Annotated in this window: 55 protein-coding genes (2 of these 55 cut by a window edge); 22 read left to right on the top strand and 33 right to left on the bottom strand. The window is 45.8% G+C overall.

Annotated elements, in window-relative coordinates; all coding sequences use genetic code 11:
* Together VT06_RS09770 and VT06_RS09775 are read right to left on the bottom strand one after the other, a co-directional pair.
* Positions 1 to 1,586, bottom strand: the 5' portion of a protein-coding gene (locus VT06_RS09770; protein ID WP_046554119.1) for an efflux RND transporter permease subunit. It extends 1,540 nt beyond the left edge of the window; the window shows 1,586 of its 3,126 coding nt (coding positions 1–1,586); the start codon lies at positions 1,584 to 1,586; its stop codon lies beyond the left edge, outside the window.
* Positions 1,586 to 2,644 carry an efflux RND transporter periplasmic adaptor subunit gene (locus tag VT06_RS09775; protein ID WP_046554120.1) on the bottom strand — a complete coding sequence of 353 codons (1,059 nt, stop codon included), beginning with the start codon at positions 2,642 to 2,644 and terminating at the stop codon, positions 1,586 to 1,588. Before VT06_RS09775 ends, VT06_RS09770 begins: the two co-directional genes overlap by 1 nt.
* A 197-nt stretch (positions 2,645 to 2,841) precedes the next feature.
* Here VT06_RS09775 and VT06_RS09780 point away from each other — a divergent pair, with 197 nt between their 5' ends.
* The 4 genes from VT06_RS09780 (at position 2,842) to VT06_RS09795 (ending at position 6,537) form a co-directional block, all read left to right on the top strand.
* On the top strand, positions 2,842 to 3,507 hold the full coding sequence (locus VT06_RS09780) for a DUF2982 domain-containing protein (RefSeq protein WP_046554121.1): 666 nt from the start codon (positions 2,842 to 2,844) through the stop codon (positions 3,505 to 3,507).
* 58 nt (positions 3,508 to 3,565) lie between these two features.
* Positions 3,566 to 3,901, top strand: coding sequence for a hypothetical protein (locus VT06_RS09785; protein WP_046554122.1), 336 nt, complete (start codon positions 3,566 to 3,568; stop codon positions 3,899 to 3,901).
* 116 nt (positions 3,902 to 4,017) lie between these two features.
* Positions 4,018 to 5,676 (top strand): FapA family protein, encoded by a 1,659-nt coding sequence (locus VT06_RS09790; RefSeq protein WP_046554123.1) that lies wholly within the window; start codon positions 4,018 to 4,020, stop codon positions 5,674 to 5,676.
* Between the two features lie 102 nt (positions 5,677 to 5,778).
* Positions 5,779 to 6,537: a DUF2884 family protein gene (locus VT06_RS09795; RefSeq protein WP_046554124.1), complete on the top strand. Its 759-nt coding sequence runs from the start codon at positions 5,779 to 5,781 to the stop codon at positions 6,535 to 6,537.
* Here the strand turns inward: VT06_RS09795 and VT06_RS09800 are convergent.
* The 13 genes from VT06_RS09800 to VT06_RS09860 all read right to left on the bottom strand — a co-directional run bounded on the left by VT06_RS09800 (position 6,534) and on the right by VT06_RS09860 (position 18,351).
* Positions 6,534 to 7,583: a succinylglutamate desuccinylase/aspartoacylase family protein gene (locus VT06_RS09800; protein WP_046554125.1), complete on the bottom strand. Its 1,050-nt coding sequence runs from the start codon at positions 7,581 to 7,583 to the stop codon at positions 6,534 to 6,536. The genes VT06_RS09795 and VT06_RS09800 overlap by 4 nt on opposite strands.
* Positions 7,583 to 8,500: a 30S ribosomal protein S6--L-glutamate ligase gene (gene rimK, locus VT06_RS09805; RefSeq protein WP_046554126.1), complete on the bottom strand. Its 918-nt coding sequence runs from the start codon at positions 8,498 to 8,500 to the stop codon at positions 7,583 to 7,585. Before rimK ends, VT06_RS09800 begins: the two co-directional genes overlap by 1 nt.
* 42 nt (positions 8,501 to 8,542) lie before the next feature.
* A complete protein-coding gene (locus tag VT06_RS09810; protein WP_046554127.1) occupies positions 8,543 to 9,892 on the bottom strand; it encodes a magnesium transporter in 1,350 nt (449 codons plus the stop codon).
* 23 nt (positions 9,893 to 9,915) lie between these two features.
* Positions 9,916 to 10,878, bottom strand: coding sequence for a magnesium transporter CorA family protein (locus tag VT06_RS09815; RefSeq protein ID WP_046554128.1), 963 nt, complete (start codon positions 10,876 to 10,878; stop codon positions 9,916 to 9,918).
* A 195-nt stretch (positions 10,879 to 11,073) separates the two neighbouring features.
* A complete protein-coding gene (locus tag VT06_RS09820; protein ID WP_046554129.1) occupies positions 11,074 to 11,565 on the bottom strand; it encodes a pyridoxamine 5'-phosphate oxidase family protein in 492 nt (163 codons plus the stop codon).
* A gap of 26 nt (positions 11,566 to 11,591) precedes the next feature.
* Positions 11,592 to 11,765, bottom strand: a complete 174-nt coding sequence (locus VT06_RS17805; RefSeq protein ID WP_046554130.1) for a YqaE/Pmp3 family membrane protein — start codon at positions 11,763 to 11,765, stop codon at positions 11,592 to 11,594.
* A 381-nt stretch (positions 11,766 to 12,146) separates the two neighbouring features.
* Positions 12,147 to 13,997 (bottom strand): DUF885 family protein, encoded by a 1,851-nt coding sequence (locus VT06_RS09830; protein ID WP_046554131.1) that lies wholly within the window; start codon positions 13,995 to 13,997, stop codon positions 12,147 to 12,149.
* A 60-nt stretch (positions 13,998 to 14,057) separates the two neighbouring features.
* The gene (gene hemW, locus VT06_RS09835) at positions 14,058 to 15,203 is read right to left on the bottom strand and encodes a radical SAM family heme chaperone HemW (RefSeq protein WP_046554132.1); all 1,146 of its coding nucleotides are present in this window, start codon (positions 15,201 to 15,203) and stop codon (positions 14,058 to 14,060) included.
* Positions 15,204 to 15,806, bottom strand: a complete 603-nt coding sequence (rdgB, locus tag VT06_RS09840) for an RdgB/HAM1 family non-canonical purine NTP pyrophosphatase (RefSeq protein ID WP_046554133.1) — start codon at positions 15,804 to 15,806, stop codon at positions 15,204 to 15,206.
* Positions 15,807 to 15,837: 31 nt separating this feature from the next.
* Positions 15,838 to 16,272, bottom strand: a complete 435-nt coding sequence (locus VT06_RS09845; RefSeq protein ID WP_052750219.1) for a DUF4426 domain-containing protein — start codon at positions 16,270 to 16,272, stop codon at positions 15,838 to 15,840.
* 23 nt (positions 16,273 to 16,295) lie between these two features.
* Positions 16,296 to 16,835, bottom strand: coding sequence for a YggT family protein (locus VT06_RS09850; RefSeq protein ID WP_046554134.1), 540 nt, complete (start codon positions 16,833 to 16,835; stop codon positions 16,296 to 16,298).
* 18 nt (positions 16,836 to 16,853) lie between these two features.
* Positions 16,854 to 17,678: a pyrroline-5-carboxylate reductase gene (proC, locus tag VT06_RS09855; RefSeq protein WP_082122490.1), complete on the bottom strand. Its 825-nt coding sequence runs from the start codon at positions 17,676 to 17,678 to the stop codon at positions 16,854 to 16,856.
* The gene (locus VT06_RS09860) at positions 17,662 to 18,351 is read right to left on the bottom strand and encodes a YggS family pyridoxal phosphate-dependent enzyme (protein ID WP_046554135.1); all 690 of its coding nucleotides are present in this window, start codon (positions 18,349 to 18,351) and stop codon (positions 17,662 to 17,664) included. The genes proC and VT06_RS09860 overlap by 17 nt, the downstream gene beginning before the upstream one ends.
* 30 nt (positions 18,352 to 18,381) lie before the next feature.
* Here VT06_RS09860 and VT06_RS09865 point away from each other — a divergent pair, with 30 nt between their 5' ends.
* Together VT06_RS09865 and VT06_RS09870 are read left to right on the top strand one after the other, a co-directional pair.
* A complete protein-coding gene (locus VT06_RS09865; RefSeq protein ID WP_046554136.1) occupies positions 18,382 to 19,434 on the top strand; it encodes a type IV pilus twitching motility protein PilT in 1,053 nt (350 codons plus the stop codon).
* A gap of 11 nt (positions 19,435 to 19,445) precedes the next feature.
* The gene (locus VT06_RS09870) at positions 19,446 to 20,573 is read left to right on the top strand and encodes a PilT/PilU family type 4a pilus ATPase (protein ID WP_046554137.1); all 1,128 of its coding nucleotides are present in this window, start codon (positions 19,446 to 19,448) and stop codon (positions 20,571 to 20,573) included.
* A 38-nt stretch (positions 20,574 to 20,611) separates the two neighbouring features.
* Here VT06_RS09870 and VT06_RS09875 read toward each other — a convergent pair whose 3' ends face one another.
* Positions 20,612 to 21,325 carry a lytic transglycosylase domain-containing protein gene (locus VT06_RS09875; RefSeq protein ID WP_046554138.1) on the bottom strand — a complete coding sequence of 238 codons (714 nt, stop codon included), beginning with the start codon at positions 21,323 to 21,325 and terminating at the stop codon, positions 20,612 to 20,614.
* Between the two features lie 121 nt (positions 21,326 to 21,446).
* Positions 21,447 to 22,730 (bottom strand): DUF3422 family protein, encoded by a 1,284-nt coding sequence (locus tag VT06_RS09880; protein WP_046554139.1) that lies wholly within the window; start codon positions 22,728 to 22,730, stop codon positions 21,447 to 21,449.
* Positions 22,731 to 23,058: 328 nt separating this feature from the next.
* On the opposite strand from VT06_RS09880, the gene VT06_RS09885 reads away from it, so the two are divergent.
* The gene (locus tag VT06_RS09885) at positions 23,059 to 23,946 is read left to right on the top strand and encodes a DMT family transporter (protein WP_046554140.1); all 888 of its coding nucleotides are present in this window, start codon (positions 23,059 to 23,061) and stop codon (positions 23,944 to 23,946) included.
* Here the strand turns inward: VT06_RS09885 and VT06_RS09890 are convergent, their stop codons facing one another.
* The 3 genes from VT06_RS09890 to VT06_RS09900 form a co-directional block, all read right to left on the bottom strand.
* Complete coding sequence (locus VT06_RS09890; protein WP_200897952.1) at positions 23,947 to 24,435, bottom strand: fasciclin domain-containing protein; 489 nt, start codon at positions 24,433 to 24,435, stop codon at positions 23,947 to 23,949.
* 163 nt (positions 24,436 to 24,598) lie between these two features.
* Positions 24,599 to 27,685 carry an efflux RND transporter permease subunit gene (locus VT06_RS09895; protein ID WP_046554142.1) on the bottom strand — a complete coding sequence of 1,029 codons (3,087 nt, stop codon included), beginning with the start codon at positions 27,683 to 27,685 and terminating at the stop codon, positions 24,599 to 24,601.
* Between the two features lie 12 nt (positions 27,686 to 27,697).
* On the bottom strand, positions 27,698 to 28,816 hold the full coding sequence (locus VT06_RS09900) for an efflux RND transporter periplasmic adaptor subunit (RefSeq protein ID WP_046554143.1): 1,119 nt from the start codon (positions 28,814 to 28,816) through the stop codon (positions 27,698 to 27,700).
* A gap of 313 nt (positions 28,817 to 29,129) precedes the next feature.
* Here VT06_RS09900 and VT06_RS09905 point away from each other — a divergent pair, with 313 nt between their 5' ends.
* A complete protein-coding gene (locus VT06_RS09905; protein ID WP_046554144.1) occupies positions 29,130 to 29,567 on the top strand; it encodes an HPP family protein in 438 nt (145 codons plus the stop codon).
* 4 nt (positions 29,568 to 29,571) lie between these two features.
* Here the strand turns inward: VT06_RS09905 and VT06_RS09910 are convergent, their stop codons facing one another.
* Positions 29,572 to 31,275, bottom strand: a complete 1,704-nt coding sequence (locus VT06_RS09910; protein WP_046554145.1) for a diguanylate cyclase domain-containing protein — start codon at positions 31,273 to 31,275, stop codon at positions 29,572 to 29,574.
* A gap of 125 nt (positions 31,276 to 31,400) precedes the next feature.
* Positions 31,401 to 33,557 (bottom strand): S46 family peptidase, encoded by a 2,157-nt coding sequence (locus VT06_RS09915; RefSeq protein ID WP_046554146.1) that lies wholly within the window; start codon positions 33,555 to 33,557, stop codon positions 31,401 to 31,403.
* Positions 33,558 to 33,946: 389 nt separating this feature from the next.
* On the opposite strand from VT06_RS09915, the gene VT06_RS09920 reads away from it, so the two are divergent.
* The 4 genes from VT06_RS09920 to VT06_RS09935 are packed head-to-tail and all read left to right on the top strand — an operon-like array spanning position 33,947 to position 38,135.
* Positions 33,947 to 35,098 (top strand): porin, encoded by a 1,152-nt coding sequence (locus tag VT06_RS09920; protein WP_046554147.1) that lies wholly within the window; start codon positions 33,947 to 33,949, stop codon positions 35,096 to 35,098.
* A gap of 9 nt (positions 35,099 to 35,107) precedes the next feature.
* Positions 35,108 to 35,515: a phosphate ABC transporter substrate-binding protein gene (locus tag VT06_RS09925; protein WP_082122491.1), complete on the top strand. Its 408-nt coding sequence runs from the start codon at positions 35,108 to 35,110 to the stop codon at positions 35,513 to 35,515.
* Positions 35,516 to 35,562: 47 nt separating this feature from the next.
* Positions 35,563 to 37,173 carry a methyl-accepting chemotaxis protein gene (locus VT06_RS09930; protein WP_046554148.1) on the top strand — a complete coding sequence of 537 codons (1,611 nt, stop codon included), beginning with the start codon at positions 35,563 to 35,565 and terminating at the stop codon, positions 37,171 to 37,173.
* 35 nt (positions 37,174 to 37,208) lie between these two features.
* Positions 37,209 to 38,135 (top strand): chemotaxis protein CheV, encoded by a 927-nt coding sequence (locus VT06_RS09935; protein ID WP_046554149.1) that lies wholly within the window; start codon positions 37,209 to 37,211, stop codon positions 38,133 to 38,135.
* 58 nt (positions 38,136 to 38,193) lie between these two features.
* Here VT06_RS09935 and hisIE read toward each other — a convergent pair whose 3' ends face one another.
* From hisIE to hisG, 8 genes are all read right to left on the bottom strand, one after another.
* Positions 38,194 to 38,820, bottom strand: coding sequence for a bifunctional phosphoribosyl-AMP cyclohydrolase/phosphoribosyl-ATP diphosphatase HisIE (gene hisIE / locus VT06_RS09940; protein WP_046554150.1), 627 nt, complete (start codon positions 38,818 to 38,820; stop codon positions 38,194 to 38,196).
* Between the two features lie 227 nt (positions 38,821 to 39,047).
* Positions 39,048 to 39,821 (bottom strand): imidazole glycerol phosphate synthase subunit HisF, encoded by a 774-nt coding sequence (gene hisF / locus VT06_RS09945; RefSeq protein ID WP_046554151.1) that lies wholly within the window; start codon positions 39,819 to 39,821, stop codon positions 39,048 to 39,050.
* Positions 39,803 to 40,540, bottom strand: coding sequence for a 1-(5-phosphoribosyl)-5-[(5-phosphoribosylamino)methylideneamino]imidazole-4-carboxamide isomerase (gene hisA / locus VT06_RS09950; protein ID WP_046554152.1), 738 nt, complete (start codon positions 40,538 to 40,540; stop codon positions 39,803 to 39,805). The genes hisF and hisA overlap by 19 nt, the downstream gene beginning before the upstream one ends.
* Positions 40,537 to 41,130 carry an imidazole glycerol phosphate synthase subunit HisH gene (gene hisH, locus VT06_RS09955; RefSeq protein WP_046554153.1) on the bottom strand — a complete coding sequence of 198 codons (594 nt, stop codon included), beginning with the start codon at positions 41,128 to 41,130 and terminating at the stop codon, positions 40,537 to 40,539. The genes hisA and hisH overlap by 4 nt, the downstream gene beginning before the upstream one ends.
* Complete coding sequence (hisB, locus tag VT06_RS09960; RefSeq protein ID WP_046554154.1) at positions 41,130 to 42,200, bottom strand: bifunctional histidinol-phosphatase/imidazoleglycerol-phosphate dehydratase HisB; 1,071 nt, start codon at positions 42,198 to 42,200, stop codon at positions 41,130 to 41,132. Before hisB ends, hisH begins: the two co-directional genes overlap by 1 nt.
* Complete coding sequence (gene hisC, locus VT06_RS09965) at positions 42,197 to 43,288, bottom strand: histidinol-phosphate transaminase (RefSeq protein ID WP_046554155.1); 1,092 nt, start codon at positions 43,286 to 43,288, stop codon at positions 42,197 to 42,199. Before hisC ends, hisB begins: the two co-directional genes overlap by 4 nt.
* A gap of 8 nt (positions 43,289 to 43,296) precedes the next feature.
* Positions 43,297 to 44,619, bottom strand: coding sequence for a histidinol dehydrogenase (gene hisD / locus VT06_RS09970; protein ID WP_200897953.1), 1,323 nt, complete (start codon positions 44,617 to 44,619; stop codon positions 43,297 to 43,299).
* Between the two features lie 6 nt (positions 44,620 to 44,625).
* A complete protein-coding gene (gene hisG, locus VT06_RS09975) occupies positions 44,626 to 45,534 on the bottom strand; it encodes an ATP phosphoribosyltransferase (RefSeq protein WP_046554156.1) in 909 nt (302 codons plus the stop codon).
* A 446-nt stretch (positions 45,535 to 45,980) separates the two neighbouring features.
* Here hisG and VT06_RS09980 point away from each other — a divergent pair, with 446 nt between their 5' ends.
* The 7 genes from VT06_RS09980 (at position 45,981) to VT06_RS10010 (ending at position 51,168) form a co-directional block, all read left to right on the top strand.
* Positions 45,981 to 46,235, top strand: coding sequence for a hypothetical protein (locus tag VT06_RS09980; RefSeq protein WP_046554157.1), 255 nt, complete (start codon positions 45,981 to 45,983; stop codon positions 46,233 to 46,235).
* Between the two features lie 93 nt (positions 46,236 to 46,328).
* Positions 46,329 to 48,266 (top strand): ATP-dependent DNA helicase, encoded by a 1,938-nt coding sequence (locus tag VT06_RS09985; RefSeq protein WP_200897954.1) that lies wholly within the window; start codon positions 46,329 to 46,331, stop codon positions 48,264 to 48,266.
* 1 nt (position 48,267) lies between these two features.
* The gene (gene tsaB, locus VT06_RS09990) at positions 48,268 to 48,954 is read left to right on the top strand and encodes a tRNA (adenosine(37)-N6)-threonylcarbamoyltransferase complex dimerization subunit type 1 TsaB (protein WP_152659007.1); all 687 of its coding nucleotides are present in this window, start codon (positions 48,268 to 48,270) and stop codon (positions 48,952 to 48,954) included.
* A 62-nt stretch (positions 48,955 to 49,016) separates the two neighbouring features.
* The gene (locus VT06_RS09995) at positions 49,017 to 49,331 is read left to right on the top strand and encodes a hypothetical protein (RefSeq protein ID WP_046554159.1); all 315 of its coding nucleotides are present in this window, start codon (positions 49,017 to 49,019) and stop codon (positions 49,329 to 49,331) included.
* Between the two features lie 58 nt (positions 49,332 to 49,389).
* Positions 49,390 to 50,130 (top strand): SDR family oxidoreductase, encoded by a 741-nt coding sequence (locus VT06_RS10000; RefSeq protein WP_046554160.1) that lies wholly within the window; start codon positions 49,390 to 49,392, stop codon positions 50,128 to 50,130.
* Entirely contained in the window at positions 50,127 to 50,669 is a 543-nt protein-coding gene (locus tag VT06_RS10005; protein ID WP_046554161.1) for a DUF2878 family protein, read from the top strand. The genes VT06_RS10000 and VT06_RS10005 overlap by 4 nt, the downstream gene beginning before the upstream one ends.
* A complete protein-coding gene (locus tag VT06_RS10010; protein WP_052750220.1) occupies positions 50,650 to 51,168 on the top strand; it encodes a chalcone isomerase family protein in 519 nt (172 codons plus the stop codon). Before VT06_RS10005 ends, VT06_RS10010 begins: the two co-directional genes overlap by 20 nt.
* A gap of 74 nt (positions 51,169 to 51,242) precedes the next feature.
* Here the strand turns inward: VT06_RS10010 and VT06_RS10015 are convergent, their stop codons facing one another.
* Entirely contained in the window at positions 51,243 to 52,547 is a 1,305-nt protein-coding gene (locus VT06_RS10015) for an alkaline phosphatase (protein WP_046554162.1), read from the bottom strand.
* A gap of 208 nt (positions 52,548 to 52,755) precedes the next feature.
* On the opposite strand from VT06_RS10015, the gene VT06_RS10020 reads away from it, so the two are divergent.
* The 3 genes from VT06_RS10020 to rnd all read left to right on the top strand — a co-directional run bounded on the left by VT06_RS10020 (position 52,756) and on the right by rnd (position 56,656).
* On the top strand, positions 52,756 to 53,598 hold the full coding sequence (locus tag VT06_RS10020; protein WP_046554163.1) for a class I SAM-dependent methyltransferase: 843 nt from the start codon (positions 52,756 to 52,758) through the stop codon (positions 53,596 to 53,598).
* A gap of 195 nt (positions 53,599 to 53,793) precedes the next feature.
* On the top strand, positions 53,794 to 55,449 hold the full coding sequence (gene fadD, locus VT06_RS10025; RefSeq protein WP_046554164.1) for a long-chain-fatty-acid--CoA ligase FadD: 1,656 nt from the start codon (positions 53,794 to 53,796) through the stop codon (positions 55,447 to 55,449).
* Positions 55,450 to 55,495: 46 nt separating this feature from the next.
* Positions 55,496 to 56,656 carry a ribonuclease D gene (gene rnd, locus VT06_RS10030; protein ID WP_046554165.1) on the top strand — a complete coding sequence of 387 codons (1,161 nt, stop codon included), beginning with the start codon at positions 55,496 to 55,498 and terminating at the stop codon, positions 56,654 to 56,656.
* A gap of 307 nt (positions 56,657 to 56,963) precedes the next feature.
* On the opposite strand, the gene minE is transcribed toward rnd, so the two are convergent.
* Together minE and minD are read right to left on the bottom strand one after the other, a co-directional pair.
* The gene (gene minE, locus VT06_RS10035; protein WP_019675453.1) at positions 56,964 to 57,224 is read right to left on the bottom strand and encodes a cell division topological specificity factor MinE; all 261 of its coding nucleotides are present in this window, start codon (positions 57,222 to 57,224) and stop codon (positions 56,964 to 56,966) included.
* Positions 57,225 to 57,227: 3 nt separating this feature from the next.
* Positions 57,228 to 57,671: the 3' portion of a septum site-determining protein MinD gene (minD, locus tag VT06_RS10040; RefSeq protein ID WP_046554166.1), read on the bottom strand. The gene runs 366 nt beyond the window's last position; 444 of the gene's 810 nt are visible here — the last part of the coding sequence; its start codon lies off the right edge, out of view; the stop codon is at positions 57,228 to 57,230.

A 57,671-nucleotide genomic window follows, 5' to 3' on the forward strand; every position in this document is an offset into this window, starting at 1 on the left:
AACACCGGCCAACGGGTTTTGGTGACGACATTTAATTGTTTACGATAACCATTTTCCAGTTTAGCGAAGCCACGGTGCAGAGCCTGGCCTAACCTGGATTCACGCTTGCGATGTTGTAACAACTTACTGCAGAGCATCGGTGATAAGGTAAGGGCTGTCACGCTAGAGAACGCAACTGCGGCCGCGATAGCCAGCGCAAACTCAGTAAATAGCTTACCCAGCTGTCCCTGCATAAACACCAAGGGTACGAATACTGATATGAGCACGAGCGTAGTAGCGATAACGGCAAAGCCTACTTCGCGGGCGCCGCGGTAGGCTGCCAGTAATGGCTCTTCACCGGTTTCAATGCGCCGGTAAATATTTTCCAGCACCACAATTGAATCATCTACCACCAGACCAATAGCCAATACCATCGCCAACAATGTTAGCAGGTTAATCGAAAAGTCTAGGGCAAATAGTACCGTCACGGCTGCAACTAATGCTACTGGCACGGTAATAGCGGGAATAAAGGTTGCCCTGATATTGCCAAGGAACAGGAAAATGACCAACACCACCATGCCCATAGCTATGCCCAGGGTGTTGTAAACCTCTTTAATCGATTCAGCAATAAACAACGAAGAGTCATAACCCGGTTCAATAGTGGTGCCTAGCGGCAACTGGGCTTTAATCCGTTCCATTTCAGCCCTGGCACCTTTTACCACTTCCAGTGTATTGGCTTTAGACTGTTTAATAATGCCTATGCCTAACAGGTTTTTACCATCACCTCGAAACTCGCTTTCTTCATCTTCAGAAGATAACGTAACGTCGGCAATGTCGCCAAGGCGAATCAAGTAGTTATTGTCGCCACGTTTAATCACCAATCGGCGAAAATCTTGCTCGGTTTTGTAAGTACGAATAACCCGGACAGTAAAATCACGGTCAATCGATTTAATATTGCCGGCGGGCAGTTCCACGTTTTCGTTACGCAGTACAGACTCAATGTCTTGCACGGTTACGCCACGCGCCGCCATCGCATTGTGGTCAAGCCATACCCGCATGGCATAATCACGCGAGCCACCAAGCTGGATACGTGCTACACCGTCCACCACCGAGAAACGCTCGACTATGTAGCGATTAGCATAATCGGTAAGTTCCAGCGTGGTCATGTTTTCGCTATTTAGCACAAACCAGGCAATAGTGTCCTCATCGGCATTTGCTTTTGATACTTCTGGTGGGTCGGCCTGATCGGGTAAGTTATTTAACGCTCTTGACACCCGGTCTCTAACATCATTTGCTGCAGAGTCTATGTCACGCTCAACATTAAACTCAATGGTAATGCTGGAACGGCCATTACGGCTGTTCGAGTTAATGCTTTTAATCCCTTCAATACCGCTGATCCGGTCTTCCAGTAACTGGGTTATTTTGGTTTCTACGATTTCAGCTGAGGCGCCAGGGTAATTAGTATTAATACTGACAATTGGCGAGTCAATATCTGGAAATTCCCGCAGCGGCAGCATGGTAAAGCAAACAATGCCAAACACCACCAGCAGCAAATTAACGACGGTAGCAAATACCGGCCTTTTTACCGACAAATCTGATAACAGCATTATTGCGCTCCAACTCTGTTAATCATTACCCCGGGTCGGATTTTCTGGATACCTTCAACCACAATTTCATCACCTTCTTCCAGCCCGTTGAGTACTTCAACCCAGCCTGGAATACGTTGGCCAACTTCAATCTCGCGTTGGCTAACGGTATTATCAGTATTTACTACAAACACAAATTGCTTGTTTTGTTGTGGGATCAATGTGCGTTCTGATATTTGTAACGCCGGAATGTTAGTTAATTCTACTTTTACGTTTAGTAGCATGCCAGGGCGTAAACGTAAATCACTGTTATCCAACGTAGCATGCACCCTAATTGAGCGGGTTACCGGATCTAGCCGGGTGTCGATGGCGCTAACTGCACCGGTAAAATCGACATTTTCATACGCTACGTTGGTAACATTAACTAACATGCCACGTTTAATTTCAGCCAGATAACGCTCAGCAACACTAAATTCTACTTTTAAAGTGTTTAGGTCATCCAGTGAGGTGAGCACGGTACCGGCATTGACGTAAGCACCCTGACTAACCTGGCGCAGGCCAAGGTAGCCGTCAAAAGGAGCACGAATAGTTAGCTCGTTTAATTGCGCTTTTGCAATGTCTAGTTGGGCCAGGGTAGTATTAACCCGGGTTTGCTGCTCATCCAGCATTGATTGAGCGGTAGCCTGGGTGGTAGCCAGGTTTTGCAATCGTGCCAGCTGGCGACGCTGATCAGTCAGCACTGCTGATAATTCAGCTACTCTGGCCTGTTGCTGTACATCGTTGAGCCGGGCGATAATGTCAGTGGCTTTTACCTGTTTGCCTTCCTGAATATTTAGTTCAATTAAAAAGTCACTGGCCGGCGCGACAATTTGCACCGAGTTATTGGCTATACCGGTGCCTAAGGAGGTTATTTGCCGGATCATCGGTTTAACGGTTACCTTAGCGGTACTGACGGCGATGGGCGAACCGGCACCGCGTTTTGTCGATGAGCCTTGTTGCTGTTGCCAATACAAAAAGCTTAGAAAAACGACTAATGTAATTAATATTACCCAGATCAGACGAGAATGATTTTTTGCCACAATGACTCCGATTACCGCATACAATTCTATACGTGTATTGTATGGTTTAAATGGTTAAACAGATTTTCTGTTATCGCAATCCATAAGGCGTTGGTCGTATTAAGCGGTTAATTATGCTGATCCACTATCACAGCTGGAGCTGTAACTATTATTAAAGCACAATGCTAACAAGTTTAAGATTGTTTACAGGAGTAATAATGGAACCGATTATAGTCAGTCAAACCAGCCATCAGGGCGGCGCACGTTTGTTATTAGCTGGTGTTGGCAGTTTTGTCGGGTTACTGTTGTTTACGGTGTTGTTTGCCGAACAATTTAGCTTGTGGTTGGCGCTGGCCTATATCGCAGCGGCAATGGCGGTGTTTCTTGGTTTGGCTAAGCTGGCTGAACCGCGGCATTTTCTGAAATGTGATGAGCAAGGTGTACATTATTATCATCGTTTTGGTAATTGGTTATTACCCTGGGAGAGTTTTAAATACTGTGCAGTGCCGCAATTAGAGCAGCAGGAGTTATCCTTTATTGGTTTTAAGGTAACAGATTATGACGCCATACTGCAGCCATTACGGCTGCGTTTTGCCGTAAGGCTGATGACCGAGCAACGTCCATTATTTTTATCTGCGGTAAAACAAAGTTGCGCCAGTGGTCAGTGTGCCACTGAGTTACTTGCAGAAAAAGACACCTATGATACAGCGCATTTTCACTACAACGGAATAAAAGCGGTGTATGCCCAGCGCATGCGACGGTTAGCCCAAGCGAGCGGTTTTGAGTTATTTGTTACCAGTTCCCTTACCGAGGAGCAGACGAGTGCGTTGTGTCAGCAAATTAATCAGCGGCGCTTACAAATGATCCAAAAGACAGCAACCTAGACACACCGCTTACTGTGTATCATAATAAGCCGAACCTCTTTTTTTGGCAGGATGGTGCATGAACAGTTACGACAAGGCATTTCTGGTTAGTGGGCGTAATACCCTGATCCACAAAAATAAAAAATTAGATTTAATCGTGGTAAATGACGATAACGATCCACCGCTTATTATCACCCGCCACGGGGTTAAAATGTTTCAGGACACCGTGCCTACTAATAAGGTTGAAGCGAAAGAGCGCTACATGGAAATCGTCGATATCTCCAGTACCGAAGTTTTCGGTGAAACGAAAACGTTGTTATTTGTGCAGGCTTTAAATAACAAAGAATATAAAATAGATTACAGTAAAATAGGCACAGATTTATTTATTCGCATTCACCAAGACAATTACATCTGACATTACCTGCTTTTTTTGCTGCAATGGCCCTGAAATACAGTAAGGGCTTGCCTTTATCGCTTTTTTTTGTTTCAGTAAGCATAATACTTTTGTCTTAGTTTTAAGTAGAAAATGACATGCAATTTACTGAGCACGACAATACTATAAAAATATCGGTGCCGGTCTCGTTAACCGCCATTAGTGCTGCCGACATTCAGCAACAGCTTAATGCCCATGGTTATCAGCGTTGCTTGCTATTGCAGGATCAACTCACCAATCTGTTGGTTGAATACCAGCAAGTCCAACAAAAAATTAAAGATAATCTGGTTGCTGAAAACAGCAAGGAGTTAAGCTACCGCATTGCAGAAAAACGTGATGCTGAACTGAGTTTTGATATTAGCGAAGACAACATGGCAGCAACCGCAATTATTACCGGCGCTTGGGGTGGTGCTCCTATATCTGCTAATGCACTGGTTAAAAGTGCTCAGGCTAGCGGAATTGTGTTTGGTTTTAGTAAAGAGCAAATTATTAAGCTGGTAACGTATGCCGCCAAATCTGAGCCTGGCAGTAAAGTTAAACTAATGATAGCCAGGGGCCGGTTAATGGTTCCGGGTGTTAACTCCCGCTTTGAACCGCTGCTTGCTTCAATGGAAAGCCGGCGCAACCGGCCAATTGTTAAAACGGATGAAAAAGCCGATTTACGCGATTTTGGGGTTATTCCGTCGATAAAAGCGGGTGAGGCGCTTATTCGCCGGCATCCCCCCACGGCAGGGGTCCCCGGTATGCTGGTTAGCGGCGAGATGACGCCTGCCACGCCTGGCTTGCCTATAGAATGGCAGCTGGGTGAGGGAGTCGAGTTTTCGGCAACCGATCCTGATATGTTGTTGGCTGCACGGGATGGTTTGCCCAGAGTAATCGAAGCCGGTGCTACCGTTGATGAAGTTTTTACAGTAAAAGATGTCGATTTAGCCACAGGACATATTTTGTTTAAAGGCTCGGTAGTTGTCACGGGCAACGTTACCGAGGGTATGAAAGTCGTCGCCGGTGGTAACGTGTTTATTAAAGGCATGGTTGAGGGGCTATTAATCGAAGCTGGTGGCGATATTACTATTAACGGCTCAGTAATAGGTCATCAGCTTGCTCAGGTTGATCATCATGCTGAATACAGTACCGAACTTAAAGCCGCTGGTGATATTCAATGCAACTTAGCACAATACAGTCGAATAGACTGTGGTGGTAATTTATATATCACTAAACAGTTGATGCACTGCGCCGTTGCGGCCAGCATTGTCTATGCCGGACCGGAAGATAACCCGAACGGTAAATTAGTAGGCGGCACTTTTTATTTAGATATGGGCATTTTTTGCGGCAATCTGGGCGCACCATCCAGTAGTGCAATATTAATTAAGTTAAATCGGCAACTAGATCCTATTGTTGAAAAACAAGACGTGTTAAGGGCCAGTGTTGCGGCAGAGCGGGCTGAAATTGACGAGTTACGGCAACAAGTAGAAAAATTAAAAAAAGTTGAGGGTAATGCTCAAATTGAAATGCAACGCTATGAGCTGGTAGCAAAATTTGAAGAGCATCGGGAACTGGCAATGTCATTAATTAATGATATTAAAATACTGGAAGCACAGCGTCAGGAAAAGTTGGCTCAACTGCAGATTGTGGTTCGACAGCAATTATTTTCTGCTGTTGAGATTCATTTTGGTAAAGATCAGATAAAAAGCCGGCGCGAATATGGTGCGTCTAAAGTGGTGCTGGTTGATGGTGCCCCGTCTATTGAACCACTGTAACCAACATAACGCGGCAGGCTGTATTCAGTTTGCGGCATAAGGTAGTGCCTATGTTGAGTTGATGTATTAAGCTGATATGGTGTGGTTAATGAGAGAGCTACTGTGAAAACCCTGTTGGTTATACTGCTATTTTGCTTACCGGTTACGGCTGTTGCTGATTGCAATATGGCGTTTCGTTATGGGTTGCTGATTGGCCCTGAAAATATTCGCTTTATGCAAAATGCCCGTACCTATGTACAGATAAATCAAGACCGCCAACTATTTGTTGCCGGTGAATGGATCCGCTTAAACGAAAATGACACCGAGTTATTACACCAGTACAGCCAGGGTTTACGCAAATTTGTTCCTGAAATTGTTAGCCTAGCAGTAGATGGCGTTGAAGTGGGTTTATCTAGTATTGAATCTATGTTGTCTGGGCTCGGCAGTCAGTCGCAGCAGGCAGAATGGCAGGCACTAATTCGTGAAACCACTTTTCAATTTATGTCACGCTTTGTTCGCACCGGCGAGTATTTTTATTTGGCGCCGCAGAGCCTGAACGAATTGGATCATTTTTTAAACCGGGAATTAAAACCGCAACTGAGTAATTTAGCACGCCATACGGTGGGTGCTGTATGGGGCGCGTTGCGTGACGCCTTGCGTCAGTCTGACAGTAATTTTGAACGCACCGATAACCAAGATTGGCAATCGGTAGAGCAAATGGTTGAAAATATGAGTTTTGGTTTGGATGAAAAAGCCATAGAGTTAGAAGCCAAGTCGGCGCTGTTTTGTCAGCGGATGCGCGAACTTGACCAGATAGAAACCACGTTACAGCAGCGGATCCCGCTGCTGACCCAGTATGACGTTGTTACCGAAAAAAACTAAACCACGCCATATTCATCCCGCAACGCTGCCGGCATGGCATTGTCAACTTCATCGCTAATGGCATCCAGCGTTTTCTCTGCTTCGTCCAGTGAACTCACTTCAGCCACATGAAATAGCGCTTCACCTTCGTTTACCAGTGGCAAGTTATTGCGACCAATAACCACGCCATCAAAGGTGGCTTCAATAGCCACTTCAAAATCAGAGTAAGGCGAGTAAATATGCGCCATGATGTCGCCGGTTTTTACCGTTTGGCCTAAAGTGACATAATAACGGGCAATACCATCGTGTTCGGCCCGCACCCAAGCACTTTTTTTCGAAAATACCGAGCGGTTTTTTGGTGCTTTTATTTTGCCACTGAGCATGCCTAAATCTTGCATAACGTTAACAATACCGCGCACCCCAATTTTAATTGATTGCTCGTCAAAACGCAGTGCTTCACCGGCTTCGTATAACAGCAATGGAATACCCAGATTATTAGCAGTACCCCGCATGGTGCCATCCCGACTGGCCGCTTTAATAATAACCGGGGCATTAAATACTTCAGCCATCCGAAGCGCGGTTTTATCTTTGGCGCTGGCTCTTACCTGCGGCAGATTAGCCCGGTGAATGGCTCCGGTATGTAAATCGATAGCATGGGTGCAGCATTTAAGAATTTTATCGGTGAACTGAAAGGCCATTCTGCTGCCGAGCGAGCCTTTTTCACTGCCAGGAAAGCTGCGGTTTAAATCACGCCGGTCGGGCAGATAGCGCGATTGCTGTACAAAGCCATAGGTATTGACAATTGGTACAACAATTAAGGTGCCTTTAATCCGGTCAAGCCGCTGCAGCTTTAATAATCGCCGGCAAATTTCCACGCCATTAATTTCATCACCATGCAGGGCGGCGGTGATCAGTAGCACCGGGCCGTTGAGCCTGCCATGAATAACATGGGCGCCAATATTTAATTCGGTGTGGGTATACAGTTTGCCAAACGGAATATCAACTACGGCCCGGCTGCCTGCGGCAATTTTATTACTGCCCAGGGTAAAAGCGGCTCGGCTAATCATTAACCTGTTCCTTTCGTTTTGGCATTGCGCCGGGTTTTATGAGTGGCTACTTTTTTCTCTAAAAAGCGCATAATAAGTCCGGCTACATCTTTACTGGTGGCGTTTTCAATACCCTCTAAGCCGGGTGAGCTATTCACCTCCATTACAACCGGGCCATGGTTTGAGCGCAGTAAATCGACGCCTGCTACATTTAAGCCCATTGTTTTGGCGGCACGTATAGCAGTGCTGCGCTCTTCCGGTGTCAGTCGCACGATGGTAGCGGAGCCACCCCGGTGTAAGTTAGAGCGAAACTCACCCTCTTTAGCCTGGCGTTTCATGGCGGCAACAATTTTGTCGCCAACGACAAAACAGCGAATGTCAGCACCATTAGCTTCTTTTATATATTCTTGCACCAGAATATTGGCATTAAGCCCCATAAAGGCTTCAATGACGCTCTCGGCGGCAGTGCGGGTTTCCGCCAATACCACGCCTATACCCTGAGTACCTTCTAATAGTTTAATCACCAATGGGGCGCCACCCACCATATCAATTAAATCTGGAATATCACCTGGTTTATCGGCAAAACCAGTAATAGGTAAACCAATACCCTGGCGGGCCAGCAGTTGCATTGAGCGAAGTTTATCGCGAGCCCTGCCAATAGCAACCGACTCATTGAGGGAATAGACCCCCATCATTTCAAACTGGCGCAATACTGCGGTGCCATAAAAAGTGATTGAGGCGCCAATACGTGGGATCACTGCATCAAAGCCGTCTAATACTTCTCCTTTGTAATGAATAGAAGAGTTGGTGCGGTTAATGTTCATATAGCACATTAATGGATCGATAACCTGTACTTGATGGCCGGCAGCTTCTGCTGTTGCCACCAGCCGCTTAGTTGAATATAACTCGGCATTTCGCGATAATATTGCAATTTTCATGCACTCTCCGATACATAGATAATACGGTGTTAGCAGGGCCGATCAGGCAAGTAAAAATAATGAACCAAGACCTAGAAAGGCAAAAAAGCCAATAACATCGGTTACTGTGGTTAAAATAACTGAGCCTGACAAGGCCGGGTCAATATCCAACTTTTCCAGCCAAATAGGAATAAACACGCCTGAAATCGCTGCTACAATGATGTTAATGACAATCGCCAGACCAATGATGCCTCCAATAATTAAGTCGCCAAACCAAAAATAGGTAATAACCGCAATAACCAAAGCCCAGAGTACGCCGTTAATGGCGCCAACTCCCAGCTCTTTACGGAACAATGTCATGTAAGTTTGTGGCGTTATTTGCTCCAGCGCCAGCCCTCGTATCATTAGGGTTAGGGTTTGGCTACCTGCAATGCCACCCATACTGGCTACAATCGGCATTAATACCGCCAGCGCTACCACTTGTTGCAAGGTCGCTTCAAATAGACCAATGGTCCAGGCGGCTAAAAAAGCAGTTAGCAAGTTGATCCCCAGCCATAAGGCGCGGCGTTTAGCACTGTCAAATACTGGTGCAAATAAATCTTCTTCTTCATCTAAACCGGCTGTGTGCATAAATTGGCTTTCCAATGCCCGCCGCACGTTTTCCAGCGCTTCACCAATAGATAGCCGGCCCAATAGTTTATCATCAGCGTCCACTACGGCTAATGCCGTATAGCCTGAGCGGGAAACAATGTCAGAACCTTGCTCAAGTTCCATTGCACCCGTGACAACAGGGGCGTCTTTATCCAAAAAGTTTTCTACCGGTAAATGGCTTGCTTGACCCAATAAACTAGTGGCATGAACTAAACCGGCATAACGACCGGTACGGTCAACCACAAATAGCGCGTCTTGGTACTCGGCATCGTCTGCCAGCCTACGAAATAGTCGTATCGCATCCCGCACTTTTGCGTTTTTATTAATAATAAGTAAATCATGGTCAGCATAACGACCACACTGGTCATCGTCATAAGTTAATGCGGTTTCCAGCCAGTTACGCTGGCTGGCATCAAGTCGGGAACAGGCGTAGGTATAGATGCGCTGGGGCAGTTCGTCCAATAACTCAATCAGATCATCAACTTCCATACCCTCAACCAGGGTACGTAACTGTTGCTCGTCAAGTTGTTTAAAAACGTTGTCGCGGGCATCTACCCGCATGTAGGTCAGCGCGGCAACCTGATCGTCAGGGTGCAAGTCTAGCCAGATGCTAACCCGCTGTTCGAGTGGCATTGCCTCCAGTACTAAGGCAATTTCTTCCGGCTCCAGCTGGCTGATTTTTTCAATAAGTAAGCTCGTGTCCTCGTTAGCAAAGCTACCGCGAACAATATCTTCAATATCCAGCAGCGAATTATCTGCCATTAAAATTCCTTATTAACACCACATTACCACCAGTTTTTAAACTTAAACCAGAATAAACCACCAACGCCCAATAATGCCATGACAAATAGGGCATAAAAATAGCCGTTAGGGTTTTGCAACTCGGGTATATTAACAAAATTCATTCCATATAAACCGGCAACGAAAGTTAAAGGAATAAAAATAGTACTGACCATAGTAAGTACTTTCATCCGTTCGTTAATTTGGTGAGACGTGGTAGACATATAGCCTTCAACTAAGTCACTGAGCTGATCGTAGTATAAATCGGTCATGCTGTGTAGTCGTTCAAATTTTTCATAAAAATCGCGTACATCTGGTCCAATAAAGTGATGCAACAGCGGGTTTTTTTCTTCATACAGTGCATCAGCAAAAATATCTTTCTGATATGCCAGGTTGCGATTTATTTTACGTAACACCGAGCGATATCTCATCATCATTGCCATTTGTTCATCATTGCCGCGATGCAGCATATTATCTTCCAGATCGCTCAATACATCTTCAAAAGCGATTAGTTTTTCCAGATAACTGCCTGATACAGTTAAAATAAGCTGCTTAACCCAATCGGTTACTGTTAGGCTTTGGCCCACGGCTATTTGTGGAGTAAGCTGCTGTAACATATGCGGGTTATGGCAATGTACCAAGCTAATCAACACGTTACGCGAGTATAACAAGTTAACCTGAGCACTGCTGCTGTATTCACTAAAGTCTGGGTCGGCATAACCACGCATAATTAATAGGTTGAATTCAGGTTGTGCCTCCAGTTTTGGTGGGTGGCGTTTGCGGCTGAAATCCTCTGCCAGCGTGGGGGCAATAGCAAAGCGTTGTAACACTTGCTGTAACTCGTCACTGCTAGCATCGTTCAGGTTTATCCATACTCTGGCATCTGAACTAAGTTGCTGCGGTATTTTCGCAAAGCTGCTCTGCTGCCAGCTATTTGTTTCCGGTTCAAAATAATTGAGTAAAATCATCTTACTGCTCCAGTCAAGGCCATGTGTTTACAGCATACTCAGCTTGACGGGGTTTTGCGAAAATTTGTAGATTTTATGTGGTGGGCTAAGGTAAGGTTATGCCAAAACAACAATAGTAGCGATATAGAAGGCTACTATTGTTGCTACGAATGTTGTCAGAATGAACGGCTAATAAATTAGCAGTAGCTAATTGCGCTACTTTTTAGTGCCAAATTTCTGATGCTCTCCAAGATCGGGTTGCTCTCCCTTTATCTTAGCGTGCACCGTTTTAATACTTTTCATCATTTTACTGCTATTGCTATCCCAATGTTCGCCTTTTACAATTTTTATTTCTAACATACCGACATTGGGCGAGTCTTTGCCTTTAGGGAACCAGGCTGCAACGAATGGGCCCCAGTATTTGTCAATCAATGTTTTGTCGCGAATAGCCTGGCCAACGCCGGTTAATGAAACATAAACCTGCTGATCAGGATCAGAGAACGATACGCAGACATGGTTGTCGCTTTCTAACTCCAGAACTTTCTCCGACACCAGATCGGTATAAAACCATAGCGTGCCGTCATACTCATTTTGTACCAGAACCATTGGCCGGGAACGAAGTTCGCCGCCATGATGAGTGGTCAACATTGCTGTTTTGATATTCTTGATAAGATCCCATATTTTTTGCTTGTGCTCTGGGCTGGACATAAAGGCTCCTTTTCACTTAGCGTGGTTTAGTGCTTTAAAATCACATAAAGCGCATGAATAATGCCCGGGATAAAACCTAACAACGTAAGTAAAATACTGAGCCAAAAGTGACCTTTAACACCAACTTCAAGGAATACCCCCAGTGGTGGCAAAAGTATTGCGAAAATAATTTTAATAGGATCGGTTGCGGTAACGGCCATCATAGGCTCCTTAGATGCAAAAAGAATTGCTAAACCTATAACAAGCACTAATTGTGCCGAAGTTGCTAAGTTCCACGATCGTAAATACGAATACTATAGCGGCCATGTACTGCAAAGCCTTTACTTTGTTAGGTTTTTTCCAAAATAATAGTGCTGAGTCTCAAGGGTAGTAATTAAGTATTCCCAATGCTTATAGTGTGAAAGATAAACATTATTGAAGACTTGCCGTGAAAATTTTACCGGTGGGTTATAAGTAAAAGGAGGGAGAATATATGGCCAGACGGTGTTTGGCTCAGACGAAAAATAGAAAACAGCCGGGCAGTGAACTGGCCGGCTGTGTTGCTGTTTAACTTATCGCTTAAGCAAGATATAGCCTGGTCGCTATTCGCCTTTTGCCGCAGCAATATATTCGTCTACCAGTTGCTCCAACACATCCAGCGGCACGGCGCCGTTGCGTAATACCACATCGTGAAAATCACGAATATCGTAATGCTCGCCTAACGCGGTTTTAGCTTTTTCGCGCAGCTCCAGTATTTTAATCATGCCGATGGTGTAGGCAGTAGCCTGGCCTGGCATTACAATATAGCGCTCAATAGCTTTGGTGGCGTCGGTAGCAGAATTTGGCGTGTTATCAACCAAATACTGAATGGCTTGTTCACGACTCCATTCTTTAGCGTGAACACCGGTATCGACCACCAGACGACAAGCGCGCCAGAGTTCCATGGCTAAACGGCCAAAGTCGGAGTAGGGGTCCTGATAAAGACCAATATCTTTAGGCAATACTTCGCTGTATAGCCCCCAGCCTTCAATATACGCGGTATAACCACCAAAACGGCGGAATTTCGGCATGTCTTCCAGCTCTTGAGCGATAGCTAGTTGCATATGATGGCCTGGAATACCTTCATGGTAGGCCAGTGCTTCTAGCTGATAGGTTGGCATATCCTGCATTTGATAAAGGTTTGCATAGTACACGCCTGGCCGGCTGCCATCCATAGAGGGGCGCTGGTAAAAGGCTTTACCGGCACTTTTTTCGCGAAAGGGTTCAACAGCTTTAACAATCATGTCAGCTTGGGGTTTTACCCGAAACAGCTGATCCAGCCGACCTTTCATATCGTCGATAACCCGGGTGGCTTCGGCCAGATAATCGGCGCGGCCTTGCTCAGTGTCGGGGTAGTAGAACTGTGGATCTTCACGCATAAACAGAAAAAACTCAGCTAATGTGCCGCTAAATTTTACTTGCTGCATAATATCGCGCATTTGCTGGTGAATGCCGGCGACTTGATCTAAGCCTAACTGGTGAATTTGTTCAGCCGTTAAATCGGTAGTCGTGATCCGTGCTAGCCGGTTTTGATAAAAGGCTTCACCATTGGCAAAGCGCCAGACACCATCATCGCGGGTAGCTTGCGGTTTTAAGTTTTGCAGGTAGCTGATAAGGCTTTTATACGCTGGTCCAACACTGGTTAACAAGGCAACGCTGGCTTCGTCAACCAATAATTTTTGTTCTAATTCACTAAGCTTAAGCGCCTGCAGTTTTTTCTTAAAATCAGCCAGTAGCGTGCTGTCTTCACCCGGATTAAAAGGCGCTCCACTAATCACATTTTGGCTGGCAGTAATGACATGCTCGAACACAAACTCAGGAATAATAATGTTTTTTTCAGCGCGAGCCGTTAATTGTTGTTGCAGCTGGTTAAATAATAACGGTACGTTATTAAGGCGGCCAATATAGGCTTTTGCATCGGTTAGGTCTTCAACCTTATGCTGGTTAATTAACAACGACGGTACCAATGAATGAATACCGTACATCTGATTTACCGGATAGTTGTACAGGCGCCACTTACTATCATCCAGCCGGTGTTGTAAATCTTGCTGCATTAGCTGATAACTTAACTGGGTATTAGCATCTAACTGCTCAACACTAATATTGCTAAGTAAATTAAGATGAGTCCGCGTCAGCGCCAGCTCAGCGTCATAGGCCGCATCACTCAAATCTTGCCATTTATCATAGTCGTCTTTAATACCAAGCCGGGTTTGCAATACCGGATCTTGGCCAACCTGCTCCATAAAAACCCGCTCAAATATCGTGTTTGCTTGCTGATTTACGTCAAGTTGCACGGCTGTAGTTTGTTCAACGTTAGGTCCCGGTTGTGCTGTTTTAGGTCCGCAGCCGGCTAGTAATGCCAGGCTGACAGCCAGCGGTACCAGTGCTAAAGTGCGATAAAACGTTTTTTTCATATGGGTACCTTTTGTGTTAAAAGCTGTTGTTGTTGTTATGTGTTGGTAATAATGTGCCACTTAATCAATAAATAAGCTGATTAAGTTATTTAAATAGCGGGCACCTTTATCGGTAATTTGCCATTGCTGCTTATCATTTTGCAATAAACCCTGTTGTACTGCTTTATCAATAGCGGGCTGAATACTGTCGAGCTCCAGCCCGGTATAGGCAGTAAATTCTTGATGTGGGCAGGGTTCTAATAAGCGAAAACGATTCATAAAAAACTCAAACGGCCGCTCTGCTGGCACTACCTGTTGTTTTTTATCAAGATAGCCACGGCTAATATCCATATAGCCTTTTGGATGTTTAATTTTAACGGTACGGACAATGCTGTCTTGTGCTGGTAGCGTTATTTTGCCATGCGCGCCGCAGCCAATGCCAAGGTAATCACCAAAGCGCCAGTAGTTAAGGTTGTGCCGGCATTGATGACCTACCTTAGCATATGCTGAAATTTCATACTGCTGGTAGCCATGTTGCTGAAGTAGCGCCATGCCTTGCTGTTGAATATCCCACAACGTATCATCGGCTGGCAGGGATGGCGGGCGGGAGGCAAAGGCAGTATTAGGTTCTATGGTTAGCTGATACCAGGATAAATGCGGGGGCGCTAACGCAATGGCTTGTTGTAAATCGGCCAAGGCGCCCGGCACATCTTGTTGCGGCAAACCATGCATTAAATCCAGGTTAAAACTGTTAAGTGGTAAGCTACTGGCCAGTTTGGCAGCACGGATAGCTTCATCACAATCGTGAATTCGGCCAAGGGCTTTTAGTTGCGTTGTTTGAAAGCTTTGCACACCAATGGAAAACCGGGTTACGCCGGCAGCGACATAACCGGCAAAACGTTCAGCCTCTACCGTGCCGGGGTTCGCTTCCATGGTAACTTCCATATCACTACTACACGCTAGTTGCTTTTTTACACCTTGTAATATTTGGCTTATACCCTTTGCAGAAAATACACTCGGTGTGCCGCCACCAATAAAAATGCTCGACAGGCTGCGGCCAGCAACTAAGGGCAGATCTTGCTGTAAATCTGCCAGTAAATGGGCAATATATTCTTGTTCAGGAATACCTTGCTTCACCGCATGCGAGTTAAAATCACAATAGGGACACTTTTGAATACACCAGGGAATGTGGACATACAACGCCAATGGCGGTAGCTGCAGACTCACTTAATCTTCCCGGGGTGTTTGTAGCAATTTAACTAACTGGCGTAAAGCCTGGCCGCGATGACTGATCGACGCTTTGTGCTCTTTACCAAGCTCAGCTGCACTGACATTATGCTGTGATGGAATAAACACCGGATCATAACCGAAACCACCGCTGCCACTAGGCTGCTCGCTAATACTGCCATGCCAGACACCGTGGCAAACCAGTGGGGTTGGGTCGGTGGCATGACGCAGATACACCAGCACACAATGAAACTGCGCACTGCGCTGTGCGGATGGCACCTGTTGCAGGGCAGTTAATAGTTTACTAATGTTGTCGGCATCGGTTGCTCCCTCACCGCTATAGCGGGCCGAGTAAATGCCTGGCTCGCCACCGAGCGCATCGACCGCCAGTCCGGAATCATCGGCAATTGCGGGCAAACCGGTAATTAGAGCAGCATGCCGGGCTTTTATAATGGCATTTTCAATAAAGGTTAAACCGGTTTCGTCGGCATCGGTTACCCCCAGTGTTTGCTGCGGTACTATTGCTAACTGATAGGGTGCTAACAGTGTGCTTAGCTCACTGATTTTGCCTTTATTGGAACTGGCGAGAACAAGTTTTTGCATGTTTTTAGAGGCTTAATAGTTAGTTTGACGGTTAATCAACAAAAAAAGTGTGGCTAAAGCTCAGTTGTTGCTGCTGACTGCCTTGGCTAATATCAATAGTAAAGTTATATAACTGTTCGTTTTGATAGGGCACCGTTGTTAAGTAGTAAACGGCTTCACCTTCAATAACCTGGTTAAATTCCAGCTTACGCTGGCGGCCAAATAAATCTTTGGCAATGCCACTGATAGTGACTTGCTGTGCTTGCTGGCTAGTGCTGTCCAACACTGAAATATTAATCACACCACTAAATTTGCTACGCTGAATGTCATTTTTCACCGCTATTGCTGGGGTTAAAAAAGTGGCAGGGAAAGCGATGTAGTGCACGTCCCAGTTACCTAATTGTTTCTTTTGCTCGGCTAGCAGCTGCGGGCTACATAGTAAGAAAGTAACATTAAAAAACACTGCAAACAGACTTGACGTTTTCATTAAGTAGCTCCTGTTACTGGGGTTTAAAGGCCGCGAAACACGTTGCTAAACAACACATTAATAAATTGAATGGCAATAATTAACACCAGTACTGATAAATCAAGCCCACCTAACGACGGCAGAACTCGTCTAATTGGCCTTAATAAAGGTTCAGTCAACTGATGCATCACCGATTCTATGGGGTTATTGCCCTGACTAAACCAGCTTAATAACGCCCGGATGATTAAAATCCAAAACAGCAGGTTCAGGATTTCTTTTAACAGCACTAATAAGCCGCTGATAAAGGTAGCGGGGATTTGAATACTGCCCACTAACATTAGCTGTAATACAATAAGTTTAGCCACAGCCACTAGGTATGCTAGTACAATAGTGGCGGTGTCAATGCTACCAATGCTGGGAATAAGCTTGCGCAGCGGCAGCACTGCCGGGTTGGTTACTTTAACCACAAACTGACTGAACGGGTTGTAAAAGTCTGCCCTGGCCAGTTGCAGCCAAGCCCGCAAAATAACCACCATTAATAATAAATTAAACGCAGTATTAATTAAAAACAACATGGCCTGCATGGTTTGCTCTCCGGCGGTTTAAATTTGTTGTGCCATTTCTTCAGCACGTTTTATAGCGGCATACATGGCGTCTGCTACCATTTTTTCCAAGCCCTGTTCAGCAAAGGTAGTTACTGCTTCGTGGGTGGTGCCGCCTTTAGAGGTAACATTTGCCCGTAACTGAGCAAAGCTTTCGTCGCTCTGCAACGCCATGGTAGCCGCACCTAATGCGGTTTTAGCTACCATAGCTTTTGCCTGCTCAGGCGCAAAGCCAAGTTTTTCGGCAACGTGCTGCATCGACTGCATAAAATAGAAAAAGTATGCCGGTGAGCTGCCGGTAATGGCAATAATATGGTTTATCTGGGCTTCCTGCTCCAGCCAGACATTCAGGCCAGTGCCGCTAAACATATGGTCAACAAAAGCCCGCTCGTAATTCGAACAACGGCTCGGAAACAGGCCGGTTACCCCCTGGCTAACCAATGATGGCGTGTTAGGCATTGCGCGCACCAGGCGGATTTCCCCCAGCCACTGCTCATAACGCCGTACTTCAATGCCGGCGGCAATAGTAACAAACAGCTTTTCCTGAATTTGAGGGGCGTTTTCTAACAGTTGCTTGCACAGCGCTTGCATCATCTGCGGTTTTACCGCCAGCACGATAATATCGGCCTGAGTTACCGCTGCAATGTTATCCATTGTGGTGCTAATGCCATACTCTGCTGCCAGGGCCGTCAATTTAGGTTGGCTGCGGTTGGCCGCGATAATATTAGCCGGCGGATAACCGGCGTTTACCATAGAAGCAATAACGCAGCGCGCCATATTGCCTGCGCCGATAAAGGCGACGGTGTTGTCATTCATTTCTTTCATAAGTCCTTGCGCCAAAAATTGCGGTGCCCAATCTTAGCATAGTTGCGCCGTATTTCAGAGCCAGCGGCCAGTCATCTGACATGCCCATCGACAGTTCTGTCGCTGCCGGGTAGTGTTGTTGCAGATTTTTCGAAAGTTGCTGCATCGCGGCGAAGGCGCGCTCGCTGTCGCCCGGGGCCGGTATTGCCATTAAACCCTTTAGTGTCAGTTGGGGTAGTGCGCTGACAGCGTCAGCTAATTGCAGCATTTGTGTTGGGTTTATACCGGCTTTGCTGGTTTCATCACTAATATTCACTTGTAGCAAAATATTTAATGGAGCCAGTGCTGCAGGACGTTGGCTTGCTAACCGTTCGGCTATCTTTAACCGATCGATACTGTGCACCCAGTTGGCGTGTTCGGCCACCAGTTTGCTTTTATTTGACTGCAACGGGCCAATAAAATGCCAGTTAAGTTCGGCTAAGCTGGCTAGCTCGGTGGCTTTACTGACCAGCTCTTGTGGGTAGTTTTCACCGAACTGACGTTGGCCAGCCTGATAGGCGGCCTCAATAGCAGCTATCGGTTTTGTTTTACTCACCGCAATTAAGCTGATGCTGCTTAAATCGCGGCCTTGCTGCTGGCAATTTTCTGCAATGTTCTGATAGGCGGCGCCCAGTTGTTCTGCTATGTTATTCATAATTGTTGGCAAATTGGAGTAATTATTGTCATGGATATTACCGAGTTATTAGCGTTTAGTGTTGAGCATAAAGCCTCAGATTTGCACCTTTCAGCTGGTGTGCCGCCGCTTATCCGGGTTGACGGTGACGTGCGTAAACTAAATATACCACCATTAACGCATAAAGAAGTGCACGCCTTAATCTATGAAATTATGACTGACAAGCAGCGTAAGGAATACGAAGAAAAGCTTGAATCAGATTTTTCGTTCGAAGTACCCAATTTAGCCCGCTTCCGGGTAAATGCTTTTGTACAGAACCGTGGTGCCTCAGCGGTATTTCGGACCATCCCCAGTGAAGTACTTACCTTAGATGATTTGGGCGCGCCGGATATTTTCAAGACTATTTCAGAAAACCCGCGGGGCTTGGTGTTAGTTACCGGCCCAACCGGTTCGGGTAAAAGTACCACCTTGGCAGCGATGGTCGATTATATTAACGTTACCCGGCACGACCATATTCTCACCATTGAAGATCCGATAGAATTTGTGCATAACAATAAATTGTGTCTGATTAACCAGCGTGAAGTACACCGCGATACCCACAGCTTTAGTAATGCTTTGCGCTCAGCGCTGCGGGAAGACCCTGATGTTATTCTGGTCGGTGAGTTAAGGGATCTGGAAACCATCCGTCTGGCTATGACTGCTGCCGAAACCGGTCATCTGGTATTTGGTACTCTGCACACCACTTCAGCGCCAAAAACCATTGACCGGATTATTGACGTATTTCCGGGCGAAGAGAAAGACATGGTGCGCTCAATGTTATCTGAGTCGCTGCGGGCCGTTATTTCACAAACATTGTTGAAACGAATTGGTGGTGGCCGCATCGCCGCCCACGAAATTATGGTTGGGGTACCTGCTATTCGTAACCTTATCCGCGAAGATAAAATAGCTCAAATGTATTCTGTTATTCAAACCGGCGCCTCGCATGGCATGCAAACGATGGATCAGTGTTTGGTTAATCTGGTTAATCGTGGTTTAGTGTCGCAAAAAGATGCGCAAAGTAAAGCGCAAGATAAAAATACCTTTGGCGCAATGGGCCGTATTTAGGAACTGACAGAATGGAACTGACAGACTTTTTAACAAAAATGGTAAAGATGGGCGCTTCAGATATGTTTGTTACTGCCGGCATGCCGGTGGCGGCAAAAATTAATGGCGAAATGACCCTGATTGACGATATTCCGTTAACCGATGCTGCGTCGCTGGAGTTGGTGCTTGAAGCCATGAATGAAAAGCAGCAGCATGAGTTTAATCACACTAAAGAGTGTAATTTTGCTTTAGCCAGAGAAGCGGGTCGGTTCCGGGTGTCAGCATTTTGGCAGCGCGATCAAGCTGGTATGGTTGTGCGACGTATTGTTACCATCATTCCCAGTGCCGATGAACTTGGGCTGCCACCTATTTTAAAAGACATCATAATGTCAAAACGCGGCCTGGTATTATTTGTTGGTGGAACCGGCACCGGTAAATCAACGTCGCTGGCCGCATTACTGGGTTATCGTAATAAAAACTCTAAAGGTCATATTTTAACCATTGAAGATCCAATAGAGTTTGTGCATGAGCACCAGAAAAGTCTGGTAACTCAGCGCGAAGTCGGCATTGATACCGAGTCATTTGCGGCGGCGTTGAAAAGCTCGTTACGTCAGGCTCCTGATGTCATTCTCATCGGTGAGATCCGCAGCCAAGACACTATGGAATATGCGCTGTCGTTTGCTGAGACTGGCCACCTATGTATCGCCACGTTGCACGCTAACAATGCCAACCAGGCTATTGATCGGATCATGCATTTGGTACCTAAAGAAATGCATGACAAACTGCTGTTTGATTTATCGCTTAACCTGCGGGCTATAGTGGCGCAGCAACTTATTCCAACAGCAGATGGCCAGGGACGGTTAGCTGCCATCGAAGTATTGTTAAACTCGCCATTAGTGGCTGATTTAATTGCCCGTGGTGAAGTGGGCGAAATAAAAGCGGTAATGAGCAAATCACGCGAATTGGGTATGCAAACCTTTGACCAGGCGTTGTATGACATGTATCAGCGGGGTGATATTAGTTATGCTGATGCAATCCACCATGCTGATTCACCTAATGACCTACGTTTAATGATTAAGTTACGTAATAATGAAACCAAAGGCGCTGGTTTCTTATCCGGGGTAACATTGGAAGGTTTTGAAAATAAAGGCGATAGATAAACAGGCTACAGTACAGTAACGTCAGCAAGCTGCTATGTTTAAGTGGCTTGCTGGTAGCGTTTCTGTAAAATAAGCACCCGTTTAATATAAGCCTGCGTTTCCGCAAAAGGTGGCACGCCCTGATGGCGCCTAACATTGCCTGGTCCTGCATTATAGGCGGCCAAGGTTAAGTTTAGATCGCCATTATACTGCTTTAATAATTTTGAAAGATATTGGCTACCGCCCAGAATATTCTGTTCAGGCGATAACGGGTCTTGCACCCCCAGCATACTTGCTGTATCCGGCATTAATTGCATTAAACCGATAGCACCGCGTTTTGATACCGCGCCGGCCTGAAACGCAGATTCTGCATGGATCACGGCTCTGATCAAGGCGGGTTCAAGTTGTTGCTCCCGCGCTACCTGGTCAATAATGACATTATAATGCCGGACGAATAACGCCGTGGTATACCAGTTAATCATAGAATTGGGGTTGCAGGCGAAACAATCAAAATGCAGTTTTTGGTAAGGGCGATTCTGCGGCCGTCGGTCAGAAAACAACACCGTGCCATTAGTCTGGTTAGATTTAAACACCGCAATGCTGCTGGCCAGCGCAGGCTTAAGCGCTGGCTGCGCCAGGGGTTGTTGCTGGCTTGGGCTAAGTTTCAGTTGTCGTTTAGGCTCGCTAACAGCAGTCGCTTGCTGCGCTGAACGAACCAACGTCGAGCAAAGCAACAGGCTAAGGCAACAGCTAATAATAACGGGTCGTAACACTTTTGGTTAATCCAACGTAATCAGAATTGCAAGTAAAGCATTGTGCGCGCCAAATCTCAAGCCACAACATTTTGTAATAGGTAAAATTTAGTCTTTTATTTTTATAAAGTTATTGTTTGTTTTAAGGTGATTGGTCCTGTTGTAACTTCCTTTTTAACCACAGCAGTAGCGACGCAACGGCCACTAGCACCAACGGTAAGCTGATACTACGCCATAGGCTAACATCAAGTGTTGGTAACCAGTACGATGCGGCTATTACGGTTTTATCGGCTAGTTGTGCGGCATAATAGCTAATGGCAACAAAAGATAAACCTTCAACAACTTGTTGTAATTTTAGCTGAACACGCGCTTTTTTATCCATTGAAACCAGCAGTTGCTGATTTTGTTGCTCTAATTTTAAATTTATCCGGGTACGCAGCAGTTCCGTAGAGCGGCCAAGTCGGGCGCTGAGCGCAGTTTGGCGGGTTTGAACCGATTCGCTGGTTCTAAACGCTGGGGTCAGCCGGCGCTCAGTAAAATCTTGTAATGAGATAAGATCGCTGATGGGCGTTTCATTAAGCGTTTTTAAGCGGTCCAGTGTCAGTTGGTAGTAAGCTGCTGTAGCCGCAAGGCGCGAGCTGGTTTCGGCAATTATATGTTCTGTTTGTGCTGCCAGCTGGCTTATTTGGTTAAGTAAGCGTTCGTCGTTGTCGCGTTTCTGTTCAATCCGCTGGGTTAAACCTGATAGTTGTTGCTCCAGATTATTCAGTTTTTGTAAGGCTTGACGCGCAACTGGCCAGCCAAGCAGAGATAATTTACGATAATTACCAAGGTCAAATAAATGTTGTACCAGGCGACCAAGTCGGGCGGGGCTTAAGCCGTAATCGACTAACAGCATCCTACCAGCACCCTCAGCATGTTTTTGGAAATCGGTCCAGATACGGGCCTTTTCGTCAGCTAACATGCTGCTGATACGGGTTTCATCGTTAAAATAACCGTTAATTTCGTCTGTAGCTGGTAAGGCTTCTGCGGGGATAACCGTTAGCTGCACTATTCGAAATAACTGGCCAGGAAGTTCATCAAACCAGTCTCGACTGGGTAAAAAACTTAATGGATCATCAAATAATGTCGCGGCTGCACCAGATAAAATAAAGGTATAACTAGAAAATTCGCCGTGGCGCTCCCAGCGCAAGGTCCCTGCAAATAAAGGGATATTCAGGTCCTGGTCAGTCTCGGTCAAATAGGCTCCTTGTTGTTCAGCGTGTTGCTGCATCACACTAAACTCAAGCTGGCGCGAGGCATTTGCCACCGTAAACATAAAGTGGCACAAGCGGCAGGGTGTGTTAAGCGCTGGAAACGTGCGCTGGCGCAACTCTTTATCCAATACATCACGCAAGGGGTGATTACGTAAAGTCAGCTTACTCATAATAGTATCCTTAGCCACAGAAAACCGTAAAAGCAAAACGTCGGTTAGCGATATACAAGCAGGTCTTGTGCCACATGGCTTGCTAAAGCTAGTATGCTACCAGTTTGCCGCTCACTGATGACAACCCGTTGAATTGTCTGTGACGTTTTGCTACCTATGGAGATCCTCAATTATCACTGGTGGCACGACAACGAGGCTATTTGCTCCAGAGTAGGGCAGGCTATTCACCAAAGTTGCCATTTCATCTGACGCAGCGACGCGCTTTCGGTTGCGGGTTGCCTCAGGTAACATAGCCATCTTGCCCTGTTAAGCTTAACGGAACTTTATTATGGCGCGCGCCATTAACAACCCCCTGATACTGGCAATTTGTAGTGTTATTCTGGCGATGATGACGATTCAGACCGGTGCGTCTATAGCCAAACAGCTATTTCCATTAATTGGTCCCGAGGGTACTACGGCACTGCGACTGGGGTTTTCTGCAGTAGTGTTATGGTTAGTTTTTCGACCATGGCGGGCGTTGCCTATGGGGCGAGATTGGCAGGCCATTATTATTTATGGCTTGTGCTTGGGTGGCATGAATATTCTATTTTATCTGGCGATTGCCCGTATTCCACTGGGTATTGCGGTGGCGCTTGAATTTACCGGGCCTTTAACCGTGGCGTTGTTGGCCTCACGACGCAAACGAGACCTATTTTGGGTCGCCTGTGCTATTGCCGGTATCTTATTATTGTTGCCTGACATGCGCGGGGTTGATGCGCTCGATCCTATAGGAGTGTTATTAGCTCTGGCTGCCGGTGCATGTTGGGCCGGCTATATTTTATTTGGTAAAAAAACCGGTTCACAAGCCTCTGGTGGTATTACTGTAGCTCTGGGTATTACCGTGGCGGCTGTGGTGCTGGTGCCCGTAGGTGCAATAACGCAGGGGTTGGCATTATTAAGTTGGCAGGTACTACCGCTTGGCTTACTAGTGGGTATTTTATCTAGTGCTGTGCCTTACTCATTGGAGATGGTGGCGCTACGCCATATGACATCACAAAATTTTAGTGTTTTTATGAGCATGGAGCCGGCTATTGCCGCGTTGGCGGGCTTATTAATATTGTCTGAGTTATTAACACTTTGGCAGTGGTTAGCTATTGCTTTGGTAATAGTGGCATCGCTAGGCAGTTCGTTAACTGCTGGCAACGCTACTTCAGCGTCGCCGACAGCAGAACAGTAATTACATTTTAGGCATAATAACGCTATTCAACACATGAATAACGCCGTTGCTGGTTTCAATGTCGGTAGCAATAACTTCAGCACCGTTGACATAAACTTTACCCATTTTTACTTCAATGGCAACGTCAGTACCTTGTACTGTAGTAGCAGAGGTTAGTTTTACTACATCGGCAGCCATTACTTTGCCCGCTACCACGTGGTAGGTTAATACATTGGCTAATGCGGCTTTATCAGCAATTAACGCATTTAAATCAGCTGCAGGTATTTTTGCAAAAGCGGCATCGTTTGGTGCAAATACCGTGAACGGACCTTCGCCTTTCAAGGTTGCTACCAGATCGGCAGCTTTTACTGCAGTAACCAGTGTTGTAAAGTCGCCAGCGGCAACAGCAGTGTCGACAATGTCAGCAGATTTTTTGTGATTGTGTGCTTGCACGGTCAGCATTAAAGAAGCGAGCAACATCGAACCGGTAAGTAATTGTGATACTTTCATGATAATTCCTTATGTTACATTTTTCAGGACAAAGTTGTCGGTGCTATTAACGAAGCAAACAGCAAAGGCGATCAGTTTGTAAAAAAATATCCCGTTAACCTGCGCTAACGGGATATTAAAAAAAGGCACTGCTGGTAGCAATTTGCGCTGGTGTCAGAAGTGTTTAGGGATTGGCAGGCTCTTCTGACGTTGTCGCTTCTGGATGCAACTGGTAGTCACGGGCCAGCAGCAAATACATTGCAGGTACCACGTACAATGTAAATAAAGTACCAATAGTCATGCCACTGGCAATCACCAGACCCATAGCATAACGTGAGCCCGCACCGGCACCAGTTGCTATCAGCAGGGGTATCATGGCCAGTACGGTTGCTGCTGTGGTCATTAAAATCGGCCGCAAGCGAATAGCAGTGGCGTCTTCAATGGCATCACGTTTACTGCGTCCTTCCAGTTGTAACTGATTAGCAAACTCGACAATCAAAATACCATGCTTGGCAATCAACCCCACCAGTGTAAGCAAGCCTACCTGCGTGTAAATGTTAATACTGGTAAAACCTAAGCTGGTAAAAATTAATGCACCACAAACACTCATTGGCACCGTTACCATGATAATAATAGCGTTTTTAAATGACTCAAATTGCGCGGCCAGGATCAGAAAAATCACGATAAGCGCAAAGAAAAAAGTCACCACCAGCTGCTGACCTTCTGCTTTAAATTGGCGTGACTGTCCTGAATAGTCAACACTAAAACCAGCAGGCAATACGTTAGCAGCAATCTGATCAAGCACTGCTAATGCCTCTCCCAGCGGTACACCAGGGCGAGGTACGCCAGATATTTTTACCGCATTTAGTTGCTGAAAGCCTTTTAATGCCTGAGGCTGTACGGATTCTGTTAACGTTACCAGTGCCGATAACGGTACCAGTTCGCCATCACGATTGCGGGTGTAGTAGTCTTTCAGTTGCTCTGGATTTAAGCGCTCGCTGCGAAGCACCTGCGGTATTACCCGATAAGAGCGATTGTCCAGCGCGAAGCGTCCGGCATCAGCACCAGACATTAAGCTGCCTAAATCACTGGCTATCTGCTGCATGGACACCCCCATTAATGCAGCTTTTTCTCGGTCAACCTGCACGGTTTGGCGCGGACGGTTTATTTTTAAATCACTGTCGACAAAAATAAAACGTCCAGAAGCCATCGCTTGGCCCAGTATTTCCTGCACCACGTCTTGTAATGCAGCAAAAGGTTGGGTAGAGCCAACAATAAATTCAACCGGTGTACCGCCGCCAGGGGAAGGCAATGACGGGGGCACCAGCGCAAAACTGTTGATACCGGGTAGCGTTGCCATAAAGGGCTGAATATTTTGTTCCAATACTTCGGCAGTAGTACGCTGACGCTGATCCCAGGGGGCCAGCACAAAGCCGGCTATGGCGTTATTGGTACTGCCAGTGCCGTTAATAATAAAGATATTCTTTATTTCCGGCGCTTCACTGCTAAGTTTATTCAGCTCGCGGGTATTGCGTTCTAAATAGTCTAGGGTAGCAAAACTGTCAGCTTCTAAAATAGAGAACACAAAACCCTGATCCTCAGGCGGTTCTAATTCAGAAGGGCTGGTTACAAACAGGAAATAGCAAGATACCAGCACTATGCCACCAAAGGTTAATACCACAGGCAGATAATTCAGGGTGCTATGTAATTGTCGCTGGTAGCCCGAACGAAGTTTATCAAATTGCTTATCCAGCCAGACTTCCAATGATTTTTCGTCTTTTTTGTCTGGTTGATGCGGTTTTAAGATATAGGCGCACATTACTGGCGATAAGGTCAGGGCTACCACCCCGGATAAAATAACCGATGCCGCCAGCGTAAAAGCAAATTCGACAAATAACACCCCGGTTAAGCCACCAACAAAACCAATAGGTAAAAACACTGCCACTAAAGTGGTAGACATAGTAATGATCGGCCAGGCTAGCTGACGGGCACCCAGAATAGCTGCTTCAGAACGCGACTTGCCATCCTCGATATGACGGTGGATATTTTCTAGCATAATAATGGCGTCATCAACAACAATACCAATCGCCAATACCATCGCTAATAACGTTAGCAAATTAATAGAGAAGCCGAGTACCCACATTAAAAAGAAAGTGCCTATTAATGACACCGGGATAGCCACGGCTGGAATAATGACGCTGCGTAGTGATCCTAGAAAGGCATAGATCACCAAAATAACGATCACCAGTGCCAACACGATAGAAATGACCACTTCATCAATGGCATTTTCAATGTACTCGGTTGAGTCATAGGGGATGTCGGCCTGCAAGCCTTCAGGCAGTTGGGTCAGGATATCGCGCTGCCACACCTCTCGTACATCGGCTATAACGTCCAGGGCGTTAGCATCTGGCGAGATTTCAATACCAATAAACGTTGCGGCTAAGCCGTTAAAACTGACTGAGCTGTCGTAACTCTCAGCACCTAACTCTACCGTAGCCACATCACGAAGACGAACCAGAGCGGTATCATCAGAGCTAATTACCAAATCGGCAAATTGTTCGGCACTACGCAGATCGGTTGCCGCATTTAAATCTATAGCGACCATCTGGCCTTTAGTGCGGCCCAGCGCCGCCAGCACGTTATTGCTGCGTAAGGCACTGCTAATATCTGAACCGGTAACATTAAAAGCGGCCATTTTGGCTGGATCGAGCCAAATGCGCATAGCGAAAGTACGGGCACCAAGAATATCAGCCCGCTGTACTCCGGGAATAGTAGCCAGTTGCGGTTCGATAACCCGCAGAATGTAGTCGGTGATCTGGTTGTTACCCAACACGTCTGAATAAAACGACAGATACATGGCAGCAGTATCTTGGCCCACTTTAAGTGAGATTACCGGATCGCGCGCGTTTTCAGGCAGTTCAGAGCGAATTTTATTCACCTGAGCGGCAATTTGGGTTAGTGCTTCGTTCGGATTGTAATTAAGCCGCAGGTAGGCTTCAACTGTGCTAGAGCCGGCAACGGAGGTTGATACCAAATAATCAATACCCTCGGCAGAGGCAATTTCACGTTCCAGTGGTGTGGTAATAAAACCCTGAATTAAGTCAGCATCTGCTCCAACATACACGGTGTTCACCGTTACCACGGCATTTTGAATTTCCGGAAACTGTCGAACATTCATATCCATGATGGCGCGTAAGCCAAGCAAGATAATAAACAAACTGACTACCGAAGCCAGAATTGGCTTTTTAATAAATACATCGGTAAAGCGCATTACGATTGTTCCTTACTGGTTAGCCGGTGTTGGTTCGGCGTCAGCCATTGGTGCAACGTCATCATTATTATTAATGATGACTTCAATGCCATTGCGCAGTTTAAGTAGCCCTGAGGTTGCTACTTTATCACCTGCGGTTAAGCCATCCGCAATAGCAATATAATCGCCCCGGCTCTGCCCGGTAGTAACAAACCGCTGCTGGGCACTGAGTTTGCCGTTATCATCACGGATCACAAATACTGAGTTGCCATAGGGATTAAACTGAATGGCAGTTTGCGGTACCAAAGTTACTTCTCGGCTATTGCCGGTATTCATTTGAATTCTGGCAAACATACCTGGCCGCAGCTTGTGTTCAGGGTTGGCAAAGGTGGCCTGTACTTGAAGGCTGCGGCTCGATTCGCGCACTGCTGGAGCAATAGCTGTAATGTCGCCTGTAAACGATTGATTAGCCCAGGCATCGACGCTAACGGTTAATTGTTGCCCTGTAGTAAGTTTGGCTAACTCTTGCTCGGGCAAAGCAAAGTTCAGATAAATCGGGTCAAGAGATTGCAGTGATACCACAATGTCGCCGGGGGACACTAATTGGCCGATGCTAACCTGGCGAATACCGGTCATGCCATTAAATGGTGCCAAAATAGTTTTTTGAGCAATGCGGGCTTGCTGCGAGGCAACCGCAGCGTTGGCTTGGGCAGCTTCACTTTCCCGTCGCCGCACATCTAACTCCGATACACCTTTATCCCGTAGTAAGGCTTGCAGCCGATCTAATTCCAACCCAGCTAGCTTTTGTGCAGCGCTTAAGCGGGTTAAATCAGCTTGATCAACGGCATCGTTTAAGGTTAGTAACAGCTGGCCTTTCTCTACCCGACTGGCATTATCAAATTGAATGCTGGTAATAATACCGCTGGCTTCAGTGGTCAGTTCGGTGCTGTTGACCGCAGCAAAACTGCCTACGGCACTAACAAACGGTTGCCACTGTGCGCTACTGACCGTGGTGGCGGTAATGGTTGCAGCAGGCATTGGCATAGTATCAAAATACTGATTCATAAAATGGTTGCCAATGGCCTTGTAACCGAAAATGCCACCAAAAATCAAACCGGCAACAATCAGCATCAGAAACATGCGTTTAAACATGGTATCTCCTTATAAAAAAATGGGGTGTAGTATAACGACTGTGGCTGCTATTATCTGTGAAATTTAGTAACAGCTGATGTTTTTGCTCGGTAAAAAAATTGGTAATGCAGTTATCTAAAGGCTAAGTACAGTTAGTAATGGCTTGTGGATTATCCGCCAGGGCAGATAATTGCACTATTTAGTATTACTATTTTCTATTGGTGTTAAGTACTAGCGCCTTATTATAACCTAGAGCAAGTAGCAGGCAATAACCTGAAATTTTCGCTATAACTTATATTTAACTAATGTAGGTTAACGGACAATGGAGATTTTTATGACAGCAACGACTGTTGCAGAGCTTATGACGGCTGACCCGCTCTGTGTGTTTCGCAGCGCTAGTTTAAAAGATGCACATGACCTGATGCGCCAGAAAAATGTTCGGCATATTCCGGTAATTGAAGCCAATGGCGAATTAGTTGGTATGTTAACGCAAAAGATTATGATTACCAAAGTTATGGGACTGATGGCTCAATATGGTGCTACGGCACTGGAGCGAAAAGAAAAACAATTGTTAGTCAATGAGTTAATGGCTACCGATTTTGCAACAGTTACTGCTAATCAATCCTTGGCAGAAGTGGCGGATTTTTTTGTAACAAACCGCCATGGTTGCTTACCGGTTATAGATGAAAAAAACAAAATAACCGGCATTTTAACCTCATCCGATTTTGTCAGGCTGGCTGCCCAGTTATTAACCCCCAGAGTTGATGCCTAAAAGTTTATGGTTGATACCAGCAAAACTGATTTTTACCGCGGCTTTTGGCCAAATACATGGCCGAGTCTGCCTGGCGAAGTAATAGATCGGCACTGGCTTGATCGCCGCTAAATAGCATTAAGCCAATGCTGCAACTGCAGTTATGGCTTATTAGCGGGTTGTCACCTATGGTTAACGGCTCGCAGATAGTGGCCGTTATCTTGCTGGCAATTTGGCTTGCCCTTAGGCGACTATGATGTTTATTTTTAGCAATATCATCTAATAACACAATAAATTCGTCACCGCCGAAGCGGGCTACAGTATCAGCTTCACGTACCACGCTGCGTATCCGCTGAGCCACTTGTTGCAATACCAAATCGCCCATTTTATGACCATGCCGATCATTTATCGGTTTAAAATTATCCAAATCAACAAACATTAATGCGCAATAGCTTTTTCGGCGTTTGCTGCTTAGCATCGCATGTTGTAATCGCTCTTCCAGCAAACGCCGGTTAGGTAAATCGGTTAAGACATCATAAAACGCCAGGCGGCGAATTTGTTCTGATGATAGACTTCGGCTGATAGCTAATTCAGCCAGATTACTGTAATTAATAATTTTTTTGCGAAGTGCAGCTGAAGGTTGGCAAGGTTTACTGTGATATATAGCAAAGGTACCGAGTATCTTCCCAGCGGCATTTTTGATTGGAAATGACCAGCAAGCCGCAATATTAATGGCCTGTGTTAAGGCTAAAAACGGCTGCCAGTAAGGGTGGCTGTTAATATTCTCAACAACAACCACTTCGCCGGTAAAGGCGGCGGTACCACATGAACCCTGACCAATACCTATGGCCAGGCCATCTATCGCCTCATTATAAAAGTCGGGTAATGAGGGCGCCGCACCGTGGCGTAAATGCTGACCAGTATCATCCAGCAATAACACCGAGCAGCGCATCTCGGGGTGTAATATTTCTACCTGACTTACCATGCAATGTAATATTTCGGCGAGGCTAGCACCTTTACTGATCATACTTAATATCAGGTTTTGTAGTTCCAGTTCCTGAGTACGTGCTGCAATTTTTTGTTCAACGGTATCAATGGTCTGGGCATAACGCCGATTAGCCATTGTCAGTTCGGCAATCTGTTGCGCCAGTGATGACAGTAAATTAAGTAAGGCTGGCAATTTTGCTTCATTAACTATAGGCACTTCTGCAATGGCTTGCAGGTATTGATCTTTATCTAATGCTAACTGTGCAGCTTGTTCGGCAAAAGAGGCTAAATTGGGTTCAGCTAAAAAGAATTGGCCGATAAATAAATTAGCAACATGCTCATTATTAATAACCAGAGGAGTGGCGCAGTCTGTTAAACCATTACCACACTTGTAGATTGAATAATTATTTCCCTGCTGCATTTTTGCGGATAATTTAACGTCGCTTTCGTGGCAGCGCTGACGGGTAGTGTCATTAACACGGTGAAATTCAGTACAAGCCCGCTGCCATTTGGACGACGCCAGCACCTTACCGTCTAGCCCGATTAAAGCAATACTAATACCGATTGCCTCGAGAAAATTATCAAATAAATGGTTTAAACGGCTAAAGTCTATCTCGGCCGCCAGTATGCTGGCGGCTGTTTCAGGGTCCGGTCGCTGTGTGTTATTCCAGTCAGCGACCAAGGGGTCAAGCATTTGAATTAAGCTGGATTCTTTTAACAAATACTTAGAGTGCTTAGTCATGGCGAGTTAACTATAGTTATAATGGCTAATATTAACCATCTTAATAAACACTTTTAAAAAAACCGCTGACAGGCAGAGGTTTTTCGTTGTTAAGTTGGCAAGGTTTACTTTTTTATTAATACGGCTTAGTTAACGCCTAACTCTTGTAACAGCGCAGTAGCATTATCAACCTGCTGCATTTGCCATAACATAAAGCGAAGATCTACCTGAATAGAACGGGTATTTGCCGGATTATAATCCCAGTCTGAAATAATAGAGTCGAGGGTGCCATCAAAGGCCAGGCCAACAAACTCGCCCTTACTGTTTAAAATGGCTGAACCGGAGTTACCGCCGGTAATATCCAGTGTTGCCAGATAATTAACCGGTACCGAATTAAGCGCAGGGTCAAAATAATTACCATATTGTTTCGATTTAATAGCAGCTAATTGGTTTTGTGGTGCATTAAATTCACCTTCACCAGTTGCTTTGGCGGTAATGCCACGCAACGTGGTAAAAGGCGCCCAGGCATTGCCATCTTCATTACCATGCGCGCGGCCTTTAACATTACCATAGGTAACCCGTAGGGTGCTGTTGGCATCTGGATACACGGCATGCCCCTGCGATTGCATAAAGGCCATCTTTGCTCGCATATAGCTGGCATAAGCTTGTTGAATTTTCCCGGCAAGCTCTTCAGCTTGCGCTTCCTGTTTTAAATCAGCTTTGTATAAAGCGACTGCAGCCATAATAAAGGGGTCCTCGCTCTGGCTAAATTGCGCTGGCGTACTATCTATTAAAGCTTGTCTGTTGCTTAGCTCAGTTAAACCGCTATTGGTATACCAGCTGTCAATTAATGTGCTGAGTTCGGACTTACTTATACCGTCTTTAATGCCAAGTGCCTTATCAAAATCAGCGTTACGTTGTTTTTTTGTTAAGGCGACATATTTGGTCAGGTTATACATATCAAGCGCTTTCTCAACGCCGACATCAAAGTTACGTTCCATCCCGGCAACAAACGCTTGGTAGCGTGGAATGTCCCGCTGTTGAAAACCTGCTTTGCGAACAGTATCAGGTTTAGTACTTTCTTCTGCCAGGCGGTACAACGAGCGAGTAAGGCTGAGTAAACGCGGTGTAGCGTTCTCCAGCGCGTAGTCAGCTCTTGCTTTGCGGTGTTGCTCGCCTAACAACGTATCGATAGCCGTTAAATCTTTGGCATAGGCTTTTTTATTGTCGCGGTTATTATTAACCCAGCTTGAAAGTGCCTGGTGCTCAGCCGTTTTACGCGCTAAAAAATCGCTATCGGCAAAACTGTCTAACATGCCCTGGCGGTTTTTCATGTAGTTATTTAAACCGGCCACCCGGCTGGCATACTTTAACGCTGCATCTTTGTTACTGGCCGTTACCTGGTCAATAATTGCCAGGGTATCCTTAAACTGTTGCACAGTATTTGGATAGCTCCACTCAAACGTTTCACTGACCTCTGCCGGCAACCGGTGACGGTTGGTGCGACCAGGGTAGCCCAGCGCCATGACGAAATCACCTTCTTGTAATGCTTCTGCCGCCAGGGTTAAGTAATGATCAGGCTGATACGGTACGTTGTCGCTATGATAATCGGCAGATTTACCTTGTGGGCTAACATAGGCACGAAGAAAACCGTAGTCACCAGTGTGGCGTGGCCACATCCAGTTATCGGTATCTCCACCAAATTTACCTACGCCTTCAGCAGGGGCGTGCACCAGCCGTACATCTTTAATTTCCAGTTGTTTAATCAGGTAATATTCCAAGCTTCCGTAGTAGGCCGCAACGCGGCAGCGGTGCCCTTCGTCCTGCTCACATTCGGCAATCAGTTTCTTTTGATTGGTTTCTATAGCATCAACCCGCTTTTTACCGCTAAGTTTTGCGGTGCTCGCATCAATCACCTGTGTAGTGACATTATCCACCGCTTTAGTAACATAAACCCGGCTACCCGGTGCGGCCGGCACTTCGTCAGCAAAGCTTGCTGCCAAAAAACCATTGGTCAGTAAATCATTTTCTGGGGTAGAGTTATGGGCAATACTGTTATAAACGCAATGATGGTTAGTTGCCACCAAGCCTTTAGATGAGACAAAAGACGCAGAACAGCCACCCAAGCTAACAATGGCTGCCATTGGAAACTCGGTTAACTTGGTTAAATTAGCCGGATCTAATGCCAGCCCGGCAGCTTTTAGCTGGCTGGCAATAGCGGGCAGCTGCTGTGGCATCCACATGCCTTCATCTGCTAAAACGAAACCGCTGGCCAGCGTTAACACCAATAATGATTTTCTCATAAATGCTCTTTTCTTAAAGTTATAGCGTAATATACGCAAATAATGTTTATATTCGGTGGCACTTAGTGCCTTGTCAAGATACTGACAGGCTCTGTAACAGTTTTATCAGTCAGCTAACCGGTTTTGTGCGGCGGAATGACTTATGTGAGTAAAAATAAAGTCTAATAAATTATGTTGATGGCTCACTTATGTTAATTGCCAGTTATTATTGATTAATATGAATTATTTTTAGTAAACTGTAATGCCATTTACATCTGTAATAGCCTGAAATTAGCTTGTACAAGCAAACAGTACGGTTTTAATCCGGCAAATACCATGCCTGCGCCCGCTAATGTAATTGATATAAAAAATATAATTAGCCGCCTGTGGTGTAATTCAGTGAGGTAACAATGAGAAAACGTATTTTAGCCCTGTCACTAGCAGTGGCGTTGGTTCCAGGCGTTCACGCTAACACTACCATTAATGGTTTTGCTTCAATTAAAGCTGGTATAACTACTGGTAGCGATGAGCAATTGTATGGTTACGATGACACCATAGACTTTAAAAATGAGAGTTTAATTGCCCTGCAGGTTAAGTCTGACCTGGGTGAAAAACTGTCTGTTACGGCGCAGTTACTGGGCCGTGGCAATGAAGATTTTGATGTTGGTTTTGAATGGGCATTTATTAGCTACCAATTAACTGACAATATGACCATTAACGCTGGCCGCTTACGAACTCCGTTTTATAAATATTCTGACTTTAAAGATGTTGGTTATGCCTATGATTGGTTGCGGGTGCCGCAAGGCGTATATGGCTTAGGTTTTGACAGCATTGAGGGGGTTACTTTATACCGAACGGCTCAGTTAGGCAGCATTGACTCTACGCTGCAACTTGTATTTGGTAGTTATGAAGGCGACGCTACAATAAGTGGTGTTAAGGTTAACGCTAATATTGATACTGTTACCGGCATTACCTGGGAGCTGGCAAAAGACGCTTTAAGTGCTCGTTTTGCTTATTTATCTGGTAAAACTAGCATCGATACGTCTTCAGTAACATTGGCACCAGGCTTTACTGCAGGCAATTTATATCAAGCGCTAAATGCCAATGGGTTAGCACCTTTAGTTGCCGCCATTGACATTGATGACGAAAGTTCAAATTTTATGGGTTTAGGTTTAACCTATGACGATAGCGACTGGATTGCCGTAGCCGAATATACTCGGGTTGAAGTTGATAATAGTTTTATTGCCACGCAAAAAAACTTCTATGCATCTTTGGGTAGGCGTTTCAACAGTTTAACACCTTATGTGTCGTATGAACGCGAGAATAATGATGCCGTCGTGAGTATTTACCAGCCTTATACTGCAGTGTTGCCACCGCAACTTTTATTACCGGTGCAGGGTTTAATAGCCAGTCAAGAGCGTGATGCCAATACTTGGAATCTTGGCATGCGCTACGATTTTCATCCGTCAGCTGCTTTTAAAGCACAATTTAGCTCAGAGGAAAATGAAACAAATGGTCAGCGTAACGGCTTATTGGCCTTTGGCGTCGATTTAGTATTTTAAGGAGTTGATATGTTTTACAGAATGTTAGCCATTATTTTGATGTTGGTCGGTGTAACGTTTGCCGTACCGGTTTCTGCCCAAATTGCCGTTATTGTTAATCCGGCTAATTCGGTCGCACTAACCAGCGATGAACTTACCCGGTTGTTTACCGGCCGTTCATCGGCACTCACTGCTGTTAATCTGGCTGAAAGCTCACCGTTACGTTCAGAATTTGATGAAAAGGGTGTTGGTCGTTCTTCTGCACAGTTAAAAGCGCATTGGTCGAAGTTAATGTTTACTGGCAAAGGTACACCGCCAACAGAGTTAGCGACTGAAGCAGAGGTACTGGCTTATGTAGCACAAAACCCAAATGCTATCGGCTATGTTAATGCCGCCAGTGTTACTGCTGCGGTGAAAGTGGCATTAACCTTGGATTAATTTTTTAATTTTGAGCCGTTTTTTGGCTGGCAGTAAAGAGTATTGTTATGAAAAATATGTCAATAGTAGCGAAAATATGGCTGGTAATTGGCTTAGCCGTTATCGCCTTCTCTGCAGTGGTAGCAGTAAGCGTATTTTTTACTGCCAAAAATAACGACACTACGCAGAACATGCGTGATTATATGTACGACACCTCGAAACTGGCATCTCAGGTCAGATCTGGCTTTACCTCATTAGATGAGTTTTTTACCCAGGCAGTAACCTTGTCTGATCCCGATTTGCTGGCAACGGCTCAGCAACTTAACAATGCGTTACAGCAAAATTTAAATCAGTTGAAAACGCTTAATCCTCAGCAATTAAGCCTACTGAATAATTTACAGCAGGATGCTGATAACTATGCAAGCTTAGCCGGTGGCATTGCCCAGCAATTTATTGATGGCAATGTTGATTTTGCCAAAATACAGTCCAGTGTTACTACTAAAACTGACCAGTTTAAAAGCTTAAATGAGCGGTTTAACCAGTTTGAACAACAAGCTGATGAGCGATTTTCTAATGCTATTGAAGATATGTCGAGCAATATGGATTTGGCGTTAACAGTGATTTTAGTTTTGGGCAGTGTATTGATTTTACTTACTGCCGGATTGGGCCATTTTATTGCCAGCCAAATTAGTAATTCAGCCAGAACTTTAGGCGTATCGTTAGCTGAGTTAGCAAGTGGCAAGGGTAATTTAGCCAGCCGTTTGCCGGTAACGGGCAACGATGAGCTTGGGGTAGTGGCGAAGCAATTTAATTTGTTTATTCAGATGCTGCAGACGTCGTTTAACGATTTAGCCAAAACTATTGAGCCGTTAAACCGCAGTGCTAAAGATTTAGCCACCGGCATGAACAGTCTTGAAAAGATGACCCTGGAGCAGTCCGATAATTCGGAAACGGTAAGTCATAGTATGGCCGAAATGCAGTTGTCGGTGCGGGATATCAGCCAATCAGCTAATGATGCCGCAACCGGTGCCGGTAAAGCAAATGAGCTGGCAAAGCTGGGCTTGGATAAAACCAGCCACGCTGTTAAATTTTCGCAGGGTTTATCAGACGAAATTAAACATGCGCAGGAGGTTATTACTGAGCTGGCTGAAAAAACTAAAAACATGACTGAGATTTTAAAAAGTATCAATGATATTGCTGATCAGACTAACTTGCTGGCACTAAACGCGGCTATTGAAGCCGCCAGAGCCGGTGAGCATGGCCGAGGCTTTTCAGTGGTTGCTGATGAGGTACGTAATTTATCTTCGAAAACCGCCAAATCGGTTACTATGGTCCAGGGTGTGTTAAAGCAGCTTAATGACAATGTTAGCGGGGCCGTTAGCATTATGAGTCAAGCCGTTAATAACGCTGAGCACTCAGCCAGTCTGGCATCAGACGCTGGTAGCTCTATTGAGCAGATTAATGCAGAAATTCAACAGATTAGCATGCTGAATGCGCAAATTGCTGCCGCCACAGAAGAGCAGACCATGGTTGCCGAGCAAATCGTTAGTAATACCGCTAAAATGATTGGGTCATTTGCTCAAACGAAAAGCTTGCAGCTTAGTGTGCATGGTATTTCGGATGATCTGAGAGTTCTTTCAGAATCATTAGTAACGGTTAGCTCAAAATTTGAGACCTGATTTTAACGCAACCTAGGTTGCAGTGAGGAAGCACCATGAGTTCATTAATGAGTTCGGTTGACCAAAGAACCAATATCGTTGGTCAGAACCGTCTGGAGTTACTGATATTTCGCTTAGCGGGACAACAACCTTATGGCATTAATGTGTTTAAGGTGCGCGAAGTTATTCAATGCCCTGAGCTGACAGAAATGCCGGGTTCAAATGCCCATGTCAGAGGTATTGCTCATTTGCGCGGTACTCCGGTTACGGTTATTGATTTAAGTAAGGCTACCGGTGGTAAAGCAATAGAAGATTTAAGCAAAGCGTATATTCTGGTTACTGAATATAATCGTGCTACGCAAGGTTTTTTAGTTGGTGGCATTGATCGTATCGTTAATATTAACTGGGAACAGATCATGCCACCGCCATCAGGAGCAGGGCGTAATCATTATCTGACAGCAGTAACCCAGCTGGATAACAAGCTTATTCAGATCCTTGATGTAGAAAAAGTATTTGCCGAAATATCGCCGCCAGATGAAGAAGTTAGTGAGCAGATTAAGCAGCGAAAGTCGGAGCGAGATTTATCTAAACTAACGGTATTAGTTGCAGACGACTCTGCTGTTGCCCGTAACCAGGTTAAACGGGCGTTAAGTTCTATTGGTATTAATGTTGAATTGGTAAATGATGGACGGCTGGCGCTCAATTGGTTACTGAAAAAAGCCGAAGAACTCGGTGGTGATATTTCTGATCATGTGCCATTACTGATATCCGATATTGAAATGCCGGAAATGGATGGTTACACCCTTACTGCTGAGGTAAAATCCCATGAGCATCTAAAAAATGTTCACATTGTTTTGCATTCGTCGTTAAGTGGGGTATTTAATGAGGCCATGGTTAAAAAGGTAGGTGCCGATCAATTTATTGCTAAATTTCACCCTGATGAACTGGCATCAGCCGTGCAACACTGGATGGCAATAGAGTAAGCTTTGCTAAAAAGTATTAGCAGGTAGTGCTGCTAAACACTACCTGCCAGCCTCAGGCTTATTGATGACGCTGTTGCAGTACTTTAATCACATCGTTAAGCTCAAGCTTTTGACTGCGTAGTAACACCAGTAAGTGAAAAATTAAATCGGCTGCTTCATTAGCCAACTCTTCTTTGTCGCCGGCCATCGCGGCTAACGCTGACTCTACACCTTCTTCGCCCACCTTTTGCGCTATGCGTTTTACGCCCCTGGCAAACAAACTTGCGGTGTAGCTGCTAGCCGGATCGGCACCCTCACGGCTTTTAATCACTTGCTCTAAGTCATATAAAAACGCTAGCTGCGGGCTGTTTGCACTGTTATCGTGCCAGCAGGTTTCGGTGCCAACATGACACGTTGGGCCGTTTGGTTGTGCCAGTACTAACAAACTGTCAGCATCGCAGTCCTGGTCAATACTGACTAAATCCAGCGTATGGCCAGAGCTTTCACCTTTAGTCCACAAGCGTTGTTTGCTGCGGCTGTAAAAGGTTACTTTGCCGGTTTGCAGCGTATGCTCCAACGCTTTTTGGCACATATAACCTTGCATTAGCACTTTGCCAGAAACCGCATGCTGCACAATAGCGGGTAACAAAGCTGGCAATATCTGGTTATCGGGCCAGCGTAACTGGCTTATGTGGTTTTTGTTCATACGTAACCTTTTATAATTTTGGTGTTCAGCTTAATATTTCAACGGTCTAACGGTCTAACGGTCTAACGGTCTAACGGTTTAACTAATGAATATTGCTCATAATTTGGCTATGAGGATTAGCCGCTAGTCCTCGTCGCTTGAGACATTTTTTTTACGGCTGGCACAAGCATAGCAAGCGCGGATGTACTTTTTTCAGCGATTGCGCTTTAGAAGCATCTGTCATGCCGTTATGGCCGAATACTTATACCATCTCTAATTAGCTTCGCTTTAAGTGCGACAATCTCAATAATCGCCTTATGAAATACACTGGCTGCCAATGCACCATCTACATCAGCTTGTTGAAAAACCTCAGTAAAATGCTGCATAGTGCCGGCACCGCCACTGGCAATTAATGGTATTTTACAGACATCACGAATACTTTTTAATTGGGTAATATCATAGCCTTGTCGCACACCGTCCTGATTCATGCAGTTCAGGACAATTTCACCGGCACCACGTTGTTGTACTTCTTCTACCCAATCACGGGTTAGCCAACGGGTTTTCTGGGTGCGGCTTTCATCACCAGTAAACTGGTACACCTGATATTGGCCGGAAGCAACATCAAAAAAGCTGTCGATACCCACCACCACACATTGCTGACCAAAAATATGATTAAGCTCACTGATCAGTTCAGGCCGGGCAAGGGCAGGGCTATTAACTGAGATTTTGTCCGCGCCCATTTCCAGAATTTTACCGGCATCGGCAACACTTTTAATGCCGCCCGCCACACAAAATGGAATATCGATAACTTCAGCGATGCGCCTAACCCAGCTTTTATCAACCACCCGACCATCGCTGGAGGCGGTAATATCATAAAACACCAGTTCATCGGCGCCGGCCTCTGCATAGCGCTGCGCCAGGGGGACGATATCACCAATAATTTCGTGGTTACGAAACTGTACGCCTTTTACTACCTTACCATCGCGCACATCTAAACAGGGAATTAACCGTTTTGCCAGCATGCAATGGCCTCCTTTAAACTAAATTTACCTTCAAGTAATGAGCGGCCTAAAATGACCCCGGCAACGCCACTGCCAATTAAAGCGCGAATGTCGTCGAGCGAGCCGATACCACCGGAAGCTTGCCATTGAACTTGCGGATAATTCGCAGATAGCTCCTGATACATGGCAACGTTAGCGCCGCTTAGCGTGCCGTCTTTGCTGATATCTGTGCAAAGTATATGTATAGCACCTGCGGCGATATAACCATCTAGTACCTGCTCCAAGGTAATCGTTGACTGTTCTATCCAGCCATGAGACGGCAGTGTTTTCTGCCCATGTTCGTTTATGGCAACATCAAGTGCCAACACGATTTGCTCACCACCAAATTTACGCACCCAACTTTGTACTAACTCGGGGTTTCGAATGGCCAGACTGCCAATTACTACCCGGCCAGCGCCAGCGTCGAGTAAATCAATCACATCTTGCTCAGAGCGGACGCCACCACCAACCTGAATATGCAAAGGTGCCGATGTCATTAGCTCGGTTAGCAAGGCGAGTTGGCGTTTTGTTGCATCTTTGGCGCCAGATAAATCGACAATATGCAGCCAGTCACTGCCGTCCTGAGCATATTGATTACGCAGGTTAAGCGGGCTGAAAGCATATTCTGTGGTCGTGTCATAGCGCCCTTGGTAAAGCCTGACGACAGTGCCGTCAATTAAATCTATTGCCGGGATAATCACAATTGCCACTCCAGAAAATTTTGTAATAAGCGGGCGCCGGTTTTACCCGAGCGTTCCGGGTGAAACTGGGCGCCAACGACATTGTCGTTAGCAATAACAGCGGAAAATTCGTTACCATACTGACATAGCGCAAGGGCATGGTTGCTTGGTGCTACAGCAAAACTGTGAACAAAATACAGATAATCTGTCGGAGTAAACCCACGCATAAGCGGGTGCTCACTTATCTGGTGCAAGGTATTCCAGCCCATGTGTGGTAAGCGTAAACCGGCACTGTTTAATGGCAAAACGTCGCCAGGGATCAGGCTTAAGCAGCCAACATTACCCTCCATACTATGACTGGTTAACAGTTGCATGCCCAAACAAATGCCCAGTAGTGGTTGCTGTAGCTGTTGTAAAGTGCTGATAAGTTCTGCTTGCTGCAGTTTGGCCATCGCGTTATGGGCTGTACCTACACCCGGAAGTATTACTTTGTCAGCTTTTTTAATTACGGCCGCATCATTGCTGATGTCAGCGTCAACCCCTAACCGCTTAAAAGCAAAATAAACTGAGCTGATATTGGCACAACCGGTGTCAACAATAACCAACTGCATTACAACACCCCTTTCGAGCTAGGCAGGGCCTCACCTGAAACCGTAATGGCCTGGCGCAGTGCGCGGCCAAAGGCTTTAAACAAGCCTTCTACCATATGGTGTTTGTTACCAGCAGTTATTGATAAGTGCAGACTGATCAGCATGGCATCACTTAACGAGCGGAAAAAATGCGGTACCATCTCCAAGTTCAGGCCGCCAACACTACCTTCACCTAAGTTGGCGTCAAATTTAAACATTGGCCGGCCGGATAAATCCAGCACGCATTCAGCACGACACTCATCCATTGGCAGTACAAAGCCAAAGCGATTAATACCACGTTTGTTGCCCAGAGCCTGTTTTAACGCCTGACCCAATGCCAGTGCGGTATCTTCGACGCTGTGGTGATCATCAATATGCAAATCGCCCGTTACCTTGACCTGCAGTGAAAAACCGCCGTGAGTAGCAATTTGTTCTAGCATGTGATCAAAAAAGCCGACGCCGGTTGCAAAACTGTTATTGCCGCTGCTGTCTAAGTCAACCGATATTTCAATATCGGTTTCACGGGTAGTGCGGCGCACCGTGGCCTGGCGGCCGCGACTTAATAAGCGTTTAGTGATCTCATGCCAGCCCAGTGTTGCTCGCTGATATTGGAACGACGGCAGGCCCATATTATCCGCTAATTGTACGTCAGTTAACCGATCGCCAATGACATATGAGTTGGTAAAATCTATTTTACCTTGTTGTAGATAACCTTTTACCAGCCCCAGTTTTGGTTTACGACAGCTACAGTTGTCAGCGTCGAAATGCGGGCAAATAAGCACATCATCAAAAACAATACCTTGTGAAGTTAGCAGCTGCATCATTTTGTTTTGCGGTGCATCAAATGTATTGCGTGGGAAGCTTGCGCTGCCTAAACCATCCTGATTGGTTACCATCACTAAACGATAACCTGCGGCTTGTAGTTTTAACAATGCCGGCACTAAACCCGGTTCGTAAGCCAGTTTTTCCAGGGTATCTAGCTGTTTATCAATTGGCGGTTCTTCCACCATAGTACCGTCGCGGTCAATAAACAAAATAGGTTGGCCACTCATGCGCTTACTCTCTTATCGTTTAAAAAATAGTTCTGCATCGCCGTTATCAGACGCTGCATTTCATCCGGGTTGCCAATTGACACCCGAACCACTTGCGATAACCCCAGCTGACTGGATTGATTTCGGATCAGAATGTCTTCTTTGATCAGGGCACTGACACATTCTGCTGCATCGGTTACCTGCAATAATACATAGTTGGCATTGCTGGGCCACACTCTGCTTACGCCGGGTAAGTGTTGGGCAACAGCAATAAAGTTGCTACGCAGCTGGTTTATGGTAGCGACGCTTTGTTGCATTTGGGCGATACCCGCTGCAGATAAGGCCATAGCCGCTATTTGTGCTACTGGCTCGGCAATCGGATAAGGCGCTATCATCTTTTTCAGCGCATTGATCACATCAACACTGCCCAAGGTAAAGCCACAGCGAAGCCCGGCTAAGCCAAAGGCTTTAGACAGTGTGCGCAGCACCACCAGATGTGGATAGCGGCTTAATAATGGTACTACAGATGCTTCTGGCGCAAACTCAATATAAGCTTCATCTACCACCACCAATGCTCTGCCGTTAAAGTGCTCGAGTACGGCAATAATTTGCTGCTGCGCTATAACGTCACCTGTAGGGTTGTTCGGGCTGCAAATAAACACTAACTTTGGGTTAGTGGCAAAAATACCAGGTAAATCCAAACTTTCACTATTAAGCAGTAGTACCTTGTTAACGGCAGTTTGGTTACTTTCAGCGCTGATCGCATACATACCGTACGTGGGCGGACAAAGTGTAATGCTGTCTTGTTTTGGCTCGCAAAAGCTGCGAATTAACAACTCAATACCTTCATCTGCCCCCCGGCTTACCAACACCTGCTCTGCAGCGACACCCGCGTAATCGGCATAGGCATTTATAACCGCTTTCGGCTGACAAGACGGGTAGCGATTGAAGGTGCCATCCAGCTGATAAGCGGGCGCTAGGGCATTTTCATTGGCATTAAGCCAGATAGCGCCGCCGCTCATACTGCTGCGGGCTGAAGCGTAGGGCACCAGATCGTGCACCAGTTGCCTTGCTAAACTATTTATTTCAGATAGGTTTACATCAGACATGCTTCACCTCAGCCTTGATTAATGTTGTTAAGTGCGGCTAAGCGCAATCGCACTGCATTAGCATGGGCGTCCAGACTTTCGGCTTCGGCCAGCGTAATAATAGCCGGGCCAATATTCCGGATGCCTGCAGCAGATAACGTTTGCACCGTGTAGCGTCGGTAAAAATCGCTTAATGACAAGCTCGATACTGTTTTACTATAACCATAAGTAGGCAGCACATGATTGGTGCCACTGGCATAATCGCCAGCTGACTCCGGCGTCCACTGGCCGACAAAAATACTGGCGGCGCTGCTAAATTGCTCTGTTAATTCGTCATCACAGCATGTTTGAACAATTAAGTGCTCAGGCGCATATGCATTGGTAACGGCAACGGCCTGAGCTAAATTTTCAGTTAAAATATAACGGCTGTGGCTAAGTGCCGCGCTTGCAATGTCTTTACGAGGCAATAATTGCAGTTGCGTAGCAACTTCAGTTTTCACTGCGTCTATTAATGCGGCGCTGTCACTGACTAAAATAACTTGTGAGTCAGGCCCATGTTCGGCCTGCGACAATAAATCAGCTGCAACAAAGGCCGGATTAGCACTGTTATCGGCTAACACCAACACTTCGGAAGGCCCTGCGGGCATATCAATCATTGCACCAGCTACATCTTGACTAACAAGCTGTTTAGCTTCAGTAACATAGCGATTACCAGGGCCAAAAATCTTATCGACTTTGCCGATAGTGGCTGTACCGTAAGCCAGCGCAGCAATAGCCTGAGCACCGCCAACAGTATAAATTTCAGCTATACCGCACAATTCAGCAGCATAGAGTATTTCGGGAGCAATATCGTCAGCATCGGGTTTGCCCGGCGGCGTAACTAACACGGTGCGTGGGCAACCCGCCAGCTGTGCTGGTACGCCTAACATCAGCACGGTGGAGGGCAGTGGGGCACTACCGCCCGGGATATAAAGTCCGACAGCACTAATCGGCCGGTTTTTTAGCTGGCACACTACGCCGGCACTGGTTTCAACGTCAATATCTCGTGGCAGCTGTGCGGCGTGAAACTTACGAATATTATCATAGGCCAGCTCAATAGCCGCTTTACGCTCTGGCAATAAAGCCAGTAATAAACTGCGTTTTTTTGCTTCGCTCAGCTGCAATGAATTTGCTGCTAAACCATCAAATTGTTGGCTGTAGCTAAGTAACGCTTTGTCGCCCTGCAACTTAACGGTATCAATAATAAGTTGGACTTGTTGGCGCAGACTGGCCGAATCGGCCAGTTGTGGCCTAGCCAGCGCAGCGCGTTGCTCGGCAACGTTCAGCGTTGCCCAATTAAACATGGCGGCCATCGGCAACTACTCCATCATTTTTTCAATAGGCAGCACTAAAATAGAGCTGGCACCCAAGACTTTTAATTGCTCCATCGTTTCCCAAAACAGGGTTTCACTACTAACCACGTGTATGGCGACCATCTGATCATTGCCAGCCAGTGGCAACATGGTTGGATTTTCGGCACCGGGCAGCAGCGCAATAACTTCGTCTAGCCGAGCGCGCGGGGCATGCAGCATAATGTATTTACTTTCATTCGCTTGCATTACGCCGTTAATGCGCGGCATTAACTTGTCAATTAAGGTTAAGTGCTTATTGTCGGTTAAGTTTTTGCGTTGAATAAGTACTGCTTTGCTGCGGTAAATGACATCTACTTCCCGTAAACCGTTCGCCTCTAAGGTAGCACCGGTAGACACTAAATCACAAATGGCATCCGCTAAGCCAGCGCGAGGGGCAACTTCAACTGAGCCTTTTAAATTAACGACTCGGGCGTTAACGCTCTGCTGTTTTAAGTAGCGGGCAAGCAGGCGCGGATAAGTGGTCGCGATGGTTTTGCCTTCCAGCGAGGCCGGACCGTTATATTCTTCTTCCTGAGGTACTGCAATAGATAAACGGCAACCGCCGAAATCAAGACGCTTTAATACGGTATAGTCATAGCTATTATTGTCCAGTTGCCGCTGCAACGACTCTTCTTCTAGTACATTTTCACCAACAATACCTAAATCACAGACGCCATCCATTACTAAGCCTGGAATATCGTCATCACGCACACGCAGAATATCAATGTCCATATTCTCAACATGGGCAATCAGGCGTTGCTCGCGTAGGTTTATTTTTAACCCACAGCTGGTGAACAGGGCTTGAGAATCAACCGATAAACGGCCAGATTTCTGCATGGCGATACGTAAGCGTTTACTTTCTGTTGCCGGACTCATAATGGTCTCCGTGACAATAACTAAAAAATATAATAAACAAAAACCCCGAGCCTGAGCTCGGGGTTTTTGTTACGTTACCACCGGAGCGCCAGACCACAGCCCTCCGAAAATCGGACGGCTAGTGCCTATGATGATGGTGTAGTGCGGTAACGTTTAGCATAGTAAGAATTCTTGCGAGTTAAGTTGCTATACAAGTTACCTGTGCTGATGCAAAAGTGCAAGTTAATCTGAATATTGCTTTGTTGGGCATGATAAATTAAATTATTGATTATAATGATAATTTTACTTTAAAAGTAACAGTGGGGAAAATATTTCTTATGCTATGTTAGATGAAACCGAATTTATTGCCTGAAAAGCAGTCAACTTGTATAGTCAATTTGCTAGTAATTAAGGTTTGTAGCTGACAGGCCGATAGCATAAATAGCGTGTTGCTGAGGAGGGGAGATATGGATGCATTTTTGCCGTTTGTTCAGCGGGTGCCTGGCACACCGGTTGAACCTGATCCGAAGCAGGTGGTGCCGGTATTTAAAGAAGCCAAATTAAGCCCGTTAAAAAAGCATGAGCAAAAATTTCTTATTTTGCGCCGCGCCGGAGGAATTAACCGACACCGACGCGCCGAAGACTATCCTGAGCCGCCTTATACTACGCCAGAAGAAGAGCAACATGTTGATAAAGACGGTCATGTTGACATTTTTGTCTGAAATTTTCTGCTAACAAAGGCATAATAGCGCTCTTTGTATTTACAGCAGGCGTAGCAGTGAACCGCGTTAAAACAGGCTTTGGCCAACATACCAATGACTAATGCACTAGCAAAAGAGGTGCTGGCAGCCTTTGCTACTAATGGCAGTCTGGCCAGTAATATCAGTGGCTTTAATCCGCGCGCCGCGCAGTTGCAAATGGCCGAAGCGGTTGCTGGGGCTATCGCCAATAATACCGCTTTGGTAGTAGAGGCAGGAACTGGCACGGGAAAAACCTATGCCTACCTGGTGCCGGCTTTGTTAGCGGGTAAAAAAGTAATATTGTCAACCGGCACTAAAAACCTGCAAGAGCAATTATTTTTACGTGACTTACCGAAAGTTCAGCGTGCTCTGGCCAGTCCTATTCATACAGCCTTGTTAAAAGGCCGCGCTAACTACTTATGCATATTTCGGTTAGAGCAGCATTACAATCACGTTCCGGTGCAAGATGAGCAATTAATTCAAGACCTGAGTTTAATTAAGAAATGGTCAACTGAAACGCAGTCTGGTGATATTGGCGAGCTTAGTTATATTGCCGAAGATTCAAAAGCCCTGCCTTATGTTACCAGTACTACCGACAATTGCTTGGGTAAAGACTGCCCGGTGTACGAAGATTGCCATTTATTAAAAGCCCGAAAAAATGCCCAGGCTGCTGATTTGGTTGTGGTGAACCATCATCTTTTTTTTGCTGATTTAGCCCTTAAAGATACTGGCTTTGGTGAGTTGTTGCCGCAGATGGATGTGATTATTTTTGACGAAGCGCATCAGCTGCCGGATATTGCCAGTAACTATTTTGGTGAACAGGTGTCAAGCCGTTTGTTGCTGGACTTATGCCGTGATCTGGAATTAGCGTGTAAAACAGAACTGCGCGACCATCCGCAGTTAGTGAAAGTAGCAGAAAAACTGGCCAGCCTGGTGCGCGACTGGCGTTTACAATTTGCCGCAGACTCTAGCCGGGGCAACTGGCGTGAGCTGGCTCAGCAATCGACGATGCAAACGGCGCTGTGTCGGGTAAATGATGCCATGGATATGCTGTATCAGGTGTTAAAAAGTAGCCTGGGTCGCAGTGATACCGTTGATAATGTTTTTGAGCGGCTAGCGCAGTTAAAGCATCGCTTACTGAAAATGCAAGATTTACAGCAAACTGGGGTTAGCCTGTGGTATGAAACCAGCAAGTTGCATGTGAGTTTACATTTAACGCCGCTAAGTATTGCCGAACGTTTTAAAGCCATCGTTTTTGCTGAACAACGCAGCTGGATTTTCACCTCTGCTACTTTATCTGTTAATGAAGGCTTTAGTCATTACACGGAGCAGATGGGGTTGGAGGCGGCCCAAACGCTGTTACTGGAAAGTCCGTTTGATTATGCCAACCAGGCGCTGCTGTGCCTGCCACGTTATTTGCCCGAGCCACATCAGCAACAAATGGGGCCGGCGTTACTGGAATTGGCAGTAAAGCTTATTAAAGCTAATAATGGCCGCTGTTTTTTCTTGTTTACCAGTCACCGCATGCTGCAATGGATGGCACAGGCGCTACCCGAGCAAATCAGCCAGCCGGTACTGGTGCAGGGTAGCACCGGAAAACGGCTGCTACTGGAGCAGTTTGTGACACTGGATAATGCCGTGCTATTGGGTACCGGCAGCTTTTGGGAAGGGGTAGATGTGCGCGGCGATACGTTAAGTTGCGTAATTATTGATAAGCTGCCGTTTGCATCACCCGATGACCCCCTTTTACAGGCGCGTAGTGAAGATTGTCAGCGCCGTGGCCTGGACCCTTTTAGTACGGTGCAATTACCCCAGGCGGTTATTACTTTAAAGCAGGGGGTGGGACGGCTTATTCGTGATGTTACCGACCGCGGCGTGCTGGTTATTTGCGACAACCGTTTGGTTACAAGGCCTTACGGCAGCGTTTTTTTAAAAAGTTTGCCGCCAATGCGCCGCACCCGCTCATTGGATGAGGCTGTAGCATTTTTACAACAACCCAGACAGGAAAATTAAAGTGAATTTACTGGCGCTAGATACCTCTACCGAAGCTTGCTCGGTGGCACTGCTATATCAGGGTAATATTATGGCGCTGGACGAAGTGTGTCCGCAACAACACAGTAAAAGAGTGTTGCCGATGATTGATCGTTTGCTGGCAGAAAGTGGCCTGAGTTTACATGCTTTAGATGGCATCGTATTTGGCCGGGGGCCCGGCAGTTTTACTGGGGTACGAATTGGGGTGTCCGTTACTCAGGGCTTAGCGTTTGGTGCTGATTTGCCGGTGTTTGGTATTTCAACGCTGGCGGCAATGGCTCAGGCAGCGGTGCGTTTGTATCAAGCCAGCCAAATTGTGGCAGCAATTGATGCGCGAATGGCCGAGGTGTATTTGGCCAGTTATCGTTGTGGTACTACTGGTATTTTACAACCGTTAAGTTCAGAGCAGGCGATTAAACCGCCGCAGCTGGCACCAATAGGGCTAACGGGTAAAGTGATTGCCGTAGGTACCGGCTGGCAAACCTATGCTAGCGAATTACAACGGGCACAGCCAGCGCAGATTGCTAATGATATTTTGTACCCATCAGCGCAAGATATGTTGAGCCTGGCGTTGCCGGCGTTTACTCAGGGGTTGTTCGTTGCTGCCGAGCATGCCCAGCCGGTCTATGTCCGGGATGACGTTAGCTGGAAAAAACTGCCGGGTCGATAAAACCCTTGGTTAAAATGGAAATAGGGTTATAATTAAACCAGTTTGTCAATAAAGATGACATTATGAATCTTACTGTAAATCAAAGTCTGAATGCCTCTGCTAACGTTGCCAGCGTATTTGCCGGGAACGAGCAGCGTCAGACGCGTGTGCAGGACGATAAGCGGCCAGCAACGGCTGCTGCCGAAGGTATTCGGGACAACAAGCAGATTATCAGACAGCTGGATAACGATCGCAGCACATTATTAAACAACCAACCTAACTTTCGTAATAATGTCAGTAGCCGTGCCCAACAAGCGGTAGACGCTTATCAAAGCCAGCAAAACGAGCAACGTCGCGCTGAAATCCAATTAATGTTAGGCGTTGATCTCTACGCCTGAGCAATCCAGCTGCACCGTTGCTACGTATTTTCCTTATAAAGATTTAGCTGAGGGAATTATGTCTAAAATTTGTCTGATCACCGGTGCAAGTTCTGGCCTGGGTAGAGCCACTGCTTTACATTATGCTTCAAAAGGATGGCAGGTTTATGCTATTGCTCGTTCAAGCGATAAATTGGCCGAGTTGGCTAACGAAAATACCAATATCAAGCCTATCAGCTTAGATTTAACTGACAGTGTTGCGGTTGCCAGTTGGTTTGCGGCCTGGCCAGCTGAGCAAAAAATTGATGTGGCGATCCTCAATGCCGGTAATTGTGAATATGTAGAGGCTACAGCCCTCGATTTGGCGGCTTTTGAGCGCACTTTCGCGCTGAACGTGCAAGCCGTAGTCGCCTGTACCCGTTACCTTTTACCGCATTTACATACCGGAAGCCGGCCTACATTAGCTATAGTAAGTTCAATGGCGCATTTTTTTCCATTTACCCGTTCTCAGGCTTATGGTGCCAGCAAGGCTGCGACCAGTTACTTTACCGATACTATGCGGGTAGATTTATCTGATACCGACATAAATATCTGTTTAATTGAGCCGGGTTTTATTGATACACCATTAACGCAGAAAAATGATTTTGATATGCCGTTTTTAATGGCACCAGCAGATGCCGCTAAGCGTATTTATGATGGTATAGCTAACACTAAAAGCCGCTTGCGTTTCCCCAGGCGGTTAAGCTTTAGCTTAAAACTACTGGGGTTATTACCTTATAACCTGCGCAATAAACTGGCCATTAAGATGAAAGTGCAATGACCGATTCTCGGGTGATATCCGGAAATTCAGGTTATTTACTGCCACGGCGCGGGTTAAATTGGCGCTCAATTATTGGTTTTGAGCTGGTATGGGTACTGTTAGTCGTTTATCAAAGTATAGCGATATGGCCTGCGCTGCTTTATTTACTTTATGGTTTGTATTACTTACCCAGCAGAGCAAGGCTGGCAGTGCTGCTTACTGCTGGGTTAGGTATTGCTATGGACGCCGTGCTGGTGTGGGCTGGCGTAATTGCTTTTAGTGGTAGCACGTTAATTCCATTATGGTTTTTAGTGTTGTGGTCTGTGTTTGCTTTGGCTGTAGTAGAAACCATGGCGGCATTTATGCGGCCGTGGTGGTTAGGTTTACTGCTTGGCGCTACCGGTGGCCCGTTATCCTATTTAGGTGGAGCCACCTTAAGCGGTGAAATATTACAGTTTCCGGCTGGTACCTGGTCGTTCGTGGTATTAGTTGTTGTCTGGGGACTACTTGGGATAGTGTTGGGATATTGCAGGAGGTTTTATGCGCAATCTACTGGTTAGTATAGCGGCATTAGGTTTTGCGGCAATGCTGAGTTTTAGCGGTACCGTGGCAGCAATGCCAACCTTAACTACAGTTGGTGAAGGCAGTTATCGTTATTTTTTTTGGCACCTATATGAGGCCAGATTGGCCAGCCCCGATGGTAAATTTAACGATTATCAACAAACCAGCCCGTTACTACTGGAGCTAACCTATCAACGCGATATCAGTAAAGAGCAGTTTATAGATGCAACAGTAGAGCAGTGGCAAAAACTGGGTCATACCAATGAGCAACAGCAAGCAAGCTGGGCTCAGACGCTTGCTTTGATATGGCGCGATGTTAAAAAGGGTGACAGGTTGGCCGCATTGTTGACTGAACAAGGTATTGTGCAGTTTTACTTAAACGATAATGATATTGGCAGTGTTGATGATAAAGCGTTTGCACCGGCTTTTTTTGATATTTGGCTACATCCTGATACTACGGCCCCTAAGCTGCGAAATCAGTTATTGGCTGCAAATTAATATAAAAAAAGCAGTATACTTCGGGTAAACTGTTTTTTCGTTTTTTCTTTATTATTTCGCGAATGCACAACGCGCTATTTAGTTTGCTGAATGTACTTAATTAACTGCTGAGCAATTTGAGTGTTATCCTGGAATCCGGCAAAATCTTTAGCATGCTTTCCGTAAGCCATTACTGGTACATCAGCAGCGGTATGACCACCCGTGGTCCAACCGGTATAAGATTTATCACTGATAAATTTTAAAACCTGACCGCGAGCTACTTTATCATCATCATGTGCCAACGCCGTTTGCAGTAACTGCAGCTGTTGGTTATCAAGACTAATACCTGTTAGTTCAGTATACCGCTGACTAATTTGTTGCTTGTCGCTCAATGTTCTTAGCTGTTTGGTTATTTCCCGTCCCGTTGCTTTAACCTGTTTAATCACATCTGTGCGCCATTGGTATTCGCCATTAGAGCCTAATGATAACCCGCCTGTTTCATGATCTGCCGTGATAATTAAAATAGTATCCGGGTTAGCATCTACAAAGGCTTTTGCCACAATAATAGCTTGGGCAAAGTCATGCATTTCAGCCATAGCACAGGCAATATCATTATCGTGGCCGCACCAGTCAATCTGGCTACCCTCAACCATCAGCACGAAGCCTTTTTCAGCACCAGACAATAGTTGCAATGCTTTCTTTGTAAGCGGCGCTAACATACTGTCATAAGGTGAGTTTAATACCGCTGGCAGTGCATCTTCGCTAAGTAGGGCAATGGCGGGCAGGCGGGTCAGGCTATCCAGTTGCTGGACGTTACCGGTGAACTGGTAACCCAGTTCAGTAAAACCGCTGATAAGATCACGGTCTTTCCGTACAAAATATTTAGTGCCGCCGCCAATAATGACATCGGCTACCGGCTTGCCGTCTATGCGGTAATCCAAATACATATCAGCAATATCATTCATATTGCGCCGGCTTTTGTTGTGGGCTAAAAATGATGCTGGCGTGGCATGATTTACCTGCGAGCTAGCGACAATACCGTTGGCTTTACCTAAGCGTTTTGCCAACTGCATTAACGTTCCAATGGGGATATGTTGGCGGTTAACTGAAATGGCGCCATTAAAGCTTTTAACACCCGTAGCTAAAGCTGTGGCACCTGCTGCCGAGTCAGTCACCAGCGTATCATCATCCGGATAAGTACTGGCCATGCCGGTTAATAAATCATCAAAAATGGTATTGGAGACTGTTTTTTCGGCAGGATCGTGTTGGTAATAACGGTAAGCCGCAACATAAGCTGGTCCCATGCCATCGCCAATCATATAAATAATATTTTTAGGAGCTGCAGTTACTGTTACTGGCAGTAAGCTGGATAGTGCAAGCAATAAAACCGCATAGCGCATTTTATAAACCTTTCTTATTTTACCTATTATTCGCAGTGTACGTTAAGTTTCAGGGCCAACCAAGTGTATTGTGATCCACAAGGCGAATTATCAATTGAGTGTTTTTCTGGACAATTTTTAGTATCGCAGGCTATCTTAGAACGAATAGGTAGTGCTGTGGTCGTACTATCATGAATTACACTACGCTAAATGGTGGTATGAGGAAGCTATGAAAACAACAATAACAAACATAGTACTAACGTTGGCACTTTATTTGACACTGCAGGTTCAAGCGCAAGCAGTTGAGGTAACTGAGCGATTATCTCAGCTGGCGTCAAGTGCTGAACGCAGTAGCGGGCACATTGAGCGGAACCGCTATCGTCACCCTGCTGAAACGCTGAACTTTTTTGGCATTAAACCTGATATGGCGGTATTAGAAGTGTGGCCCAGCAGAGGGTGGTATACCGAAATACTGGCGCCATTTTTAAAAGATGATGGGCAATTTACTATAGCGCAATTTCGTCATGATGACGGAACGCTAAAAGATGATCGCAGTATTTTCTGGGCCAGGTTAAGTGCAAATCTTGCTGAGCAGATTACCGCAAAGCCGGAGTATTTTGGCACTGTACATCAAATTGAACTCGACCCCCCATTGTTTGTGCCGGCACTGGCTAAAGAGCAGTTTGATATGGTGTTATCGTTTCGTAACGCTCATATATGGGATGAAAGTGGCCATTTAGCAGCAACCTTGCAATCCCTTTATGATCTGCTAAAACCAGGCGGCGTGCTGGGATTAGTAGAACACCGTGCCGCCACTTATTCAGATACCACCAGCGTTGCTGTTGAAGGTTATCTAGATGAACCTTATGTTATTGCTGCTGCTGAGCAAGCCGGCTTTCAACTGGTTGCGCGCAGTGAAATAAATGCAAATTTACTTGATACTAAAGATCACCCGAAAGGGGTTTATACGTTGCCACCTACGTTGGCTTTGGGTAAAACCAACCGGGCCCATTATTTAAAAATAGGCGAGAGCGACCGGATGACGCTGAAGTTCATTAAACCCGTTAGCTAGATAGGCTTGAACAGGTAAAATCGTTATGCTATTTGTCCGAACCAACTAATTGTGTAGTGACGCCAATTATGGGATGATTACCACTAGAGTAAATACTCAGTATCAGGCTTTTCCAGACAGTAAAGCTGAAAACTTTATTGCAGGCAGTCACAAATATAACGATATAATAATAACCTTAATATAAAGGAGAGGACGGTGGATAAAGTTTGGTTAAAGCGTTACCCGTCAGGTGTACCTACTGAAATTGACGCGGATCATTACCATTCCTTGCTCGATATTTTTTCCCAAAGTATCAGTCAGTTTGCCGATAGAACGGCTTTTATCAATATGGGTAAAAGTATCAGTTATCGAGAGTTAGACAAATTAAGTAAAGCCTTTGCGGCATATTTGCAAAAAGATCTTGGCCTGAAAAAAGGCGATGCTGTTGCCATAATGATGCCTAACCTGTTGCAATACCCGATAGTGCTAATGGGTATTTTACGAGCAGGTTGTACCGTGGTTAATGTTAACCCTCTTTACACACCGCGCGAGTTACAGCATCAGTTATCGGATTCAAAAGCGAAAGCGATTGTCATTGTTGATAACTTTGCTCACACCCTGGCCGCAGTCGAAAAAGAGCTCAAGCTGGACCACATTATTTTAACCAAAATGGGCGACATGCTGGGCTTGGTTAAAGGTAGCATTGTTAACCTGGTGGTTAAACATGTCAAAAAACTGGTTCCGGCTTACTCATTAAGCCACTTTGTTACTTTTAAAGCAGTGTTAGAAAAAGGCCAGCATTTAAAGTATCAGAAACCCGAGGTTAGCGGTCAAGACATCGCTTTTTTACAATATACCGGTGGCACTACCGGGGTATCGAAAGGCGCTATGTTGTCGCATCGGAATATGGTGGCTAACCTGGAACAATGTAGTGGTTTTCTTGACAGTTTTTTAGAGAAAGGCAAAGAAAATGTTGTTACTGCGCTACCGCTTTATCATATTTTTGCCTTAACGGCTAATTTCTTCACCTTTTTCAAATATGGTGGTACTAACTTACTGATTACCAATCCGCGCGATATGGCTGGTTTTGTAAAAGAGTTATCCAAGTTTCCGTTTACCGCCATTACCGGGGTAAATACCTTGTTTAATGGTTTACTTAATACTCCGGGTTTTGCGGAACTGGATTTTAGTCGTTTAAGATTGGTACTCGGTGGCGGTATGGCGGTGCAACGCCCCGTTGCTGAGCGCTGGAAGAAGATAACCAAAACCCGCTTACTGGAAGGCTATGGCTTAACGGAGTGTTGTCCGTTGGTAACATTAAGCCCATTTGATTTAGACGACTTTAACGGCAGTATTGGCTTACCAGCACCGTCTACTTTAATCCGTTTAATCGACGACAACGGCGTTGACGTTGCTATTGGTGAGCCAGGTGAATTACTGGTGAAAGGACCACAAGTGATGATTGGTTATCTTAACCGGCCGGAAGAAACAGCCAAAACGATTAAAGATGGCTGGTTATATACTGGCGATATTGCCACTATGGATGACGAGGGCTTTTTCTATATAGTCGATCGTAAAAAGGACATGATCCTGGTATCAGGTTTTAATGTTTACCCGAACGAAATTGAAGAAGTGGTGGCGATGAGTGAAAAAGTACTCGAAGTCGCTGCCGTTGGCGTACCGAATGACGCTGCCGGTGAAATAGTAAAAGTGGTTATTGTTAAAAAAGATCCAACACTAACCGAAGAAGAAGTGATTGCTCACTGCAAGCAATATTTAACGGGCTACAAGGTACCAAAACTGGTAGAATTTCGCGCTGAATTGCCGAAAACGAATGTGGGTAAAATTCTGCGGCGCGAGCTGCGGGGTTAATCTAAAACCGGCTTAGGCCGGTTTTGTTTTTTTAAGAGATGTAAGCATGACCTATCTGATCACGGATAACCTCAGCCTGGCAACATATTGCCAAAATGCCGCCGGACAACATGCCCTGGCAGTGGATTCTGAGTTTATCCGGCAAAGTACCTTGTACCCTAAACTTGGCCTGATCCAGTTGTTTGATGGTAAACAACTGGCATTAGTTGATCCACTAACCATTACCGATTGGCAGCCACTGATCCAGTTGTTTGCGGATGAAACTATTGTTAAAACGTTACATTCTTGTACTGAAGATCTTGAAGCACTCGCTACTATTGGTATTGCGCGTATTCAACCTTTGTTTGATACCCAGCTGGCTGCTGAATTATTGGGATGGGGCAGCAGTATTGGTTATGCCAAATTAGTTGAGCGCGCGACTGGCGAAGTGCTGGATAAAAGTGAATCACGAACCGACTGGCTGGCACGGCCGCTGGCAACAAAACAGCTAGAATATGCTGCGAATGATGTGACTTTTTTGCTACCGCTGTATCAACATCTTATGGCGCAATTTAATAATGAAGCTTTACTGCCACTGTTACTTGCAGAAGGCCAGCAATTGCAGCAACGTCGGGCCACCCCTTTGCCCCTAAAGCTAAAATATCTTGAAATTAAAAATGGCTCACTGTTACGAAGCCGCGATTTAGCAGTATTAAGAGAACTGGTAGCGTGGCGCCTGGGATATGCTGGCCAGCGAGATTTGGCTTTAGGCCTGGTGGTTAAAGATTTCCAGATGTTAGAATTGGCTAAACGTAAACCCGCTACTGTTGAAAGTTTATTGAATATTCCGGGTATGACTGGCCGGGATATGCGACGCCATGCCAAAAGTATCATTGAGCTTATTGAATTGGCAAAGCAGTTACCGCAAGACGCTTGCCCCCAACCGTTTTATCAGTTGGCCAATTTTGCCGGTGAGAAAGTAGTATTAGCCGAGCTTGGCCATGCCATAAAAGAAGTTGCTGCACAGTCTGGCATACCTGCGGCATTTTTATCCGTTAGGCGTCAGTTACACGAATATTTCAACTGGTGTTGGCGGGTGTCTGATGAAGAGCGGGCATTATTACCGATACCCGAATATTTGAGCGGTTGGCGTCAGCAGCTGTTGTTACCTTACTTACCCATACCTGCTCATGTAGAAAATTTGGTTAATAGTTATATACAACGTTAGCATAATAAATGTGGCCCATTGGAAAATATAGACTCTTGTGTCCAAAAATAAATTTTACCAATGCCTTAGACGTATCAGCGGGCAATTATCGTGTACGTATTAGCTTACCCGTTACCGATACAATGGTATTCGATAGTAATACATTGGAACTGACCGGCGGAATGGCGCTGGCTTAATGGGCGTAGGTTTAACGGTAATGGATGCTTTTGTTGCTGACTAAACCGCTGCATTAATGTTTTGCAGATAATGTAATAAAAACGCCCGTAATTGCGGGCGTTTTTTAAGCATTTGACATCTTTAGTGAGAATTAGCGCTTATCATCCGGGAAGGTAACGTTTAGCTCCAATACCGAGATTTGGTCGCCGCGCTGTTCCAGCGACACAGCGATTTGGTCGGCAGGAATATCAACATACTTGCGGATAACTTCCAGAATGTCGCGTTCTAGCTGCGGTAAATAGTCCGGGCCATTGCGCCGCTTGCGCTCGTGCGCCACAATAATTTGCAACCGCTCTTTAGCGGTGCTGGCAGTGTTTTTCTTGGTTGAGCGAAAATAATCCAGTAATGACATTAGTTATCCTCCGAAAATCCTTTTAATAAAGCTCTTTTTCTCCACGGTCAGAAAACGGAACGGCACTTGCTCGCCCAATAAGCGCTTTATCGTATCTAAATAAGCCTGACCAGCGTCGCTTTCGGTATCCAGAATAACCGGTTGGCCTGAGTTAGAGGCATTTAATACAGCTTGTGACTCAGGTATAACGCCAATTAGCTCAATCGCCAGAATTTCTTTAACATCTTCTACACTAAGCATCTCACCTTTTTCTACCCGCTCCGGGTTGTAACGGGTCAACAACAGATGCTCTTTAATACCTTCCAAGCCTTGCTCGGCACGGCGAGACTTACTAGATAACATGCCAATGATCCGATCAGAGTCACGCACAGATGACACTTCCGGGTTGGTAACTACTACCGCTTCATCGGCAAAGTACAACGCCATCATCGCGCCAGACTCTATGCC

The sequence above is a fragment of the Arsukibacterium sp. MJ3 genome, from assembly GCF_000987765.1.
Taxonomy (GTDB): domain Bacteria; phylum Pseudomonadota; class Gammaproteobacteria; order Enterobacterales; family Alteromonadaceae; genus Alishewanella.

Bases quoted from the DNA above. Each gene is read 5' to 3' on its own strand.
- VT06_RS09780 (WP_046554121.1), top strand. From the start codon at position 2,842: ATGGAACCGATTATAGTCAGTCAAACCAGCCATCAGGGCGGCGCACGT.
- VT06_RS09785 (WP_046554122.1), top strand. From the start codon at position 3,566: ATGAACAGTTACGACAAGGCATTTCTGGTTAGTGGGCGTAATACCCTG.
- VT06_RS09790 (WP_046554123.1), top strand. From the start codon at position 4,018: ATGCAATTTACTGAGCACGACAATACTATAAAAATATCGGTGCCGGTC.
- VT06_RS09800 (WP_046554125.1), bottom strand. From the start codon at position 7,583: ATGATTAGCCGAGCCGCTTTTACCCTGGGCAGTAATAAAATTGCCGCA.
- rimK (WP_046554126.1), bottom strand. From the start codon at position 8,500: ATGAAAATTGCAATATTATCGCGAAATGCCGAGTTATATTCAACTAAG.
- VT06_RS09810 (WP_046554127.1), bottom strand. From the start codon at position 9,892: ATGGCAGATAATTCGCTGCTGGATATTGAAGATATTGTTCGCGGTAGC.
- VT06_RS09815 (WP_046554128.1), bottom strand. From the start codon at position 10,878: ATGATTTTACTCAATTATTTTGAACCGGAAACAAATAGCTGGCAGCAG.
- VT06_RS09820 (WP_046554129.1), bottom strand. From the start codon at position 11,565: ATGTCCAGCCCAGAGCACAAGCAAAAAATATGGGATCTTATCAAGAAT.
- VT06_RS17805 (WP_046554130.1), bottom strand. From the start codon at position 11,765: ATGGCCGTTACCGCAACCGATCCTATTAAAATTATTTTCGCAATACTT.
- VT06_RS09830 (WP_046554131.1), bottom strand. From the start codon at position 13,997: ATGAAAAAAACGTTTTATCGCACTTTAGCACTGGTACCGCTGGCTGTC.
- rdgB (WP_046554133.1), bottom strand. From the start codon at position 15,806: ATGCAAAAACTTGTTCTCGCCAGTTCCAATAAAGGCAAAATCAGTGAG.
- VT06_RS09845 (WP_052750219.1), bottom strand. From the start codon at position 16,272: ATGAAAACGTCAAGTCTGTTTGCAGTGTTTTTTAATGTTACTTTCTTA.
- VT06_RS09850 (WP_046554134.1), bottom strand. From the start codon at position 16,835: ATGCAGGCCATGTTGTTTTTAATTAATACTGCGTTTAATTTATTATTA.
- proC (WP_082122490.1), bottom strand. From the start codon at position 17,678: ATGAAAGAAATGAATGACAACACCGTCGCCTTTATCGGCGCAGGCAAT.
- VT06_RS09860 (WP_046554135.1), bottom strand. From the start codon at position 18,351: ATGAATAACATAGCAGAACAACTGGGCGCCGCCTATCAGAACATTGCA.
- VT06_RS09865 (WP_046554136.1), top strand. From the start codon at position 18,382: ATGGATATTACCGAGTTATTAGCGTTTAGTGTTGAGCATAAAGCCTCA.
- VT06_RS09870 (WP_046554137.1), top strand. From the start codon at position 19,446: ATGGAACTGACAGACTTTTTAACAAAAATGGTAAAGATGGGCGCTTCA.
- VT06_RS09880 (WP_046554139.1), bottom strand. From the start codon at position 22,730: ATGAGTAAGCTGACTTTACGTAATCACCCCTTGCGTGATGTATTGGAT.
- VT06_RS09885 (WP_046554140.1), top strand. From the start codon at position 23,059: ATGGCGCGCGCCATTAACAACCCCCTGATACTGGCAATTTGTAGTGTT.
- VT06_RS09890 (WP_200897952.1), bottom strand. From the start codon at position 24,435: ATGAAAGTATCACAATTACTTACCGGTTCGATGTTGCTCGCTTCTTTA.
- VT06_RS09895 (WP_046554142.1), bottom strand. From the start codon at position 27,685: ATGCGCTTTACCGATGTATTTATTAAAAAGCCAATTCTGGCTTCGGTA.
- VT06_RS09900 (WP_046554143.1), bottom strand. From the start codon at position 28,816: ATGTTTAAACGCATGTTTCTGATGCTGATTGTTGCCGGTTTGATTTTT.
- VT06_RS09905 (WP_046554144.1), top strand. From the start codon at position 29,130: ATGACAGCAACGACTGTTGCAGAGCTTATGACGGCTGACCCGCTCTGT.
- VT06_RS09910 (WP_046554145.1), bottom strand. From the start codon at position 31,275: ATGACTAAGCACTCTAAGTATTTGTTAAAAGAATCCAGCTTAATTCAA.
- VT06_RS09915 (WP_046554146.1), bottom strand. From the start codon at position 33,557: ATGAGAAAATCATTATTGGTGTTAACGCTGGCCAGCGGTTTCGTTTTA.
- VT06_RS09920 (WP_046554147.1), top strand. From the start codon at position 33,947: ATGAGAAAACGTATTTTAGCCCTGTCACTAGCAGTGGCGTTGGTTCCA.
- VT06_RS09925 (WP_082122491.1), top strand. From the start codon at position 35,108: ATGTTTTACAGAATGTTAGCCATTATTTTGATGTTGGTCGGTGTAACG.
- VT06_RS09930 (WP_046554148.1), top strand. From the start codon at position 35,563: ATGAAAAATATGTCAATAGTAGCGAAAATATGGCTGGTAATTGGCTTA.
- VT06_RS09935 (WP_046554149.1), top strand. From the start codon at position 37,209: ATGAGTTCATTAATGAGTTCGGTTGACCAAAGAACCAATATCGTTGGT.
- hisIE (WP_046554150.1), bottom strand. From the start codon at position 38,820: ATGAACAAAAACCACATAAGCCAGTTACGCTGGCCCGATAACCAGATA.
- hisF (WP_046554151.1), bottom strand. From the start codon at position 39,821: ATGCTGGCAAAACGGTTAATTCCCTGTTTAGATGTGCGCGATGGTAAG.
- hisH (WP_046554153.1), bottom strand. From the start codon at position 41,130: ATGCAGTTGGTTATTGTTGACACCGGTTGTGCCAATATCAGCTCAGTT.
- hisB (WP_046554154.1), bottom strand. From the start codon at position 42,200: ATGAGTGGCCAACCTATTTTGTTTATTGACCGCGACGGTACTATGGTG.
- hisC (WP_046554155.1), bottom strand. From the start codon at position 43,288: ATGTCTGATGTAAACCTATCTGAAATAAATAGTTTAGCAAGGCAACTG.
- hisD (WP_200897953.1), bottom strand. From the start codon at position 44,619: ATGGCCGCCATGTTTAATTGGGCAACGCTGAACGTTGCCGAGCAACGC.
- hisG (WP_046554156.1), bottom strand. From the start codon at position 45,534: ATGAGTCCGGCAACAGAAAGTAAACGCTTACGTATCGCCATGCAGAAA.
- VT06_RS09980 (WP_046554157.1), top strand. From the start codon at position 45,981: ATGGATGCATTTTTGCCGTTTGTTCAGCGGGTGCCTGGCACACCGGTT.
- VT06_RS09985 (WP_200897954.1), top strand. From the start codon at position 46,329: ATGACTAATGCACTAGCAAAAGAGGTGCTGGCAGCCTTTGCTACTAAT.
- VT06_RS09995 (WP_046554159.1), top strand. From the start codon at position 49,017: ATGAATCTTACTGTAAATCAAAGTCTGAATGCCTCTGCTAACGTTGCC.
- VT06_RS10000 (WP_046554160.1), top strand. From the start codon at position 49,390: ATGTCTAAAATTTGTCTGATCACCGGTGCAAGTTCTGGCCTGGGTAGA.
- VT06_RS10005 (WP_046554161.1), top strand. From the start codon at position 50,127: ATGACCGATTCTCGGGTGATATCCGGAAATTCAGGTTATTTACTGCCA.
- VT06_RS10010 (WP_052750220.1), top strand. From the start codon at position 50,650: ATGCGCAATCTACTGGTTAGTATAGCGGCATTAGGTTTTGCGGCAATG.
- VT06_RS10015 (WP_046554162.1), bottom strand. From the start codon at position 52,547: ATGCGCTATGCGGTTTTATTGCTTGCACTATCCAGCTTACTGCCAGTA.
- VT06_RS10020 (WP_046554163.1), top strand. From the start codon at position 52,756: ATGAAAACAACAATAACAAACATAGTACTAACGTTGGCACTTTATTTG.
- rnd (WP_046554165.1), top strand. From the start codon at position 55,496: ATGACCTATCTGATCACGGATAACCTCAGCCTGGCAACATATTGCCAA.
- minE (WP_019675453.1), bottom strand. From the start codon at position 57,224: ATGTCATTACTGGATTATTTTCGCTCAACCAAGAAAAACACTGCCAGC.